Raw genomic sequence first — 55,788 nt, 5'->3', positions numbered from 1 at the left:
TCGACCACGTGATGCCGGTCGCCGAGAGGAACAGGGCCCCGACGACGACCCAGATCCCGACCGCGGAGTGCCAGCCCGACAGGCGCCGGTACCCCGTGTGCCGGCGATTCGGTCGCAGCAGATCGCGACGCCCGCGACGGCTGCGCACGAAGCGCCCGATCCACAGTCCGAGCCCCGCGAGAGCGACGATCCCGAGCCAGGATGCCGCGAGCTCGCTGTACCAGCGTCCGACATCGCCGAGATGCAGCGAGCGGTGCAGATCGCTGATCCAGTGCCGGAGCGGGAGGGCCCCGCTCGTCCCGTACGCGGGGAGGTCGCCGCGGATCGCCGTGGTGGCGGGATCGACGAAGATCGCTCGCGTCGTGCTCTCGGGCAGGGTGTCGTCGGCGAACATCACGCGCGTGGTGGCCCCCGGCTCGGGAGCCGGTCGGACGGCGACGGGGGTCGCCCCGCCCCCGACGTAGCTCTCGGCCGCTCGCACCTGATCGGCCAGCGGAACGGCGGGCGCGGTCGATTCCGCGGTGAGCTCGTGCGGGTACAGGACGTTCTCGAGCGTGGGGGTGATCGCGTACAGCGCGCCGCTCAGGGCTGCGACGAGCAGGAACGGCCCCACGAGCAGCCCCGCGAAGAAGTGCAGGCGTCGGAGGAGGGCGGTGAACCACCCCCGAGAAGCGGCCCTCGGGGAGGGCTCGGGAGGGGATGCCACGGCCGGGCCGGAACCGGCGGCGGTCATGCGGCGCTCAGCGTGGGCGTCGGGGTGGAAATCCGCGCCGACGCGGGGGCGGCGACGGGGTGGAGAGGACAGGGGAACATCGGGAGTCGCTTTCCGAGCGCGGACGCGCTCGTGGGTCGTCGCCCGGCATTGCCCCCTCGAGGCGAGGGCCGGCGTGCGGGCGGAGAAGAGGGGGGCGGGCGCGGCGGGGCGCGCCGACGATCGCGCCGCCGTCGAGGCGAGGCCCGACGCGGCGGTCGACCGCTCCGTCATCTCAGCGACGGGCGGAGCGGGACTTAGGATGCCGCGAGAGGCGGACCGCGCCGCTGCGCGGCCGAGACGACCAGAGCCGAGGTGGGCCGCACCGCGGCGACCACGACGGCCGCCGTGCGGCGCACCGACGGTGCCGTCGGCAGACCTGCCAGGATCCGGACCCGGGCGCGGAGCCAGGCGACGCTTCGCTCCGCGAGCACGCGCAGGGCCACGAGGGTCCGCTCGCCCCGGTGGAGGGCGACCGTCGTGGCGAGGGCTGCCACGGCATGGCCCAGCCACATCGCGGCATCCGGGGTCATCGCCGGCAGGGCCGACCCGCCCGTCAGAACCGGCAGGGCCGAACGGTGGACGTGCGCCGCCGCGGCGAGGTCGTAGCTGCCGAGGACGAAGAGCGAGTGGAAGAGCACCTGACTGACCGCGACGGCCACCGCGAGGCGCCACGTCGAGAGGCGGCGGCCGGCCAGCGCCGTGCACACCACGAACGACAGGGCGAGCGGGACGACGACGCCGAACACACCGGGGATCTCTCCCCCGCCGCTGACGTGCGAGAGCAGGGCGACGAACGTGGCGACGGATGCCGCAGCACCGCCGCGACGGACGCGTGTCGCCCTGGCCTGTCGTCGCATGGGATTCATCATGTCAGGCGAGCGCTCGCGCGTCGGACGGGTGCTGAGGCGTCACCGCCCGAACACGAGATACGCCCCGCCGGCCAGGACGACGAAGAGACCACCGACGACCGCGAAGTAGGTCGCCGTCGCGTGCCGAGTGGTCTGCGCCACCTGCTCCCGCATCGGGAGCGCCGCAAACGGCCCCGGCCCCGGGAGGCTCCCGGCCGCAGCGCTCAGCGAGACGTCCAGCGCATCGAGGATCCCGAACACCCGCCGCCACACCAGCGGATCGGGCACCGACAGACGCCCGGGGCGGTAAAGGAACAGCCACCCCTCGGCGATCTCGAGATCGAGCGGCAGTCCGTCCTGATCGAGGAGGTCGACGATGTGTTCGGTGACGACCGCCTGCGCCCACTCCGCGTTCTCGGGCGCGACGTGCAGGGCGGCCCGTTCGGGTTGGCCCGAGACGGACCGCGGGGCGAGACCGGGCAACGCGGGAAGGGGCCGGACCGCCCGCGCGCTGCGCGTCTCGACGACGAGACCGGGGGTCGCTCGCGGCAGACGCACGGCCGCGTAGCCCCACTCCGCGCTCATCTGGTTCATCTGCACCGAGTACGTGTACGCGCTGTTGCCGACCTCGAGCCCCGCGGAGCCGGGGAGGCGCACGACGTCTCCCGCGCGCTGGGTGAAGCGCGACCGCCCCGCGGCATCCCGGAACACCACCCCGGGGAGGGGCTGCGCGGTGACGAGGGGGTGGTGCTGCCAGCCGTTCGCGGCCGCGAACGCCGAGGTGCCGGACGCACCGGCGGTCAGGGCGTCGTACGCCACGTTCGTCGGCACGGGGATCCAGAGGGCATCGGCGGTCACGGACCCATCCTGCCCGGCGCATCGGGGCGCCGCGACGCCCCCTAGGCTGAACCCACCGTGCCCAGGAGGATGCCGTGACCCCACCCCGTGTCGTGATCGCCGGCGCGAGCGGCTTCGTCGGTCACGCTCTCACGGGCGCCTTCCGCGCCGACGGCTACGAGGTCGCCACGGTCGGACGCTCCGGGGACGCGGTCTGGGGCGATGCCCCGGGGATCGCCCGGCTGGTCGATGGCGCCGACGTGCTGATCAACCTCGCCGGAAAGATCGTGTCGTGCCGGTACACCGACGCGAACCGTGACGAGATCCTCCGCTCACGGGTCGACACCACCCGCGAGCTGCACGACGCCGTCGCCGGGGCGCAGCGCCCTCCCCGCGTCTGGATGAACGCGTCGACGGCGACGATCTACCGCCACGAGACGGCGCACGGCAACGACGAGATCGACGGCGTCGTCGGCGACGGCTTCTCGGTCGACGTAGCGACCGCGTGGGAGCGCGCGCTTTTCGCGGGAGACCTCCCCCGCACACGCCGTGTGGCTCTGCGCATGGCCATCGTGTTCGGCGACGGGCCCGCGACGCGGGTGCTGTTGGCCCTGCCGCGGCTCGGGCTCGGCGGGACGCAGATCGACAGCTGGTGGTTCCCGCACCGCCGCTACCGCGGCATCGGCGCTCACCCGACGGGCCCCGTCCTGTCGCGGTGGTACCGGACCTCGGGCCGGCAGCGCTTCAGCTGGATCCACATCGACGATGTCGTGGCATCCGTCCGCTTCATCCGCGATCGAGACGACCTCGACGGGCCCGTCAACCTCTCCGCCCCCGGCGTCACCGACAACCGCACCCTCATGCGCGAGCTTCGCCGCGTCGCCCGAGCGCCCTTCGGTCTCCCCGCCTTCCGGTGGATGCTCGATCCGGCGATGGCCGTCCTGCGGAACGAGCCCGAACTCGTCCTCAAGAGCCGGTGGGCGGTTCCCCGCAAGCTGACGGAGGCGGGATTCGCTTTCGGGTATCCCGAGATCGGCCCGGCTCTCGACGCCGTCGCCGCCGAGCGCCCCGCGCGGGCGCGCGACCTCTTCACCGCCTGACACGCGCACGCGCGATGCCCCCGCCCGATGCGATCACCGGGCGGGGGCCTCAGGCGCACGGTCGCGCGCTCGGCGGTCAGACCTTCCGTCGGACGAAGCGCAGGACGGCGGCGATGATCCCCACGATCAGGATGATGAGGCCGATCCAGAGCAGGAACTTGACGGCTTCGACGAAGAGGCCGAAGAACAAGAGCACGAGGCCCACGATGACGAGGATGATGGCGAGAGCTGGCATACCTCCACTCTCCGTGTGACAGCGCGAACGCACAGCCGCCTTGACACGGAGAGCGGATGACGGGATGCCGCGTGTCAAGACCGCGGCGGGCTCGGCATGCGAGGTCTAGCGTCGGGGTCACCAACGATCTCAGGAGGCGGCAATGACCGAGCGCGACGTCAACGGACACGACTCAGGACACGGCACCGGTCCCGGTGAGGGCGAGTACACCGACGTGCAGCTGCCGGACGGCACCGCTGATCGCGGAAGCGCCGACCTCCCCGGCGAGTACGTCGACCGTGAAAACGTCGACGGCAGCGAATCACGGCCCCGCACCGACGACGCCGGCGCCTACACCGACGTCGAGCAGCCCGGCGGGCACGAGTCGCGCGAGAACCTCGACGACCCCGGCGAGTACACCGATCGCGATCGCTGAGCCCTCAGCGGCGCAGCGTCGTCTCGGGCTCCGCGCGGTACACCGCCCGGTACGCGGCGACGAACGACGCGGCGTCGGCAAAACCCCATCGCGCGGCCGTCGCCTCGACAGTGGTCGTCGCGGGGTCGGCCTCGACGAGGTCGGCGTGCGCGGCGCTGAGGCGCGCGAGCCCGAGGTAGCCCTCGGGGGTCGCCGAGATCTGGCCGTTGGCGGCGAAGGCGCGTCGCAGTCCCGACACCGACGTCCCCGCCGCCCGCGCGGCGTCGTCGATCGTGACCGGCAGCGAGGCGTGATCGTCGATCCACGCCGCGGCACTCGAGTAGATGGACGCCTGCTCCAGGGCCGATGCGCGTCTCTCACGCGGGTCGCCCACGAGCGCGAACGCCTCCAGCGCGGCCACCGCGAGCGTTCGGCCGAGGTGGGCGCGCACGAGCGGCTCCGACATCACGGGGATCTGCGTGAGGGCCCACTGCTGCGTCGCCAGCCAGTAGTCGCGCAGTCGCCGCGACACGGGACCGGCCGCGGCGAAGCGGACGCGCAGCGACTCATCGCCGTACACGGTTCGCGCCGTCCGGGTGAGCCACTCGGCGTCGAAGGCCACCACGTCCACGCGGGTGTGGTCGGCTCGGGCGATCAGGTCGTCACCCGGCTGCAGGACGCCGGGTTCGATGCTGTACTCCCCCTGCTCCTGCCCGATCCGCCACGCGTACCCCGGCGTGGACGAGCAGATGTAGAACCGGTCGGACTCGTGGGCGATGTCGACCCGGGCGCGCCACTCGAGGCGCCGCAGGGCGAAGGACCCGTCGCCGACCGAGTGCTCGGAGTACGCCGCATCGTCGGCCTGCAGATCGACGTGACCGTACTGCGAACGCAGCCAGGCGTCGGTGGCGGCGATGTCGTCGGTGTGGACGCGCTCGTTGAAGAAGTCGTTCATGTGCGGGGCGGCCGAACGCCCGAAAGACACGGCAGCACTGCCCATGATAGTTAACTCCACCCTCTGAGAAACCCCGAAAGGATCCCGATGGCCGACTCGCCCACCATCCGCCCCATCGACACCGACGACGCCGGCGAGGTGCTGACGATCCAGCGCGCCGCCTTCGCGAGCGAAGCCCTCATCTACGGCGACCCCGACATGCCCCCGCTCACGCAGACCCTCGAGGAGCTGCGCGCCGAGCTGGTGGAGAACCTGGGGTGCGTCGCCGTCACGGACCACCGCATCGTCGGAGCGGTGCGCGCGCGCCGCGCCGGCGAGCTGTTGCTCATCGGTCGCCTGGCCATCGCCCCGGATCAGCAGGGCGAGGGCCTCGGGACCCTGCTCCTCGCCGCCGTCGAGGAGCGGGGGTGTGAGGCCGGAGCCACCGAGGCGGAGCTGTTCACCGGCGCGCTGAGCGAGGCCAACCAGCGCCTGTACGAGCGCGAGGGCTACCACCGCTCCGAAGAGACCGCGGACGGCGAGATCTTCTACCGCAAGTCGCTCACCGACTGACGATGATGCCGGATGCCGCGAAGGCCGCCGCCCCGATCGGGACGACGGCCTTCGCGCAGGTGAGGCTTACGGCGTGGGCATGCCGCCGTTGACGTTGAGCGTCTCGCCGATGACGTAGCTGGACTCCGCCGAGGCGAGGTACACGTACGCCGGGGCGAGCTCGGCGGGCTGACCCATGCGGCCGAGGGGGGTCTCTTCGCCGAACTCGTCGACCTTCTCGTCGGGCTGGCCGTCGGTGACCTGCAGCGGCGTCCAGATGGGGCCGGGTGCCACCGCGTTCACGCGGATGCCCTTCGGCGCGAGCTGCTGGCCGAGGGCCTTCGTGAAGGTGTTGATCGTCGCCTTCGTCGAGGCGTAGTCCACGAGGATCGGTGCCGGCGAGTAGGCCTGGATCGAGGTCGTGTTGATGATCGTCGAGCCGGGCTGCAGGTGCGGCACGGCCTCTTTGCAGATCCAGAACATCGCGTAGACGTTGGTCTTGAACGTGTCGTCGAACTGCTCGTCGGTCAGGGTCGTGACGTCCTCGTTGAAGATCTGCTTTCCGCCGTTGTTGACGACGATGTCGAGGCCGCCGAGGCCATCGACCGCTTCCTTCACCAGAGTGCGGGCGTACTCGCGCTCGCGCAGGTCGCCGGGGATCTGCACGACCGTGGCGCCCGCCTCGCGGAGGATCCCGGCGATGCGATCGGCATCCTCCTTCTCCTGCGGCAGGTACGACATGGCGACCGAGGCGCCCTCACGGGCGAAGGCGATCGCGGTGGCGGCGCCGATGCCCGAGTCGGCACCGGTGATGAGGGCCTTGCGCCCCTTCAGCCGCTCGGTGCCGACGTAGGTGTCCTCGCCCAGCTTCGCCTTGGGCGTCAGCTCGGCGTCGAGGCCGGGCTCTTTCTGGTCCTGCGACTGCGGGTCGATGTCGGCGTACAGCTTCGACGGATCGGTGAACGTGTACTGCGTGCTCATGGCGAGTCCTTTCGTGGGGGATGGATGCCGGGACGAGGCGCCCCGGCGGAGGTTCAGCGGTCGCCGAGTTCGGCGTCGTCGACGACCTCGCGGATGACGAGCGCGGCGTTGATGAGGGCGAGGTGGCTGAGCGCCTGAGGCAGATTGCCCCAGAAGGCCCCGTCGTCCTCGGCGATCATCTCGGAGTAGATCCCGACGTCGTTGCCCTGGGCGACGAGAGCGTCCATCGCCTCGATGGCCTCGGCGTGCCGGCCGACGCAGGCCAGGGCGGTCGCCCGCCAGAAGGCGCACGCGACGAAGGTGTGCTCCTCCTGGTCCATACCGGTGTAGCGGTAGACGAGGTGGTTCTCCGTGGTGAGACGCTCGGTGATGGCATCCACCGTCCTCGACATCCGCTCGCCGCGGTCGAACCCGGTGGGCGCGTGCAGCAGCACCGAGGCGTCGAGATCCTCGCTGCCGGGCGCGAGGGTGTACGCCTGGAGGTCTTCCGACCAGCACCGCTCGTCGACCCAGCGGTGGATGCGGTCGCGCTCGGCACGCCAGCGGTCGCCGTTGTCGGGGATGTGCCCGCCCGCTGCCAGCCACTGCGCGTCGTCGAGCGCCTTCCAGCAGCCCATCTTCGACGAGGTGTAGTGCCGCAACTCCGGGAGCTCCCACATGCCGGAGTCCTCGCGACGCCACAGATCACACGTGCGGTCGGCGACGTCGGCGAGCAGTCGCCCGGTCTGGATGTCGAGGCGGTTGCCGGCCTCGACGTAGGTGCGGCAGAGGGCGATGAGGTCGCCGTAGACGCCGAGCTGCAGCTGGCCCTGCGCGGGGTTGCCGGTGACGACCGGCTGGTTGCCGTTCCACCCCGGCACCTGATGCTTCTCGAGCCCGATCTCCGCGTCGCCGTCGAGGGTGTACATGACCTGCACCTCGGGGCCGTTCTTGCGGATCGTGCGCAGCAGCCACGAGATCGCGGCGTGCGTCTCCTCGCGCAGGCCGAAACCGACCCACGCGTGCGCGGTATAGGCGAGGTCGCGCACCCAGGCGTAGCGGTAGTCCCAATTCTTGCCGCCGCGCGGGTTCTCGGGCAGCGATGTCGTCGCCGCGGCGGCGATCGCGCCGGTGGGGCTGAAGAGCAGGAGCTTCAGGGCGAGGGCGCTGCGCTGCACGTCGTCGGCCCAGGGGCCCTCGTACGAGAACTCGTCGGACCACATCTCCCACCCGCCGATCGTGCGGTCGATGCCGCGGTCGACGTTCTTCGCGTCGGGGATGCGCAGGGGCTCCCCCTCGGTGGCCGCGATCACGAGCAGGTGCCGCGAGCCCTTCGTGGCGGTGAACCCTCCGTCGATGCTCTCGTTCCCGGCATCCGGCTCTCCGTGCACACCGTGCTCGTGGCCCGTCACCGCGAGCGAGACGTGCCCGATGCGCATGATCGAGAAGCCGTCGATGCGCTCGGTCCACGGCGCTGCCGACCGCAGCATGGTGCCCGGCTGCACGCACCAGGCGAATTCGACCTCGCCCTTCACGCCGTCGACGCGGCGCGCGAGCTCGGCCCAGGGCAGTCGGCCGGCGATGCCGGTCACCATGGCGTCCGTCAACGTCGCGACCCCGGAGGGCGTGGTGAAGGTGGTCTCGAGGACGTTCGTGCGCGGGATGTACCGGCGGGTGACCTCGTACTCCTCGACGGGAGCCAGCTGGATGCAGCCCCCCGCGGACTCATCGACGAGACGCGCGAACACGGGACGTGAGTGGATGTTCGGCAACGGAAGCCAGTCGACGCCCCCGTCGAGCCCGATGAGGGCGACAGTGCGTCCGTCGCCGATCGCGGCGTAGTCGCGCAGCGGGCGGGACGGAGCGGGCGGAGTGAGAGGCACGTCTTCACGCTAGGAACGGCCCCGAGCAGCGGGGGCGGGGTTGCCCGACTGATGCCGAGCGGCTACGGCCGCGTCATCCCTGAGTCGCATCGAGATTCTGAACATGTCGTCGAATGACGACAACCTCGACACAGCCAGGCCTGTTCACGTCGCTACGAGCTGTTCGACCTCGGGCCACGACCGTGGCGCATCTCCGACGTACCACGCCTGTTCTAGACAAGTCACGTACCCGCCAGCGATCCAGACGAGGATCTCTCCGACATGCTCCCCGGAACCATCGATCACGAAGGTGCGAATGCTCAATGGACCATCTGATCCACTCAGCCGCGGGGCGGAACGTGGTACATACAGGTCTAACATCGTCGTCGATTCGTTGAGCTCTTTCGCAGCGGCAGCTTGCGCCATGAGGGCACTCGACCGCTGAGGGTCTCCTTTCGCAATCGCCATCAGCACTTTCTGGTACTGCTTCATTTTCGACGCCCTCTGTTTTGTGGGATGACCATGAAGCTCATCGCAAGGTAAAAAACTGGATGACGGCGACCACCCACCGCCCACCCGACAGCCCGCACACTGACCTGACCCGCGTTCCGGCTTCCCCCGGCATAGGTGCCTCGACAGCCCCAGCTCATTGGCTCACAGCCCCGCACCGTGCTGAGATGCTGTGCGGAGCTTCGGACTGAATGTTTGGCTTGCTACGATCTGCGGCTGACGTCGAGCTTTTCGAACACCCTCGCGTGAATGTCAGCTCAAGCGTTCCAGGAGTTCGCGCGCACGTTCGCATACAGTTGCCGCCAGATCGAATGATCGTTGCCAGGGCCGCTCGGGCGAAGCGGGCTAAGAAAGTCCTCGAAAGTCATTGACTTGAGGACCTGAGATTCGAGGTCAAGCGGGAACCTCGACCAGATGAGCACTACGTCCCAATCGCGGTCGCCATAGAGGCACCACGACTCCGAGTCGCCGACGATAACCATGCCTTCGAACATATCTTCCGGAACGTTATACCTATTGAGAGGATTCACTCGATCGGCGCTCAGCGCCAATTCATACGATCGTTTGATGCTCTCTGCGCCAATGGCGAAAGCGGGGTAAACGCCGAAGTAGTCGAGCGCCTCGCCGCGCCCCCAACCCATTATCTCTATCCCGGCATCTCCACACTCTGACGCAATATACTGCAAAACTGACCCAAATCCGCGTGACAGAATCGTCAAGAAGTCATATGTATAAACGTACCCGCCGCCACGAAAGGGCCAAGCGGGCAGCACCGAGTTCACGTCACATAGGTCTGTCATCCGAGCGCGCATGGCGTCAAATTCATCCTGGCTGTGGGCGAAGATCACTTGATCACCCATGGTCACTCTCCCGGCAATACGATTTTCACAAGCTGTCCTGATTTCGACGTGAAGTCGACGCTCCAACCATCCCAACTGTTTGCTTCTTCTCGGTCTAAATACTTCTTAAAGTTATCCATGAATTCCTCAACACCCACATCTGTTCTAAATTTCGGATCGAACCGCACCCCAACCGGCCCACTGTCCACACCAAAGCCTCCTTGAGGGGCGCAAAGGGTCCGCTCAAGGTCACGAGCAAGGTGCCTGTGTCACAACACCAGTGGAAGACAGCCAGTTTCCGTTCGATATCTGCGCCTTGGATGACACTGAGAACTGCGGGTTCGGCCCCGTCAACTCGCTTGCGGAATCTCCGAAGTAGATAAAAATCAGACTGCCGTCGCCCATCTCGAATTCTTTGCCTTGAAAATCCAGCCCACTTGGACCCGTTCGAAGGGAAAAGGCTTCACGATTGTGCAAAGAAAAACTTCCGTAAGCGGACACGACCTCATCTTCCCCGTCCTCCGACAAACTGCTGCGATGGTGGACTGAAATATATCTGTAAGGCCCAATTTCAGGCCCGCACCACACAAACTCCAGCCCGCCTCTACCCTCTGTCGCAAAAATTGGGAAAGCATTGTTCGAGCTCCATAGACAAGAGGTTAGGGTACTTCCCAGACTGGCAATTGCAACGAGCGACGCCAACACGCGCATCCCATTACGAAGCATTTCGTTTCTTTCGACAAATTTGGTCATAGTTCCCCTCCTTCAATCCAGCTTCGAGTTCGAAATAGTTCAGACATCCGGCGTTCCCGGTGAGTGCCTGCGAAACTCCCGCGGCTCCTATGTAATAGACCCCAAACGAACCGCACCCCACCCGCCCATTATTCGAAATGATTGCAGTCGGCGTCGACGTGCCACCCGCCGCTCCGTAAGACTCTCTATGTCGAGGGGGACACAGTTGACCGCTGGCGATGTGAGCACCTCGCTGCAATCAGTCGTCCGCGGCGACGACAAGATTCAAGAGATTCCGGCCGGGGGAAATCGCAACGAACTCATGGAACCCGTCAACCCCGACCACGTCCCCCCACTCACGTCTCGCCAACGTGCCTAGCAAAGGAAGCTCCCATACATCGAAGCCAACGGGAACGACGCTCTCAACGAACGCTTCCAAGTCCGACGAGAACGACTCCGGCTGCGGCCCATGCAAATCCGCCCACATTCTTAGCCGTGTCAAAACCCGGTCCCTATCGATCGGATTGAATTTGGAGGCGCGTATCGCGTCTAGTTTGTATGGCCCATGAACTCGCCCACCAGGATCAGCGGCGTCCGATCTAGGGACGTCATATCCGTGGTCGTACCAGGGGCTTGCGATAAGGCTGGCCAACACCTCAACAGCAGCTGCCGGCTCAACCACCTCAAACCTCCGCACATCGACCCAACGATAATCTCCGCGCGGGAACAGCATTTCACTGCCGCCTAAGTAGCGCAGTCTCTCGGCCATGCTCTTTTGCTCCAATCATCGCTCAGCTCGTCTCAGTTTTAAGTTGCGCCATCTTGCGAAGTAGGGGCGTCTGGAAGAACGCGATCACCGTCCTAGACTTACCCGCCTATGTGAATCTTCAACTGCTTACCCTCTCCCGCAATTTTTATGTCGATGGTGGGGCCGACCGACTTGGAGGTAGGGCGCCAACCGATGCGCGTGCCGTCCGCGAGCAGAAAAGCGCTGCCGCCATTCCCCGGGTTCGCAACGGGTGACGCGCCAGCAGTCCAGTTTTCATAAATTCTCAACAGCTCATCCTCTGTGGAAACTTGCCGCACGTTTGGTTGCTTGCCGGCATCGAGCTTGCTCCAGGTCTCCAGCAGGGTCTCTCGCGATACCAGCGGAACCTTCGGCGGCACAACAACGTCGGGCGCTCGAGCGGCACCTCGCGCGGCGGCCGTCCCTGCTGAGATCAGTGGGACCGCTGGTCTGATGGCTCGGTCGACGCCTTGAGTCCAGTCCCAGAGATTTGGACCCACTGGTCTTGTTTGCGGATGTTCGCTTCGGCGTATGCGCGTCCGCATGCCTCGTTCATGGCGACCTGGCCCGGGCTCGTGCCCACCTTCATGTCTCTGCCGCAAGCGATGGTTGGCGGCGGCGTAGCTCTGACGGCGGGGCTGGGCTTCGTGTTGCACGTTGTGTAGGAGAAGACGCACCCGTTGCGACACGACCAGTCCGAAGCGGTGCACCCTGTCGTGGTTGCGACGTGGCGAAGTGCGGTCGTCTGTGCTGAGCGTGATGCGGGCTTTCGAACCGTCGACTTCACGGCGGGCCCGCGCGATGCCTTTTGAAGAGACGCGAGCGCTGGGATTGAGAAGCTCCCGACCGACGAGTTTCGCCGGTTCGCCAGGTTGAGGAAGCCCACGTTGTTCCTTCGCGCCTGACCGGCGGACGAGGCGGGACGGACTGACCGGGTGCCTTCGCTGGCGCGCATATGCACGAACCCGAACGCGTCTGCGTAGGTGACGGGCGAGTTCTTGACGTAGGCGTATCTGTTGAGGGATTGCGGGTCGTCTTGCTGGCCGCGCCAGGTGTCGGCTTGCAGCCAGGACCCGAGGGAGGGGTCGTAGTTTCTGGCGTAGTAGTCGCTCGTCCCGAGGGTGGCATCACTCGGTTGCCCGTCGTAGCCGACGGCACCCTTCCACCCGGTGGTGGCGTAGGACGTGTTCCCGAAGTCGCCGTAGGCGACGAGGTCGTCGAGCATTCCTCCGTTGGTGGCGGTGGCGGTGACATCACGGGCATCGCCCAGGAGCCAAGACACCCCCGCGGGACCGGACTGCACCAGCGCGTCCCCACCCGCATCTCGGAGAACGCTGGACGCCCCGTGACGGGAGCTACCACCCGCCATGGGAAGGAGCCCGTCCCACGCGCTGGTCGCGCGGTCGGTTCCGAACGCTTCGGTGTCGCTCGAGCGGACGCGCCGGTCGAGACCGTCGTAGACGTAGGACGTCTTCCGCCCCTCGCCCGCGGTGCCGGTAAGTCGTCCGGCGGGGTCGTGGGTGTAGGTGGTCCGCTCTCCACTCACGGTTGCCGAGGAGCGCGAACCGGCAGCGTCGTACTCGTAGCGTGCCCCGTCGGAGGTGGAGGTCACCCGTCCGGCGGCATCGAGGGTGGAGGTGACGGTGCGGCCCCCGCTGGTGGCGCTGGTGCGGTTGCCGGCCGCGTCGTACCCGTATCGGGTGGTCTCCCCTGAGTTCGTTTCGGATTCGATGAGGCGGGCGAGGTCGTCGTACCCGTACGACTGCGACGCCGCGTCCGCCGCCCCGTCGGGGGCGGTGATGGTGCGTGCTTTGGTGGCGACGGACCCGTCGGGGTTCCAGGTGTAGTCGTAACTCAGCGACGCACCCGCGGGCGCTGCGGGTGCCGGCGCGGGCAGGGTCCGCCGGTCCAGGTAGGCCGCGGTCTTGACGCACTCCTTCTTCGCCGCACCCGCGACCGGCAGCGTCCGAGAGCCGAGATAGTCGTCGATGTTGCGGCATCCGTCGACCTGTGTCCGCAACGCCGAGACGGTGCTCGCCACAGCCGCGGTCGTCCCCTCGGTGGGCAGGGGGGTGGTGTGGGCGACACGGGTGACGTCTCCGATCGCGTCGTACGCGACCGACGTCGACACGCCGTTCGGCCGCTCGATGCCCGTGCGCCGCCCGACCGCGTCGTAGGAGTAGTGGACCTCACCGTAAGGAGTGGTCTGCGTCGTCGCGCGCCCCGCAGCGTCGTACGCGAACCGCGTGACCGTCCCGTCCGGCAGAGTCGTAGCTGCGGTGAGACCGGTGGCGGTGTACTCGTGCGTAAGCTTCTGCCCGTTGGAGTCGAGCTGCTCGCGCATGCGGCCGACCTCGTCGTAGATCCACCCGGTCACCCCGGTGGGGTCGGTCATCGCGATGGGCCGCTGCTCAGCGTCGTATTCGAACGTGACATCCCCGTCAGTGCGGGTGAGAGTGGCGATTTCGCCGCGCGCGTCGTAGCGGTACGCGGCGACCAGCCCGACCCCGTTCGACTCCCGCTGCACCCGCCCGGCGGCGTCGTACGCCGTTTCGGTCCTCTCGCCCGCGGGCCCCCTCTCGACGACGGGACGACCGGCCGCGTCGTACTCCCACCCCGTCGTGGCGCCGGTCGGTCCCGTCATCCCGGTCAAGAGTCCGGTGGCGCTGTAGGTGTAGGTGGTCGTGACATTGGTGTCGCTGTCGGCGGGAGCTGCGGCATCCGCGGCTTCGGTCACGGTCGTCAGGTTTCCGACCGCGTCGTACGCGTATGTGGTCGTGACGCCGTTCGCGTTCGTCGCGCTCGTGCGGCGGCCGGCGCGGTCGTACCCGAACCGCTGCCCGGCACCGAGCGCATCGACGGTGCGCACCACCCGACCGACGGAGTCGTATTCGACGCGGGTCTCGGCCCCCAGCGGATCGGTCTCGACGACGACCCGACCCACCGCGTCGTAAGTGGTGCGGGTCACCGCGCCGAGCGGGTCGGTGACGCTGGTCGTGCGACCGCCCGCGTCGTACGTGAACGTCGTCCGCCCGCTGTCGGCGTCGATGACGGCGGTGATCTGTCCGGCGGCGTCGTATTCGTAGTGTTCGACGGCGCCGGTGGCATCCGTCATCGCCACCACCTGGCCCGCCGCGTCGACTTCGAACAGCGTCGGGTTGCCGAGGCGGTCGATCGTGCCGACGAGGTTGCCGTCGATGTCGTAGACGAACTCGCTGGCATATCCGGCGGGGTCGGTGACCTTCGTCACCCGATCCAGTGCGTCGTAGGCGTAGGCCGTCACCCCGCCGGCGGTGTCGGTCTCGGTCGCCACCCGTCCGACCTCGTCGTAGGTGACACTCGTCGAGACACCGGTCGGATCGGTGGTCTTCACCGTCCGTCCGAGCTCATCGAGGGCAAGAGAGGTCACCGCCCCGGCGGCATCGGTGACGGCGGTCGGGATGCCGGTGGCATCGACCTCCTGCTCCCAGCGGCCGCCGTTCGGGTCGACGACGCCGGTCTCGCGGTACGCGGCATCCAGCAGCAGTTGTGTCGTTGCGCCCTCGGGGTCGGTCGACGAGACGAGGTTGTCCTCGCGGTCGTACGCGTACCGGGTCTCGCCGCCGTCCGCCGCGATGGTTTTCACCATGCGCAGCAGGGCGTCCCACTCGTACCGGGTCACGGCACCGGTGGCATCCGTCGCCGAGGTCAGGTTGTCGTTCCGGTCGTAGGTGAACGTGGTGCGCGCGCCCGTCGGGTCGACGGTCGCGACAATCCGGTCGCCCGCATCCCACTCCCACGTGGTGACAGCGCCGAGCGGATCGGTCACGGCTGTCAGCCTGTTGCTCGCGTCGTAGGCGTACGCGGTGCGCTGCCCCAGCGGATCGATGAGCGTGGTGAGGTTGCCGCGGGCGTCGTACTCGTCCCGGGTCCTCGCCCCCGACGGTGCGATCGCCGCGGAGAGGTCGCCGCCCGGGGTGTACTCGTACCGCGTCGTCGTCCCATCGGGCCGGTCCTCGCCCGTGACGAGGCCACGCGCGTCGTAGGTGTACGCCCATGTGCGTCCGAGCGCGTCGGTTCGGGATGCCACCTGACCCGACGGGGTCGAGGTGTACCGGGTCTCGTGGCCCGCGGCATCCGTCTCGCTCGTCAGATTCCCCGCCGCGTCGTAGACGTACCGCGTGGTGCGTCCGGCCTCGTCGGTGTGCGCGGTGACGTCCCCGCGCGCGTCGAACTCCCACCGCGCGACCTGCCCGGCCGGGTTCTCGACGCTGGTGATGCGGTACCGGTCGTCGAAGCCGAAGACGCTCCGCCGGCCCTCGTTGTCGGTGTAGATCGTGCGGCCCGCCTCGTAGACGAAGCGCCGCTCGGTGCCCTCCGCGTCGCGCTGAGAGACCACCCGGCCCTGGTCGTCGTACACGTTGACGAGGTACGTCGAACCGGAAGCGTCAGTCGCGGTGAGCATGCGATGCGCCGCGTCGTACGTGAACGAGCGGGTGCCGCCGGTCGCGTCGGTGAGCGAGACGAGATCCCCCGCACCGTCGTACGCGAGGTGCCACGTGCGCCCGTCCGGAAGGCGGAACGCCGTGACGCGCCCGACGCCATCGCTCTCCAGCGTCACCGTCTGCCCCGCGGCATCGGTCACCGAAGTCAGGGGCACGAACTGGTGCACGTTCGGGTCGGCGGCGCCGTAGGTGAGAGTGGTCGTGGCGCCCGCGGGGTCGGTGTGGCTAACAAGCTCTCCGATGCCCTCGATATCGGCCGCATCGAACACCCACGACGCGCCCTCACGGTCGGCGAGGCGCAGACGCCCCGCCCCCGCCTCGACGAGGGTCAGGTCGGGATCATCGGCCGAGGTGTAACCGCCCGCCCCGTCCGGGGTGAAAACGTCCGACGCGCCGTCGCCGCGCACGGTCAGCACGGACCCGTCGGAGAAGCGCTGCGCCCGTGCGCCGAGGCTGAACGACCACCCCGCCCCCACCCGCGAAAGGCGACCGTCCTGCGCGTTGTAGACGAGGGTCGCCTCAATCGCCTGCGCGCCCGGCCCGCTGAGCGAGAACAACGGGAACGATTCCACCAGGTTGCCGGTCGAAAACGACACCGGGTCGGCGCCTTAGATCTGGTGGTTCTGGTAGCCGAGGTTCCGCCAGCGGGCGAGCTCCGCCTGCGAGGGAGGAGAGGGCCACCCCCCGGTCGCCGGGTCGGAGCAGTCGAACCCCTGTGTTTCGAGGTAACCGCCGAGAGAGCGGAACGCCCCGTCGACGATGCTGCCGAACCCGTGATCGATCACCGGCCGGTCGAAATTGTGGTCGAGGTACAGCGCCTCGACGTGCGCGTACGCGCCCGGCAGGTTCGCGTACTCCGCGAAAGGGAAGTTCCGAGTGGATGCCGCCCGCTTCGCCGGACGCCCGGTGTATGCGGGCATCTGGTCGACGAACGACTGCGCTAGAGCGTTGTCGCCGCCGCGTCCGCGCGAGAACCCCAGCGTCCCGCCCTCCCGCTCCGTCCCCCATGCGAAGCCGCGGAGCGTGTTGAAACCGAAGCCCACGGTCGCATCGGGCTTCGCCGCCTCGGCCACCCGTGCCCGGGTGTCGCGCGAGACGTAACGCACGCCCGCGGGTCGCGTCACGGTCACCCGAGCGAGGCACCGGTCCTCGAGCATCCCGCGCAGGCGGTCGACGAGATCCCCGTTGTACGGGAACTCCGACGCCGGCGCGGGCGTCTGCACCGACCCCTCGTCGTTGTCGGGGTCCAGCACGATCCGAGGTCCGGGAGCGGGGACGAACGGGATGCCGATCACCACGAACTGCGACAGGTGATCCGACTCGCCCCGCACCGTGCCCGTCTCGGCGTCGAAGTACGACGGCAACAGCGACCACGGCTCACCCGGGTCGGAACGGGTGTAGATCTGCAGCGTCGCGGGATCAACCCCGGCCTCGGCGACCCGGGCCGCATCGACCGCGAGCGTCAGCGCGATACCCGGGGTCACGTCGTACACCGGGGGTCCGTCTGCGGACTCATCGTCGGGCACCTCGCGCAACTCCGCAGGGAACGAGGTGAGCCGCTCACCGGCGGCATCCGTCGCCGTGATCTCGACCACATCCGACACGACAGTGCTGGCCGTCTCAGCCGCCGCGGTGCGCATAGCCATCGCCTCGTCGGCAGGTTGGCGGGCTTCGAGCGTGACGCGGCGGTCGACCTCGTGTCCGGAGAAGACCGCACTCACACCGAGCTGGTCGGCACGCAGGGTGGACGCGGCACCGGGGTCCAGAGTGGCCGAACCCGCGGGCACCGGCGCCTCCGAACGCGGCTCCTCCATGCCCGCCACGGATGCCCCATAGGACGCGTCGGGCGACGCCGCCTGACGCACGCGCTCCAGCACCTCAGCCCGGGCCACGGCCGCGAGCTCCGCCGCGGTGGCGGGCGGCTCCGCGACAGCGCCGCCACCGAAGACCACCGCAGCAGTGACGACGGCCGCCACAGCGCGACGGATCACGCGCTCGTTCCCGTGCCCGCCCGGCGGCGACGCGTGCGCAGCGCGACCCCCACAGCCAGAGCAAGCGCCGCGGCGACGGCGACCCACAGCGCCACGACGCCGCCGGTCACGGCGAGATCGTTCACGCTCTTCACACAGGCGGCCAGCTCTGCGGCGTCCGAGACACCGTTGGCGTCGTAATCCTCCGTCCCGTCAGCGCACGTGCGCGTGCCGCAGATGACGAACTCGACCCAGTCCCCGATCCGATCGCCGTCGGCGTCCTCCCTGGCGTTCGAGCAGGTGTCGGAGCCGCAGACGAGCCGCTCCGCATAATCGGGGATGCCGTCGTCGTCTCTGTCGGCGGTCGGCGAGGCGCACGTGGTGTCACCGCAGGCCGGAACCTCAGTGGCATCCGGGATCCCGTCACCATCGCGGTCCTCCACCCCCGTGGCGCACGTCGCCGACCCGCACACCACACGCTCGACAGCGTCGGGAATGGTGTCGCGATCAGCATCCGCCGACGCGGACGCGTAAGCCGGCGACGGCATCGCCACCGCACCCACCGGCCCCACCACCACGGCGACCAGCAGCGCCATCATCACGGACAGCGAACGGAAAGCAGTAACGGAGCGCATCGGATCCTCTCGACGGAACGCACCTGAACGTTCCCTCTCCGAACCTGATGGCCCCGCCCAACGAACACCCGCCAGAACGGCGGATTACCCACTTTCGGTGACGGTGATTCACCCGGTTACCGCGCCTCCGCAGACCTCGCAACCCCCCGACGCCCCTTTGATGCCGCGCCTAACGTCGCTATCGACCGCCAGCGAAAGGAACGCGCATGTCCACCACCACCAAGGACGCCCCCACCAAGAACCGTCGCCGCCCCGCGCGCGGAGGCAGCGGTCCCGAGACCACCGACGAGCAGAACGCCGAACAGGGCTTCCAGGCGTCGGAGAAGCTGACCGACGCGCTCCAGGCCGTGCTGGTCGACCTCATCGAGCTGTCGATCCAGGGCAAGCAGGCCCACTGGAACGTCGTCGGCAAGAACTTCCGCGACACCCACCTGCAGCTCGACGAGATCATCGACGCCGCCCGGGAATTCGGCGACGAGATCGCCGAGCGCATGCGTGCCCTGCACGCTCTGCCCGACGGCCGCAGCGACACCGTCGCCGAGACCACGACACTGCCCGAGTTCCCCCAGGGCGAGGTCGACACCGCCGAGGTCATCGACCTCATCACCGAGCGCCTCGACGTCACCGTCGGCACGGTGCGCGACGTGCACGACGACGTCGACGACGAAGACCCCACGAGCGCCGACATCCTGCACGGCGTGCTCGAGCGCCTCGAGCAGCTGTCGTGGATGGTCAGCGCGGAGAACCGCGTCGCCCGCACGTCCTGACGACGCGACGAAGACACCGGATGCCGGGGCCTCGGGGCCTCGGCATCCGTCGTTCGCGGGCCCCCGGTTCCGACAGGGGCGGCCAGGGCGTCAGAGCCGCAGCACCTCGGTGACGCGCACGATCGCCGTGCCCTCCTCCTCGGAGGCGGCGAGGTCGACCTCGGCGCGGATGCGCCAGTCGTGGTCGCCGGCGGGGTCGTCGATGATCTGCTCGACGCGCCAGACGCCGTCAGAGGCCGACGACTCGTCGATGACGACGAGAGCGGAGGATCGCGCCGCTCCCCCGGTGCCGATCTCGTCGTGCTCGTCGAAGTAGCTGTCGAGGGCGCTCGGCCAGTCGACGTCGGGGTCGAGCTCGACGAGCTCGTCGTCGCGCTGCAGGGCGGCGAGCTGCACGCGGCGGAACATCTCGTTGCGCACGAGCACGCCGAACGCGCGCCGGTTGGTGAGGATCGACGGCGGAGCGGGAGGCACCACGGGGGCCGTGGGGTCGTCCGCGGGGTTGATGAGCTGCTCCCACTCGTCGACGAGGCTCGAGTCGACCTGCCGCACGACCTCGCCGAGCCACGCGATCAGATCGAGCAGGTCGGGGGTCTGCGCGTCGACCGGCACGGTCTGGCGGATCGCGCGGAACGCGTCGCTGAGGTAGCGCAGCACGAGGCCCTCGCTGCGCGCGAGCTGGTACAGCGAGACGTACTCGCCGAACGAGCAGGCGCGCTCGTACATGTCGCGCACGACCGACTTCGGCGACAGCTCGAAGTCGCGGATCCACGGCTGGCTCGAGGCGAACACCTCGTACGCCTGCGCGAGCAGCTCGTCGAGGGGCTTCGGCCAGGTGATCTCTTCGAGCAGCTCCATGCGCTCGTCGTACTCGATGCCGTCGCGCTTCATCGCCGCGACGGCTTCGCCGCGCGCGCGGAACTGCTGCTGCGACAGGATCGGGCGCGGGTCGTCGAGGGTCGACTCGATGACGCTGACGACGTCGAGCGCGTAGTGCCCGGTGCCGACCGAGGACGCCGGGGGCACGGCATCCGGCCCCCTCCCGAGCTCGACCTCGGGGTCGAGCATCTCGATCGCGGCGAGCGCGAACGGCGACAGCGGCTGATTGAGCGCGAAGTTCGGCTGCAGGTCGACGGTGAGCCGGATGCGTGAGGGGTCACGATCTGTCGCCGGAGCCCCCTCCGAAGCGACACTTCCTGACCCCTCACGCGAGGGCGGGACGACCTCGACCACGCTGGCCTGAACCAGGGTGCGGAAGATCGCGATCGCCCGCCGCGCGAGCTCGTACTGGCGGGGGCGGGGCTCGTGATTGTCGAAGACCAGCGAGCGGACGTTGCCGAAGACGTCGCCCCCGCGGGCGATGACGTTGATGAGCATCGCGGCGCTCAGCTTCATCTGCGGCTGCAGCGGCTCGGGCTCGGCCGCGACGAGGCGGTCGTAGCTCTGCTCGGTCCAGTTGACGAAGCCCTGCGGCGCCTTCTTGCGCACGATCTTCTTCTGCTTCTTGAGGTCGTCGCCGGCCTTGAGGATCTGCGCGGCGTTCTCGATCTCGTGGTCGGGTGCCATGACGACGACCGTTCCGGCGGTGTCGTAGCCGGCCCGGCCCGCGCGCCCCGCGATCTGATGGAACTCGCGCGCCGAGAGCTGGCGCATGCGGGTGCCGTCGTACTTGGTGAGCGCCGTCATGAGCACGGTGCGGATCGGCACGTTGATACCGACGCCCAGGGTGTCGGTGCCGCAGATGACACGCAGCAGCCCCCGCTGCGCAAGGGTCTCCACGAGCCTGCGATACCTCGGCAACATGCCGGCGTGGTGCACGCCGATGCCCGCACGCACGTAGCGCGACAGCGTCTTGCCGAAGCCGGTCGTGAAGCGGAAGCCGCCGATCGCCTCGGCGATCTCGTCGCGCTGCTCGCGGCCGATGATGCGGATCGACGACAGCGCCTGCGCGCGCTCCATGGCCGCGGCCTGCGAGAAGTGCACGACGTAGATCGGCGCCTGCTTCGTGTCGAGCAACTCCTGCACCGTCTCGTGCACGGGGGTGCGCGCGTACTCGAAGTGCAGAGGCACGGGGCGCTCGACGCCGGTCACCCGCGCGGTGGGCCGACCGGTGCGACGCGAGAGGTCGTCGGCGATGTCGGTGACATCCCCCAGGGTCGCCGACATGAGGATGAACTGCGCGCGCGTGAGCAGCAGCAGCGGCACCTGCCACGCCCAGCCGCGGTCGGCCTCGCCGTAGTAGTGGAACTCGTCCATGACGACCTGGTCGACGTCGGCGTCGGCCCCCTGCCGCAGGGCGAGGTTCGCGAGGATCTCGGCGGTGCAGCAGATGATCGGGGCGTCGGAGTTTACCGACGAATCGCCCGTGACCATACCGACGTTCTCGGCGCCGAAGATGTCGACGAGGGCGAAGAACTTCTCGCTCACCAGCGCCTTGATCGGCGCGGTGTAGTAGGTGCGTCCACCCCGGGAGAGGGATGCCGCGTGCGCGGCCACCGCGACGAGCGACTTGCCCGTGCCGGTCGGGGTCGACAGGATCACGTTCGCACCCGAGACGATCTCGATGACCGCCTCGTCCTGCGCGGGGTAGAGCGTGAGGCCGCGGGAGTTCGCCCACTCGACGAAGCCCAGGTACGCGGCATCCGGATCAGCGCCGACGGGAACGTGCTCGAGGAGGGGGGTCACTCCCCCAGCCTCTCATCCGCGGGGAGCCCCCGAACCCGCGGACGGGGCCGAACCTCCCGCCGGCGAGGCGGGCGTCGTCGTCGGGGCGCGTCAGCCGGGGGCGCGTCAGCCGCGGTCGCTGAAGACGCCGACGTTCTCGCCGTCGAACACGAACTGCATGCTCGTGCCGATCGGGAACCGCTGCACGAACGCGTCGGGCATGCCGTCGGCGACGACGAACTGGACGGTCGCCGGGAAGACGCCGGCTCCGCACCCTCCGTAGACGAAGTTGCCGCGGAATCCGCGGGTGTCGTCCGCACCCACCTCGTCGGCGTCAAGCAGGTAGAGGCAGGGGTTGCGGTTGTCGGTCGCGTCGGTGGGAGCCCGGCCCGTGAAGGCGGCGACGCCGTAGTAGTTCTCGTAAGCGCGCTCCGCGCCGGTGCGCTGGCCGAAGACCGGGGGGACCGCGGCGTCGGGAGCGGGTACGAGGGTGTCGACCTGCGGAGCGCCCGCCGCGGCGGTCACGGGGACGACCGTGAGGCTCGCCGCCGTCGCAGCGCTGGCGAGGGCGGCGACCACCGCGAGAGAGGCCGCCCAGATCCAGAGCCGCCGTTTCGATCCCACGAGGGCGGGGCGGTCGCGATCGCCGTCGTCGCCGTCCTCGTCCTCATCGTCGTCGGGGGCGACGAGAGCGGCCCGTGAGCCCGCGGCGGCGGCCGCGGAGGTCGACGGCACGCGCGGCGCGGGTGGCAGGCGATCCTGCCGTTCGAGATCCTCGAGCTCGCGCAGCCGCGCGACGGCGGTCGCGTCGTCGGCGATGTCGGCGTGGGGACCGTACGCTCTCGCGCGGAGCAGTCGCAGCTCCTCGCGCACGTCATCGTCCATGTTCTGAATGGTTCCACACCTGCACGCGTCCGGGGTCGTGCGCGGTGTATGCGTGGGAATAGATCGCGCGCTGTCGCGTTGCACCCGGCATGCGCTCCTTCGGCACACTCTCCTTCGGCCACTACGGCCCCCTCGGCGGCGGCCGCCAGCTCACCGCCGGCGACTCGATGCTCCAGGCGATCGACCTCGCCCAGGGCATGGACGACCTCGGGGTCAACGGCGTCTCATTCCGCGTGCACCACTTCGCCCGCCAGCAGGCCGCCCCCATGCCCCTGCTCGCCGCCATCGCCGCCCGCACCTCGCGCATCGAGGTCGGCACCGGCGTCATCGACATGCGGTACGAGAACCCGCTCATGCTCGCCGAAGAGGCGGCATCCGTCGACCTCATCAGCGGTAAGCGACTCGCCCTCGGCGTGAGCCGTGGCTCACCCGAGACGGTTGTCCGTGGCTACGAGGCGTTCGGATACACCGGCTCCGAAGACCCGCGCGGCGGCGACATCGCCCGCGAGCACTTCGACCTGTTCCTGCGCGCGATCGACGGCGAGGGGCTCGCCGAGCGCGACCCCCTGAGCCCCTTCGGTGGAGGCAGCGGTCTTCAGCGCATCGAGCCGCACTCCCCGGGCCTGCGCACGCGCATCTGGTGGGGCGCCGGCACCACGGCGACTGCCGAATGGGCCGGACGCCTCGGCGTGAACCTCATGTCGTCGACCCTGCTCACCGAGGCCGACGGAACGCCGTTCGACCTCCTGCAGGCCCAGCAGCTCGACGCCTTCCGCGCCGCGTGGCGCGAGGCGGGTCACGAGGGCGAACCGCGCACCTCGGTGAGCCGCAGCATCTTCCCGATCGTGACGGCCGAGGACGAGATGTACTTCGGCGGCTCAGCCGGCAGCGACCAGATCGGCGTGATCGACGGCATGCGCTCGACCTTCGGCAAAACGTACGCGGCCACCCCCGACAAGCTCGTCGAGCAGCTGCAGAACGACGCCGCGGTGATGAGTGCCGACACGCTCATGCTCACGATCCCCTCGCAGATGGGTGTGGAGTTCAACCTGCGCCTGGTCGAGAACTTCGCGAAGCACGTCGCTCCCGCCCTCGGCTGGCAGTCGACGCTCGCGACGGTCTGAGCGAACCTCGAACGGACCCGGATGCCGATCACCTCGGCATCCGGGTCCGTTCGGCGTTTCGGGGCGACGCGACCGTCGTCGTCGCGCGTGGGACACCGCCGGCGGCTCGTACGGTAGGCGGGTGAGCGTCGTCATCCGCACCGCAAGCTTCCCCCACGACGCAGGATCGGTCTCCGCGCTCGTCGGCGACTATCTGCGACGGACCGAGGCCGAGAAGGCGGAGCACGGACTCGTCGATCCGCGCGCCGCGATGCCCGCCCGTTACACCCGTGAGATCGACGACCCCGCTACCGTCTTCGCCGACCGCCGCGTGCTGGTCGCCGCGGTCGACGGTGTCGACTGCGGAGTGCTGGCGGTCGGATCCTCCGGAGGCGTGACCGAGATCTCCCGGTTCTGGGTGCCCCCCGGCGCCCGCGGACACGGGGTCGGGTCGGCGCTGCTCACGGCCGCGCTACGCGGAGCGACGCGGCCGGTGCACCTCTCGGTGTGGGAGTGGCGCGAGCCCGCCCTGCGGATGTACCGCACCGCGGGCTTCGGGATCGTCCCGCCGTGGGATGAGCGACCGGGGCTCGTGTGCCTCGAGCTGCGATGAGGTGAACCGCACCGGCACTCCCAGGCCGGGCTCGTCAGCGCGCGGTGTCGGTGACCGTGACGCGCGCGACCGGGATCACCGGTAGCCCGTCAGCCCGTGCGAGCGGGCGATCGTCTGCGACACGAGGTACTCGCCCCACGCCACCGCGTACGCGCCGAGAGCAGCCCACACCCACGCGGAGGGCAGGATGCCGATGAGCCCGAGCAGCGCCGCGATCGTCAGCACGACGACGACAGCCAGCACCGGCACGATCGCGCGGGCGCCGATGACACCCGCGGAGGTACGCCAGATCACCAGCAACGCTCCCGCCGTCGCGACGAGGAGGATGACGGGGGTGAACCACGGCCCCAGGGCGCCCATGGTGATCGCGGCGCCGACACCGGCGGTCGTGAGCGAAGCGGTGCGGAGGGCGCGGATCCTCGTCGGGGAGGGCGAAGCGGCGATGGGATGCTCCTTCGAAGGGGCGGAAAGCGCGGAGGGACCCGACGCCGTCGGCGAAGGCGGACGAGATCGGCGTTTCCAGCGTACCCACGCCGCGATATGACTCCGCCGGGCGTTCGTGTCTACGGTGGGCGGGTGGGTATCTCTCTGACGCGCGCCGCCCTGTCCGAGCCGGACGACCGGGCCGCGCTGACGGCATTCCTCACCGCGAACACGTTCCCGTTCCACATGCGCACGCGTCCGACCGCGGAGCAGGTCGGTGAGGCCATCCGGGCGGGTGCATGGGAGGGCGACGACATCCAGACCTTCTGGATAGACGACGAGAAGGACGGTCGCGTCGGCGTGCTCCGTCTCGACGATCTCGACGACGCCACGGCGATGGTCGATCTGCGCCTCGCCGATGCTGCCCGGGGTCGCGGGCACGGTTCCGCCGCGCTCCGGATCGCCACCGACCTCGTCTTCTCCCGGCACCCCGCGGTCATCCGCCTCGAGGGCCAGACCCGCGAGGACAACGTCGCGATGCGGCGGGTCTTCGAACGCTGCGGATGGGTGTTCGAGGCGTACTACCGCGACGGCTGGCCCGTCGAGGGCGGTGAGCCCGTGGCATCCGTCGCCTACAGCGTCCTGCGTCGCGACTGGGCGAGCGGGATCACAACGCCGGTACCGCGCGGCCCCGAGGTGACCCTCACCGGAGAGCTGCGGTGCGCTGACGACGATCAGGCGGACCGCGTGCGCGCCCACCTGGACGAGCACCTCGCCCTCACCCGGGCCGAGCCGGGGTGCCTCTCGTTCGACGTCACCCCGACCGAGACCGACGGCGTCTGGCGGGTGTCGGAGCGCTTCCTCGACGAGGCTGCGTTCGACGCCCACCAGCGCCGTGTCGCGTCGAGCACGTGGGGACGCGAGACCGCGGGGATCCAGCGCTCCTATGTCATCCGCGGGAGGGCTCTGGATGCCGATGCCCTCATCGCCGCGGCCTGGGCCGCCGAAGAGATACTCCTTCACCCGGCCGTGCGCGTGCATGGGGGAGAGCTCGAGCGGTTTCTCGACCCCGACTTCGTGGAGATCGGTCAGTCCGGTCGCCGATGGACGCGGGACGAGATCATCGCCGCACTTCGAGAAGAACCGGGGGCCGACGCTTCGCCCGCCATCGAAGAGCGAGCCGCACGGGTGCTCGGACCCACCACCGTCCTGCTCACCTATCTGCTGAGATTCGAGGACCGTGTCAGCCGCCGGTCGTCCCTCTGGCGGTGCGACCCCGCACCGCGGTGCCTGTTCCACCAGGGGACGCCGGTCGGCTGACGCCTCACCCCATGGTCGGGTAGCCGGTGTGCTCGACGGGCGCGGTGTCGGGGTGGACGTTGCGGAACGCGGCGAGGTCGCGCACGTTCTTCTGCACCGCCACGACGGCGAACAGGCTCATGGCAAATCCAATGCCGTAGAACCCCTTTTCCGACAGGAGGAGTTCGGCGTTCCAGAGCCCGACGGACATGAGGGCGAGGGCGACGAGCAACATTCCCCACGCGACGCCGAGGTAGGCGCCGGTGACCGGGATGTCTTCGGCGCGGTCGCGCACCGCCTTCTGCACCGAGATGGCGGCGAACAGCCCGAGAAGGAACACCGAGAGGTAGAAGCCCTTCTCGGCGAGCGTCATGTGCGCGTTGTACAGGCCGATGAAGTACACCGAGGCCCCCAGCCCCAGCGCCACCCATGAGGCCCCCACGAACGCTCCGGTCGGGCGACCGAGCATCTGCTGCGTGTGGATATCCGTCATCTTTCCCACCCCTTCGTCGGGTCCCCTGACGGGGACATATGCCGTGGCCGAGAAGCTAGCGGAAGGTTCATGCCGAAAACGCCATGCAGGCGCGAGCGAGCGCGGCACGATGCTCGACGGGTGCGCCCCCGTCGACGCCGATACGGCGCGCCACCTCTTCGCCGAAGCACCGGGGTGGGAGCGCCTGCTCACCGACCCGGTCACGGGCGTGGTCCTCGGGGTCGACCGTTACCGTCCGACTCCGGCGATGCGTCGCTTCGTGCGCCTCCGCGACGTGCACTGCCGCTTTCCCGGATGCCGTCAGCCCGCCCGCCGCTGCGAGATCGACCACAACCACGATCATGCGAAGGGCGGTCGGACGAGGCTCTGCAACCTCGCGTGCCTGTGCAAGCGTCACCACGTCCTCAAGACCGAGACCCCCTGGACGGCCGCCCAGCAGCCGGACGGCAGCATCGTGTGGACGAGCCCGCTCGGGCGCCGCACCACCGACCCGCCCGAACGTCGGGTCGCCTTCGCGCCCGACCTCGATCCTCACCCCGACCCCGACCCCCCGCCGTTTTGAGCACGTTCGCGCCCTCCGCCAGCCGACGCCGCTCCCTCCGCCGAGCGCGAACACCCTCGCCCCGCGCCCACCTCGGGTGGTTGGCTGACCCGCATGCGACGCATCCTCATCCTCGGCGGAACCGCGTGGCTCGGCCGCGCCATCGCGGCGCACGCGGTCGCACAGGGTGCCGAGGTCACGTGCCTCGCCCGCGGCGAGTCCGGCGACGCCGCGCAGGGCGCCCGGCTGATCCGCGCCGACCGGGCAGCGCCCGGCGCCTACGACGAAGTCCGACACGAGTGGGACCAGGTCGTCGAGCTCTCGTGGGACCCGGGGTTCGTGGCATCCGCCCTCGATGCCCTCGCCGACCGGGCGGCGCACTGGACCCTCGTCTCGAGCGTCTCGGTGTATTCCCGCTCCGACATGCCCTTCGCCGACGAGACGGCGGAACTCGTGGAGCCGACCGATCTCGGACAGTACGCGGATGCCAAGGTGCACGCCGAACGGATCACCTCGGCCCGGCGCGGCGACCAGGCGCTCCTGGCGCGGGCCGGGCTCATCGTGGGGCCGGGCGACCCCACCGATCGCTTCGGCTACTGGCCCGCCCGCTACGCCCGCGGCGGGCGGGTCCTCGCGCCCGAGGCGACCGGTCGCCACGTCCAGGCGATCGACGTGGACGACCTCGCCGCGTGGATCGACCTCGCCGGCTGCACGGGCATCACGGGTCCGGTCAACGCGGTCGGCGAGGAGCTCCCCCTCTCCGCGGTGCTCGCGGCGGCCCGCGACGCGGCCGCTCACGACACACCCGAAACGGCGACCGAGACCGTCACCCTCGACGACGACACCCTCACCGCGCGGGGCGTCGCCTTCTGGGCCGGGCCGCGTTCGCTGCCCCTGTGGCTACCCGAGAGTGCGGGAGGCTTCGCGCGCCGCAGTGACGCCGCTTTCGTGGCATCCGGAGGGCGTCGCCGCTCTCTCGCCGAGACGATGGGCCGCACGCTGGACGACGAGCGCGCACGCGGACTGGACCGACCCCGTCAAGCCGGACTCACCCCCGCCGAAGAGGCAGAGGTCCTGGGCGCTTAGCGGCCGTTACGGTCGGCTGCGGAACGGGGAGGCGCCGACGACACCTCGAGCTTGTCGAGGCCGCGCAGCGAGGTCCAGATGAGCTCCTCACCCTTGGCGGCGTGCTGGGACGCCCGCACCGCCCGTTCGTCGGCCCACGAGTTGAGCACGTGGCCCGAGTGCCCGCGCACGTGCTCGAGCACGACGTCGGGGAGCCCGGCGGCCCGCCGAGCGTCGCGCGCCGCGATCAGCGCTTCGAGGATCCCCTGGTTGGCGACCGGCTTCTTCGCGCTCGTGACCCAGCCGCGACGGCGGTGGCCGTCCATCCACGTCGAGTACGTGTCGATAGCGTACTTCGAGTCGGCCTGCACGACGAGCTCGCGCACGTCGGCGTGATCGGTGATGGCGTACAACAGGCCGAGCAGCTCGCCGATGTTGTTGGTGCCCTCGGGGATGGACCCTGCCGCCCAGTGTCCGTCTTCGCCGACCCAGGCCCAGCCTGCGGGGCCGGGGTTGCCCTTGCACGCGCCGTCTGTGGCGACGACATAGCGGTCGGAGGACGCGGGCGACTCGGTACTGCTCATCCCCCTAGTCTCCCCCGGAGCGCCGCACACGAACGACGACGCCCCCGCCGACGGTCCGAACGACCGGCGGCGGGGGCGGGATCGACGACGTCAGTTGCGGCCGCTCTCGGCCTTCTTCTGACCGGCCTCGAGCACGTCACCCGCGGGCAGCTCCTGGTGCCCGCCGAACTGCAGGCGCATCGCCGAGAGCACCTGGTTGGCGAAGTGGTCCTCGCCGCGCGAGGCGAAGCGCTCGAACAACGACGCCGCCAGCACGGGCACGGGTACGCCCGTGTCGACGGCGGCCTTGACCGTCCAACGCCCCTCGCCCGAGTCCGATACGCGACCGGCGAGACCGTCGAGCGTCGGATTCTGCGCGAGGGCGGCGGCAGTGAGGTCGAGCAGCCACGACGAGATGACCGAGCCGCGGCGCCAGAGCTCCGTGACCCGGGCGGTGTCGATGTCGAACTGGTAGAACTCCGGCTCTTCGAGCGGCGCGACCTCGGCGGAGTGCTCGCCCTGGTGCAGCCCCGCGTCGGCGTTGTTCAGCACGTTGAGGCCCTCGGCGAGGGCGGCCATGATGCCGTACTCGATGCCGTTGTGGACCATCTTCACGAAGTGACCGCTGCCGGAGGGGCCGCAGTGCAGGTAGCCGCGCTCCTCGGTCGTGTAGTCGCCGGTGCGCCCGGGCGTGCGCTCGACCTCTCCCGGTCCGGGCGCGATCGTGCGCAGGACGGGCTCGAGGTGCGCGACGGCCTCGTCGTGGCCGCCGACCATCAGGCAGTACCCGCGCTCGAGACCGAACACGCCACCGCTGGTGCCCACGTCGACGTAGTGGATGCCGCTGTCGTCGAGCTTCTTCGCCCGGCGCACGTCGTCGCGGTAATTCGAGTTGCCGCCATCGATGATGATGTCGCCCGGCTCGAGCACCTCGGCGACCTCGTCGACGACCTTTCCGGTGAGACCGGCGGGGATCATGAGCCAGACGGCGCGGGGCTTCTGCAGCTTCGATGCGAGGTCCGCGATGCTCGTCGCCCCGGTCGCCCCCTCCGCGACCAGGGAGGCCACGGCATCCTGGTTCACGTCGAACACGACGCAGTCGTGACCGTCTCTCATGAGTCTGCGGACGATGTTGGCGCCCATTCGTCCGAGTCCGACCATGGCGAGTTGCATTGGTTCCCCGTTCGTCGTGGATCACGGACCGCGGCACGCGGCCCTTCCGCGAGTCTAGGAGCGTGCGGGGGCACCCGGGATCGGTGCTAGCCCTGGAAATCGTCGGGATCGACGTGGTCGAGGAACCTTCGGAATTCCTCCACGCGGTCCTCGTCGGCCCGGTCGCCGTCGAGCTCCACGGCGTCGTCGGGGACTCCGGCCTCGTCGAAGACGGCATCGGCCACGAGGATCGGCGCATCGGCGCGGGCGGCGAGGGCGATGGCATCCGAGGGGCGGGAGTCGAAGGTGCGGGGCCCGACCGGGGTGTTCAGCACCACCCGCGCGTGGAAGGTCCCCTCGTCGAGGTGGGTGATCTCCACCCGGTCGACCGACGCGGACAGCTCGCCGAGTATCGCGGTCATGAGATCGTGCGCGAGGGGGCGCGGAGATCCCGTGCCCTCGATCGCGACGAGGATCGACATCGCCTCTTGCGGTCCGATCCACACGGGCAGCACGCGATCGCGTCCTCGAGTCGCGTCGATCGGTTTCAGCAGGATGACGTGCTGCTGGGCGGGGTCGAGGGCGACCCCGACGACGCGCACCCTGATCATGGGGCCATCGTAAGGCCCGCGCACCCGCGTGGAGGATCAGCGCAGGATGCCGAGGGCTCGAGCCGCCGAGACGGCGGCGGTGCGAGAAGAGACGCCGAGTTTCGAGAACACGTGCGCGAGGTGCGACTTCACCGTCGCGTCGGTGATGTGCAGGCGCGCGGCCACCTCGGCGTTCGAGGCGCCTCGCGCGACGAGACGCACCACCTCGATCTCGCGCACCGACAGGGTCACCCGCGGCTCGCGCAGACGGGCGAGGAGGCGCCCCGCGATCGCCGGGGCCAGAGCGCTCTGCCCGGCCGCAGCGGCACGGACGCCGGCGAGGAGCTCGTGTGGCGGGGCGTCCTTGAGCAGGTACCCGCTGGCTCCCGCCTCGACGGCGCCGAGGATGTCGCCGTCGGTGTCGTAGTTCGTCAGCACGAGCACGTACGGTGGCGCGGCGAGCGCGCGCACCCGTCGGGTGGCCTCGGCTCCCGCCGCCCGTTCGCCGAACTGCAGGTCCATCAGCACGAGCTCCGGCGCGAGCGACGCGGCGAGGGCGACGGCCTCGTCGGGGGTGGCCGCTTCGCCCACCACCTCGATGTCGGCTTCGGCATCGAGCAGGGCGCGCACACCCGCCCGCACCACCGGGTGGTCGTCGGCGATCACGACGCGGATCATGCCGCCCCTCCCGGAAGGACGACGGTGATGGTCGATCCCGCGTCGGGCGCGCTGTCCACGTCGAGCACGCCGTCGAGCTGATCGACGCGCTCGCGCATGGCGCGCAGCCCGAAGGAGTCCGTTCCGAATGCCGCCTGCTCGGCGCCGCTCGCGTCGAACCCGATGCCGTCGTCGGTCACGGTCAACCGCGCACCCCCCGCCTGCGGGACGAGTCGGATGCGCACGCTCCGCGCCCGCGCGTGCTGGGCGACATTCGCGAGGGCCCCCTGGGCGATGCGGAGCAGAGCGGTCTGCGCGTCCATGGGCAGCGAGACCGCGGCATCCACTTCCACCTCCACGTCGACGCCCTCGCGGGCGCCCCACCCGGCGGCGAGACGCTCGAGGGCCGAGCCCAGGCCGCGATCGAGGCTCGGCGGAGCGAGCTCGCGGATGAACCGACGCGTCTCGGCGAGACCGTCGGCGGCCGTCTGGCGCGCGAGGCGCACGTGCGCGATCCCGGGGCCGTCGGCGTCGGCCCGCTCCGCCGCGTGCAACAGCATCTGGATGCTCGACAGCCCCTGGGCGACGGTGTCGTGCAGTTCGCGGGCGAGTCGCGCGCGTTCGGCGAGCGTCCCCTGCTCGCGCTCGGCGGCGGCGAGCCGACCGCGCGTGGCGATCAGTTCGGACATGAGCGCCTCGCGCTCCGCGGCCCGCCTCTCCAGAGCCCCGTAGCCCAGGCCGATCAACAGCGCCACCCCCGCCCCGACGACCGGACCGACGACCCCGCCGACGGTGAGCCCCCCGTGCACGGCGAAAGCGGCGATCGTGAGGGCCGTGGTGCCGACGACGGCGAGCGGTCCGGCCGCCCCCGGCAGGACGTGCAGGTACAGGAAGAACAGGGGGAACACGAGGTACGCCGCTTCGGGCACGAGCCACACCAGCGCCGCCCACACCACCGTGAGCGCCACCACCCACACGACGCTGCGCCGCGAGCGCCCCGAACGCGCGACCCAGAGCCCCGCGAGGTACACGACCCCCAGCACGCCGGCGAGCACGAGGGCGAGCAGCGATCCGTTCGTCAGCAGGACGCGCGCGACGACGAGGGCGAGCAGGCCCCCGAAGAGGGCGTGCAGGCCCACGCGCAGCCCCGTGAAGACGGGGGCGAGGGGTCGATGGCTCATGTCACGCTCCAGGCTACGGATGCCAGGACCCCGGCGGATCATCCGAAAGGTGGAGAGAGAGTTCGCCCACCCCGCCGATGCCCGCGAGCCTTCCCCTGGCGAGGCTGGGACGGTGCCGGCGAGAGTCGTCGGCGGAAGGAGGCGACGTGTACGTCGCATGGCGCGATCTGCGGTTCGCCCGCGGGCGATTCGCCCTCATCGGGGCGGTCGTCGCCCTCATCACCCTGCTCGTCGGCTTCCTCTCGGGGCTGACGGGCGGCCTCGCCGCTCAGAACGTCTCGGGCGTGCTCGCCCTCCCCGGGGACCGGCTGGTGCTGCACCCGGTCGACGGCGCGAGCGCGACCTTCGCGGACTCGACCATCGAGGCCGACACCGTCGCCGCCTGGCGCGCGGCGCCCGGAGTCGACACGGTCACCCCCGTCGGCATCACGCAGACGCGGGCCGAGGGTCCCGGCGCCTCGACCGCTGTCGCCCTCTTCGGGCTCGACGCGGGTACGGCCTTCGCCGCCCCGCGCCGCGACGACGAGGTCGACCTGTCGGCGGGCGCCGCGAAGGCGCTCGGGGCGGCGGTCGGCGACGACGTGTCGATCGCGGGCTCGTCGTACCGCGTGGCCGCGATCGGAGGTGACGAGTGGTACAGCCACACGCCCGTCGTCGCGCTCAGCACGGCGGCCTGGACGACCCTCGCCCAGCGTCTGGGTGGGACGGGGCAGCCGACGGTGCTCGCCGTCACCGGCTCCCCCGCGTGGGATTCCGTGGCCGCCGACACCGGCACTACGGCATCCACTCCTCTGGCGAGTCTCACGGCGCTGTCGACGTTCCGGTCCGAGATCGGTTCGCTCGCGCTGATGATCGCGATGCTCTTCGGCGTCTCGGCCCTCGTGGTCGGAGCCTTCTTCACCGTGTGGACGATGCAGCGCTCGGCCGACATCGCCGTCCTCAAGGCCCTCGGGGCGAGCACCCCCGCCCTCGTTCGCGACGCCCTCGGCCAGGCGTCGGTGGTCCTCATCCTCGGGGTCGGTGTCGGGATCGGTCTGACCGCCCTGCTCGGGGCCGTCGCCGGCGGCACCCTGCCCTTCGTCCTGAGTCCGCTGACGACCCTCGCGCCCGCGGCGGTCATGATCGCGCTCGGCCTTCTCGGCGCGGCCGTCTCTCTGCGCACCGTCACCTCGTCCGACCCTCTCACCGCCCTCGGGAGCACCCGATGATCCTTCTCGACGACGTCACCCTCACCTACCCCGACGGAGACGCCCGCGTCACCGCGGTCGACCGCGTCACGCTGGAGGGACGACCGGGGATCGTCACCGGCATCACCGGTCCCTCGGGATCGGGCAAGTCCAGCCTGTTGGCCCTCGCCGCCACCCTCATCCGTCCCGACTCCGGGCGGGTGATCGTCGCGGGAACGGATGCCACCCGGCTCAGCGCCTCGGGAGCGACGGCGCTGCGACGCGATCGCATCGGGATCGTGTTCCAGCAGCCCCAGCTGCTTCCCGCCCTCACCGCCCGTGAGCAGGTGCGGGTGATGGCGGAGCTCGGGGGCTCCGGTCGGCGCGAGCGACGCTCTCTCGTGCGCGCGCGGGTCGACGAGCTGCTGGAGGCGGTCGGGCTCGGCGCCGTGGCGGACCGTCGTCCCGCACATCTGTCAGGTGGTCAGCGCCAGCGCGTGGCGATCGCCCGCGCCCTCGCGCACGAGCCGCGGGTGCTGCTGGTGGACGAGCCGACGAGCGCCCTCGACAGCGCCCGGGGCACCGAGATTATGGCGTTGCTGTCGCGGTTGACGCGCGAGCGCGAGACGGCGACCCTTCTGGTGACGCACGATCTGGTGCACGCCGATGCCCTCGACGAGATGGTCGAGGTCGTCGACGGGCGGGCGGCCCTCGTCACCAGCCGTACGCGTTGAACCACTCGCGACGGCGATCGGCCTCGGAGCGCGATTCGTCGCCACGCCACGAATCGTGTGGCTCCAGAAGGCCCTCGCCGTCGCGGCTCACGAACGCCCAGCAGACGGGGCACAGCGCGCGCCCGCCGGGGAACCCGTCGTCGAGGACCGGGGCGGGTTCTGCGGGGGTCCCGGCCGCGGCGCACTCCGGCGGGTCCGCCTGCAGGTCGTTCCACAGCAGGCGTCCGCCGGTGCGGTGGTGAAGGCCGCGGTGGCCGTCCTCACGGGTGCAGATCTCGCCGTTTCTTCGGCTGAGGCACAGCCTCCGGGCGGCGCCCGGAAGCGCTGCCAGTGTTCGCGTCATCCTTCGATTCTCGCCGCTGCGAGCGCAGCGGGGGCAGGTGCGGGATGCGCACGGGGCGATGGGGGCCGGTGGGGAAGGGATCGGCGGTCATCGCTGACCACCACCGGTGCGACGAGAGAACATGTCGACCTCCTGATGGTTCGACCATCCGCCCGCGAGCCGAGGATTCCGAGGGGGTTGACAGGACCGGGGACGGTGCTAGGCATACCCCACGGGGGTATCATCGGGGCATGCACGGATACGAGGGCCACAAGGACGACCTCCTCAAGCGCCTGCGACGGGCCGAGGGCCAGGTGCGCGGCATCGCGCGCATGGTCGACGACGACCAGTACTGCATCGACATCCTCACCCAGGTCTCGGCGGTGACGAAGGCGCTCGAGAACGTCGCCCTCTCCCTGCTCGACGATCACCTGTCCCACTGCGTCGCCGAAGCCGCCGCGCAGGGCGGCCCCGTCGCGGAAGAGAAGCTCAAAGAAGCCAACCAGGCCATCGCCCGGCTGGTCCGCTCGTAAGGAGAACCCATGACCGAACAGCGCATCGACCTCGGCCTCACCTCACCCCGCTCCTCCGGCGGCGGCTGCGGCGACGGATGCGGGTGCGGCCACGGGGCCGCGGCATCCCCCGCCTCCCCCTCCCGCGCGGACGCGGGGGCGTCGACGGTCCTCCGCGTCGAGGGGATGACCTGCGACCACTGCGTGCGCGCGGTGACCGAAGAGCTCAACGCCCTCGACGGCGTGGAGGTCGTCGACATCGACCTGCGCGCGGACGACGCGTCGCTCGTGCGCATCACCTCGACGGGCCCGGCCGACGAGACCGCCCTGAGCGCCGCGATCGACGAAGCGGGCTACACGCTGGTCCGCTGACCGAGGACGCACCGACGACCGGCGTCACCACGCAGGCGGGCTCAGAGGACGCGACGCACCAGGGCGTCGACCGCCGCGTGGAAGGTCATGTGCTGCGACACCTCGACGGCGCGGTCGTAGCGCGGGCCGCCGAGCGCCACGAAGACGGCACCGACGACCTCGACGTACCCGACGATGCACCCCTCGCGGGCAACCTCGTACAGGTCGAGGTCGATGCGCGTCCACGGGATCTCGGTGAGAGCGGGCGGGGCCGCGAGCGGTGTCGCCCCGGCTTTCGCCGCCGCGCGGGCAGCCTTCGACGATCCCGGTCGACTGAGGGGTGCTTCCATGACCATGCGAGAACTCCTTGGGTCGTACCGGGGTGTTCTCACAGTGCGCTGTCGCCCCCTGATCCGCGCCGCCCTTGACGGAATCGCGAAACGGCGATACGCCCGGTCAGACGGCGTTGCGCGCGGGCCGCCCGCGGCGCGGACGATCCTCGGACAGGTCGAAGGACTCCGCTCCGGCGGCGAGCTGCTCGACCTCGTCGAGCCAGCGCAGGTCCGCCTCGAGCCTCTCGCGGCGCGCTGCGCGCACGATCGCTGAGGGCACGGCATCCGGCAGCTCCTCGTCGACCTCGGCGAGCGCCGCGCGGGTCGCGTCGCGTTGCACCGACAGGATGCCGGGGACGTCGGCCCCGGGGAGCGTCACCGCCAGCGCGAGCTTGAGGGCGACGTCGTCGCGCCCCTCGACCAGTGAGGCACCGGACAACCAGGCTCGCGCCTCGGCGCGGCCGTCGTCCGTGAGATCCCAGAGCACGCGCGCCTCGTCGTCGATGCCGGCGCCCTGGACGAGGCCGTCGCGCTCGAGGCGTTCGAGGGTGGTGTACACCTGCCCGACGTTGACCCGGGCCCCCGTGCGCCGTTCGTACTCCGCGCGCAGCTGCGAGCCGTAACAGGCGCCGCGATCGAGGATCGCGAGCAGGCTCAGACGAACGGACACGACGCCTCCTGGCGGGTCTGAAATGACTTGCCGAGTATATCGTTCGACGCCGAGGGATCCCCCGACGCGCCGCGGAGCCCCGGCGTAGCATGTGGTCTGACCACACAATCCGGTTCGATCGGAGGCTCCTGATGGAGTGGCTCGACCCCCTCGCCCTCGCCCGCTGGCAGTTCGGGTTGACGACGCTTTACCACTTCCTCTTCGTGCCCCTGACCCTGGGAATGTCGCTCGCCGTGGCGATCTTCCAGACGGTCTGGTACCGCACGGGGGACGTGCGGTGGCTGCACATCACGCGCTTCTTCGGGAAGATCTTCCTGATCAACTTCGCGATGGGCGTGGTCACCGGCATCGTCCAGGAGTTCCAGTTCGGCATGAACTGGTCGGCCTACTCCCGCTTCGTCGGCGACGTCTTCGGCGCCCCGCTCGCCTTCGAGGGCCTGCTCGCCTTCTTCCTCGAGGCGACCTTCATCGGCCTGTGGATCTTCGGGTGGGACAAGCTCCCCCGCCTCGCACACCTCGCGAGCATCTGGATGGCGTCGATCGGCGCGACCCTGTCGGCGTACTTCATCATCGCCGCCAACGCCTTCATGCAGAACCCCGTCGGCTATCAGATGTCGGCGGACGGTCACCGCGCCGAGCTCGTGGACTTCTGGGCCATGCTCACTAACCCCGTCGCCCTCGCGGCCTTCCCCCACACGATCTTCGCGGGCTGGATGTTCGCGGCCATGGTCATCGTCGCGGTCTCGGCCTGGCACATGGCACGCGGGCGCAACACCGACATGATGCGCAAGACGCTCCGCTTCGGACTGTGGTCGACGGTGGTGTCGTTCGTCCTCGTCGCTATCGTCGGCGACCAGCTGAGCCTCGTGATGGTCGCGACCCAGCCGATGAAGATGGCGGCGGCCGAAGCGACCTTCAACACCGTCTGCGGGCAGGATGCCTCGTTCTCGATCTTCACGCTCGGCACGCCCGACGGAACGAGCGAGCTGTTCAGCATCCGCGTGCCGTTCTTGCTCAGCATCCTGTCGACGCACTCGCTCGACGGCTGCGTCGAGGGCATCAACGACCTCAACACCCTGTACAGCCAGCAGATGTTCCCCCAGTTCGCCGACCAGGTCGACGGCAACTTCGCCCCCGTGCTGTGGGTCACCTACTGGGCGTTCCGCTGGATGATCGCCCTCGGCGGCATCGCGGCGCTCGTCAGCGTCGTCGGCCTGTGGGTCACCCGCAAGAAGGCCACGCGCCCCGTCGCCGGCTGGATGTGGCGCGTCGCGATCTGGGCCGCTCCCCTGCCGATGCTCGCGAGCCTCGTCGGGTGGGTGTTCACCGAGATGGGCCGTCAGCCCTGGATCGTGTTCGGCCTGATGCTCACGCAGGACGGCGTCTCGCCGAGCGTGCCCGGCTGGAGCGTGCTGATCTCGCTCGTCGCCTTCACCCTCGTCTACCTCACCCTCGCGATCGTCGAGTTCGGTCTCATCGTGAAGTTCGCGCAGAAGGGCCCCGAGCCGCTGCCCGACCCCGATGCCGAACACGACGACTCGGTCGAGAACACCCCGACCACGGTCTACTAGGAGCCCCTCATGGACCTCGCATACCTCTGGTTCTGGATCGTCGCCTTCCTCTTCGTGGGCTACTTCGTGCTCGACGGCTTCGACTTCGGCGTCGGCATGTCGATCCCGTTCCTCGGCAAGGACGACATCGCCCGACGGCAGATCATCAACACCATCGGCCCCGTCTGGGACCTCAACGAGACCTGGGTGATTGTCGCCGGCGCCGCCCTGTTCGCGTCGTTCCCCGAGTGGTACGCGACCCTGTTCAGCGGGTTCTACCTGCCGCTGCTCGCGATCCTCATCGCCCTGATCGCCCGCGGCGTCTCGTTCGAGTACCGCCACCAGCGCGACTCGCTGAAGTGGAAGCGCGCGTTCGACCGCATGATCTTCTTCGGCTCGGCCGCCCCGGCGTTCCTGTGGGGCGTCGCCTTCGCCAACATCGTGCAGGGGGTCCCCCTCGACGCCGGCCACGAGTACGTCGGCACCGTGCTGACGCTGCTCAACCCCTACGGCATCCTGGGCGGGCTCACGACCCTCACCCTGTTCTTCGTGCACGGGGTGTACTTCGTGGCCCTCAAGACCGACGGCCAGGTGCGCGCCGACGCCCGCTCGCTCGCGAAGAAGGCGGGAGTGCTGACCATCGCGCTGGCCGCCCTGTTCCTCGGCTGGACGATCGTGAACGCCGCGAATGCGGAGGCGCCCCTGCTCCTCGGTGTCGTCGCCCTGGCCGGTGTCGCCGCCCTGACCCTCATCGGGTCGTGGATCGCGAACCTCCGTGATCGCGAAGGCACCGCCTTCACCCTCGGCGCCGTGACGATCGTCGCCGCCGTCGCAGCCCTGTTCTTCGCCCTCTTCCCGAACGTCATGCCCTCGACGCTCGCCGCGGGCTCGAGCCTCACGATCGACAACGCCTCGAGCACCGACTACACGCTCACGATCATGAGCTGGGCGGCGCTGATCTTCCTGCCGCTGATCCTGGCGTACCAGGGCTGGACGTACTGGGTGTTCCGCAAGCGCGTCACCCGCGCCCGCATCGAGAAGGCCGCGCTCGTCGCCCACTGAGACCGTCATGAAACCCGTCGACCCCCGGCTGCTCCGTTACGCCACCGCCTCCCGCGGCTTCTTCGCGGTGACCGCGGCGATCGTCCTCGCCCAGACGGGCACGATCATCGGATTCGCCTGGGCGCTCACCAGCGCCCTGGTCGGCGTGATCACGGGCCGACCGGTCGGCGAGCTGTGGGGGTTCGTCGGGGTCGCGGCATCCCTCGTCCTGCTCCGCGGGCTCCTCGGGGCGGCCTCGGAGCGCGTGTCGGCCCGGGGGGCGGCCGCGGCGTCGCTGCAGCTGCGGGCGGCCGTGATCGGCGCGGTCGGACACCTCGGCCCCGCCTGGCTCGCTCGCCGCAATGCCGCCTCGCTCGCGGTCACGGCGGGCCACGGTCTCGAGGCGCTCGACGCCTACTTCGGCCGGTACCTGCCGCAGCTGGTCGCCACCGCCCTCACGATGCCTATCCTCATCGGGGCGATCACGCTCGCCGACCCGCTGTCGGGCCTGATCGTTGTACTCACGATCCCCCTGATCCCCCTGTTCATGGTGCTGATCGGCTGGGCGACCCGCGGCGTGCAGCAGAAGCAGTACCGCACCCTCGGCCGCCTGGCCGCGCGCTTCGCCGACACCGTCGAAGGCCTCGGCACCCTCAGGGCCTTCGGTCGGCAGCATCGCGCGGCGGACTCGATCGAGACGATCACGCGCGACTACAAGCGCGAGACGATGACGGTGCTGCGCGTGTCGTTCCTGTCGGGGTTCGCGCTGGAGTTCCTGGCATCGATCTCGGTCGCGATCGTGGCGGTCACCATCGGCTTCCGCCTGCTCTCGGGCGATCTGAGCCTGCTCGTCGGTCTGTTCGTGCTGCTGCTCACCCCCGAGGCGTACCTGCCCCTGCGCCAGGTGGGCGTGCAGTTCCACGCCGCGTCCGAGGGGGTCGCGGCGACCGACGAGATCTTCGACACGCTCGACGCCGCGCGCTCCGCCCGAGAGGAGCGGGGCCCGGATGCCATGACCTCGACGCTCGGATCGACGGTGACGCTCGAGCGGGTCCGGGTGCACCGCGAGGGACACGCGCTGCCCCGCGTATCGCTGTCGGTAGGGCCCGGAAGGGTGGTGCTCGTGACCGGCCCGAGCGGCGTCGGGAAGTCGTCGCTGATCGCCGCTCTCCTCGGGTACGCCGCGCACGACGGCCAGGTGCGCGTCGACGGCGTCGCCGTCCCGCACGCCCGCGACGCGGTCGCCTGGGCGGGCCAGCGGCCGGGGCTGGTGTCGGGCACGGTCGCCGAGAACGTGTCGCTCGGGTCCCCCCTCGACTCCGGCCGCATCTCCGCCGCCCTGGCCGACGCGGGCGCATCCGACATCGACCCCGGGATCGTGCTCGGTGCGGGAGGAGCGGGCCTCTCGGGCGGCCAGGCGCAACGCGTCGCCGTCGCGCGGGCCCTGTACCGCGCGCGAATCGGCGCGGTGCCGGTGCTCGTGCTCGACGAGCCGTCGAGCGCCCTGGATGCCGACACCGAGGCCCACCTGTGGAAGACCCTCCGCCGCGAGGCCGACGCCGGCCGCGGCGTGCTCCTCGTCTCGCACCGCCGCTCCGCCCGCGCGATCGCCGACGAGGTGGTCGAGCTCACGCCCCCGTCCCTTTTGCGTGAGGGGTCGGAATCTGTCGCTTCAACGGGGTCCCAGGCGACAGATTCTGACCCCTCGCGCGCACGCGGACGGCAGGTGCGGTCGTGAACGCGCGTGTCCGCGGCATCCTGCGCTCGGCGATGCCCTCGCGGCGACGCTTCGCGCCCGCGGTGCTGTCGGGTTTCGGCACCGCGGCGAGCTCGATCGCGCTGCTCGCGGCGAGCGCGTGGCTCATCGCGCGGGCCGCCGAACAGCCCCTCGTGATGTACCTGTCGATGGCGGTGGTCGGGGTACGCGCGTTCGCCCTGTCGCGGGGAGTGTTCCGCTACCTCGAGCGCCTCACCGGACACGACGCGGCCCTGGAACAGCTCGCGGGAGTTCGCGCCGATCTCGTGCGCGACCTCGTCCCCCACGCTCCCGACGGACTCGCGCGCTCGCGGCGCGGGGGGCTGCTCTCGAGCGTCGTCGACGACGTCGACGAACTGCAGAACCTCCCCCTGCGCGTGGTACTCCCCCTCGCGGTCGCCGTCCTCACCTCGCTCGCCGCCGTGGTGTTCACCGCGATCGTCTCGTGGCCCGCGGCCGTCGTGCTGTTCGTCTGCCTGGCGGTCGCGTTCGCCCTCGCGGTCGTCGTGGGCGGGGCCGCCGGTGCCCGCGCCGAGCGCTCCATCGCCCCCCTCCGCGCCGCCGTCGCCGACGCGGTGCACGACCTGCTCGCGAACCTCGACGTGCTGACGGCATACGGAGCGCTGGATGCCGCGACCGAGCGCGTCCGCCGTGCCGATGCCGCTCTGCGCCGAGCCGTCGTCCGACGCGGCGGGGCGCAGGGGCTCACCTCGGGAGCCGTCTCGGTGCTCGCCGGGGTCGCCTCGCTCGCCGCCCTGCTCGTCGCCGCCCCGTCGCTCGCCGGTGGATCCCTGTCGGGCCCGGAGCTCGCCGTCGTCGTGCTGGTGCCGATGGCCGTGTTCGAGGTGTTCGGGCCGGTGCCCCTCGCCCTGGCCTCCTGGCGCCAGGTGCGCTCCGCGGCGGAACGTATCGCCGACGCCGTGCCCGAAGCCGTCCCCGACGGACTCCCCCGCGACGAGCACGCCGCAACCGGTGCGGCGCCGATCCTCGGCGCGGGCCTCGAACTGACCGGCGTCCGCGCGCACTGGCCGGCACGCGACGACCTCGACGCCGACGCCGGCCGCCTCGACGACATCGCCCTGCGCCTGGGGCCGGGCGAGCGCGTCCTCGTCACGGGTCCGAGCGGAGCGGGCAAGACCACGCTGGCGCACGTGCTCACGCGCTTCCTCGACTACGAGGGCTCGTACCGGGTCGGCGGCATCGAAGCCCGCGACATCTCGGGCGACGATCTGCGCCGCACCGTCGGGATCATCGAGCAGTCGCCGTACCTGTTCGACGAGTCCGTGCGCCAGAACCTCCTCTTCGCGCGCGAGGGCGCCACCGACGACGAACTGTGGACGGTGCTTGAGCGCGTCGGCCTCGATCTCTGGGTCCGCGAGCGCGGCGGCCTCGACGCCCGAGTCGGCGACCGGGGTGGGCTGGTGTCCGGCGGGCAGGCTCAGCGTCTCGCGCTCGCGCGGGCGGTGCTGCGCGACTTCCCGGTGCTCGTGCTCGACGAGCCCACCGCGGGCGTCGATCCCGCGGCATCCGACGCTCTGCTCGTCGACCTGCTCGGTGCGATCGGACGGGACCGGGCCGTCGTGCTGGTCTCGCACGTCGAGGTGCCGGAGGGGCTGGTCGACCGCGAGGTGCGGCTCGAGAACGGGCGCGTGGCGGCGGCCTGAGTCAGCGTGACGCGACGAAGCGGACGCGCTCCGGCGGCACGCTCCACAGCACCGTGTCGCCGGGCCGGATGGATGCCGCCTCGATCGGCGCCACCTCGGCGGAACCCTCGTCGGTGACGACGCGCACGCCTGTCGGCGTGGGCTCCACGGAGACCACGCGGACCGGAGTCCCCTCTCCGAGTCGCGCGTCGGTCGCACGGTAGACCGCCGCGAGAGCGGCACCGTCGGTCGCGGCGAGCGCACGAGACGCCGGATCCGCCGACGCGAGCCGGAGCGCGCCCCGCACGAACGCCCCGCCGCGGGCCTCGCCGACGAGCCGCTCCAGACCGGCGATCCGCGCCGCGACGTCGGTGAGCGGTGCCGATAGCACCTCGCGAACGGGCCCCTCCTGCGTCACCCGCCCGCGCTCCACGATCACGAGGCGGTCGGCCAGGGCAGCCGCATCGATCGCGTCGTGGGTGACGGCGACGGTCGTCACGCCCGCGAGCCGCTCCCGCAGCATCGCGCGGATCTCCGAGGCCGTGACCGCATCGAGCGCGACGAGGGGTTCGTCGAGCAGGACGACCCGCGGCTCGGCCGCCAGAGCCCGGGCAACCGCGACGCGTTGCTGCTCCCCGCCCGACAACTGTGCGGGGCGCCGATCGCCCGTGCCCGGCAATCCGACGCGGACCAGCCACTCCTCGGCGGCGTCGCGGGCGACGGATGCCGTTACCCCGGCCGCCCGCGGACCGAAGGCGACGTTCTCGCGCACGGTGAGGTGCGGAAAGAGGCGCGCCTCCTGCCCGAGCAGCACGATCCCCCGGTGCATCGGGGCGGTCCGCGTGCGCGGCGGGCGGTCGAGGGCCCGCCCGTCGACCGAGATCTCCCCCTCGTCGAGCGGCGTGAGCCCGGCGAGCGCGCCGAGCAGCGTCGACTTCCCCGCGCCGCTCCGGCCCATCACGGCGACGGTCTCGCCCGGGGCGACGTCGAGCGTGGCGTCAACGACGAAGTCACGGCGGCGCACGCGGATGCGGGCGCGGAGCTCAGCGGCATCCGGAATCGTCATCTGCCCACCCCCGGTCGCCACCCGCGCACGAGCAGCAGCACGGCGACGGCGGTGATCAGCAGCAGCAGCGACAGAGCGACCGCGGTGCCCTGGGACACTCCCGCTCCGTTGAACGCGGTGTAGATCGCCAGCGGCATCGTCTGCGTGACACCGGGGCGGTTGCCCGCGAACAGCGCGGTCGCCCCGAACTCCCCGATCGCTCGAGCGAAGCACAGCACCACTCCGGCGACGATGCCGGGAGCGGCCAACGGCAGGGTGACGCGCCGGAGGATCGTCGCGCGCGACGCCCCGAGCGAGGCGGCGGCGCGTTCGAATTCGACCCCTGTGCTGCGCAGCGCCCCCTCGACCGCGAGGACGAGGAACGGAAGGGCGACGAACACCTGAGCCAGCACGACAGCGGTGGTGGTGAACGGCAGGGCGAGGAAGCCGAACCAGCCGTTGCGCCCGAACAGATACAGCAGGGCGACGCCGCCGACCATCGGGGGCAGCACGAGCGGCACGGTGACGACCGCGCGCAGCAGAGCCGCCGTCCGCGCGGGACTGCGGGCGATGAGAAGGGCGAGAGGGATGCCGACCACCGCGCACACCGCGGTGGCCGCGGCCCCCGTTCCCAGCGACAACGCCAGGGCCGAGAGGGCGGCCTCCGACGTCACGTCGCTCCAGAGCGTCGCCCACTCCACCCGCGCGATGAGGGCGGTGAGCGGAACCAGCAGGAACAGCAGGCCGAGCACCGCCGGCACGATCAGCCAGCGGGGGATGTATCCCGCCGCTCTCACGGCGCGCGGAAGCCCGCGTCGGCGAGCACGCGTTGCCCGTCCTGCCCGAGCACGAACGCCACGAATGCGGCCGCGGCCTCGGGGTTCGGGGCACCGGTCAGGGCGGCGATCGGGTAGCGGTTGACGACGGCGTCGGCACCGGCCGGCACGATCGTCTCGACGTCGTCGCGACCGTTGACGTCGGTGGCGTAGACGAGACCCGCGTCGGCCTCGGAGGCGGCGACCTTGGTGAGCACGGCGGTGACGTTCTGCTCGGAGCTGGCGGGCGTGACGGCGACTCCGGCGTTCGACAGGAGGGTCTGCGACGCCGCGCCGCACGGGACCTCGGGGGCGCACAGCACCGTCGTGACCCGGGCCAGGTCCGCGAGGGTGGCCACGGCGCCGGGATTACCCTTCGGCACGGCGATCACGAGGGTGTTGCCGGCAAACAGCTGGGGGTCGGGTGCCTGCTCCTTCACCTTCGCCATGTTCTTCTCATCGGCCGAGGCGAACACGTCGGCCGGCGCGCCCTCGCCGATCTGCGTCGCGAGGGTGCTCGATCCGTCGTACACCGCGCTCACCGTGACCCCGGGATGGGCGGCCTCGAACGCGGCGGCGATCTCGTCGAACGACCGCTGCAGCGAGGCGGCGGCGTACACCTCCACCGTTCCCGAGAGGGAGTCCTCGGATGCGGCGGGCGCGGGTGCGGAGCTCGCGCACCCGGCGAGCAGGGCCGCCGCGGCGGCGACGACGGCAAGACGGAGGGGGCGGCTCATGACGTTCCTTTCGGCGCGCCGGCGGCTCGCTGACCTCCCATTGTTCCGCATCTGCGGAGTTGCCGGGCGATTTCGTCCGCTCAGGCCCGCGAGACGGCATCTCGCCGACGAATCGGTTGCCGCCGGACGCAGAGTCGTCAGCGAGATACGGTCTCGACGGGCAAAGCCCCGCCCGGCGCTCGCCCGACGATCCGGGGTCTCAGCCGCGCGGGGCCTCGACGGTGACGACCGTCGCCTTCACCGAGGCCACTGCGAGCGAGCCCGGCTCGAGCGCGAGCTCTTCGGCGGCCTCGGCCGACATCAGCGACACCACCCGGTGGGGCCCGCACTGCAGGTCGACCTGGGCCATGACCCCGTCGATCTGCACGCGGGTGACGATCCCCACGAAGCGGTTGCGGGCGCTCGAGGCGATCGCGGTCGGGTCGTCGGGCTCGGCCGCGAGCGCCACCGCCCGCGCGGCCAGCGCCGCCCCGGGGATCTCCGTCGGCGACGCCCCGGTCGTCGGCAGCGCACCCTGGTCGATCCACCGGCGCACGGTGTCGTCGCTGACTCCGAGCAGACGCGCAGCCTGCGCGATCCGGAAGGTGTTCGGCATCCCCCGACCGTACCCCTCCTGTGAGACGCGGGCCCGTCGCCCTCCCCCTCCCCGCGCTGACCTAGGCTCGACCCATGGATGCCAAGCACGCGAGCCCGACGCGACGGCCGGTGGCCGTGGCCCTCGGTGCGACCGTGACGTCGTCCGGCGCGACGGCCCTCCCGGCGACCGGCGCCCCCTCGCCCTCGACGGCACCCGGCGCCACCGCCCTGGCCTCGACCGGAGCCCCGCAGTCCGGCGGACTGCTCGACCGCTTCGGCCGCGTCGCGACCGACCTACGCGTCTCGGTCATCGACAAGTGCAACCTGCGTTGCACGTACTGCATGCCGGCCGACGGGATGCCCTGGCTCCCGCAGACGCAGTTGATGTCGACCGACGAGATCCGCCGCATCGTCCGCGTCGCCGTGCAGTCCCTCGGTGCGGAGGAGCTGCGGATCACCGGCGGCGAGCCCCTCGTGCGCAAAGACCTCGAGTTCATCATCGCCGGCATCCGCGAGGACAACCCCGACCTGCCCATCTCGATGACCACGAACGCCGTGGGTCTCGATCGCCGCGCCCAGGCGCTGAAGGACGCGGGCCTCACCCGCCTCAACGTCTCGCTCGACACCCTGCACCCCGAGACTTTCGCCGAGCTCACCCGCCGCCCGCACCTCGACAAGGTGCTCGCGGGCCTCCAGGCCGCGCGCGCCGCGGGCCTCGGGCCCATCAAGATCAACGCGGTCCTGCTGCGCGGCATCAACGACACCGAGATCGTCTCGCTCGTCGATTGGGCCGTGACCAACGGGTTCGAGATGCGCTTCATCGAGGACATGCCCCTCGACGGAGACCGATCGTGGATGGCGACGAACGTCATCGCCGCGCGCGACATCCGCGCCGAGATCGAGACGGCGTTCTCTCTCACCCCCGATCCACGCGGACGCGGCGCCGCCCCCGCCGAGCGGTGGGAGGTCCGCCGCCCCGGAGAGACCGCCGTCGCCGGACACATCGGCATCATCTCCTCGGTCACCGAACCCTTCTGCGCCGCCTGCACACGTACCCGGGTGACGGCCGACGGCAAGGTGCGCTCGTGCCTGTTCTCGCACGAAGAGACCGACCTTCTCTCGACCCTGCGTGCGGGAGCCGACGACGCCGGTATCGCGCAGGTCTGGCGCGAGGCCATGTGGGCGAAGCCCCGCGCCCACGGCTCCGACCGCGTAGGGCTCGCGCGCCCCGACTTCGTGCAGCCCGAGCGCACGATGAGCGCGATCGGCGGATGAAGCCGCTCGTCGAACCGGTGGCGTCGCTCGCCCCCGAAGAACTCATCCGCACCGCTCGTCACGCCGTGCTCGCCGCGATCGGCGAGGAGGGCCAGCGCCGCCTGGCCGCAGCGCGCATCGCGCTCGTCGGAGCCGGCGGCCTCGGCTCGCCCGTGCTGCTCGCGCTGGCCGCGGCCGGGGTCGGCGAGCTCGTCGTCATCGACGACGACACCGTCGAGCGCACCAACCTGCAGCGCCAGCTCGCGCACCGCATCACCGACATCGGCACCGCCAAGACGGCATCCGCCGCTCGTGCCGTGCGCGACCTGTCGCCCCTCACCGTCGTCCATGAACGAACGGTACGACTGACCTCCGACAATGCTGCCGAGCTCTTCGCGGGCGCACACCTCGTGATCGACGGGAGCGACACCTTCGACACGCGAGAGGCCGTCGCCGCCGCGACCGAGGATCTCGGCATCCCCCTCGTCTGGGGAGCCGTGCAGGAGTGGGCCGCCCAGGTGACCGTGTTCTGGTCGACTCCGCCCGAGGGGCACGCGCCCGTCGTGCTCGGCGACCTCTTCCCCACCGGTTCCGCCGGAGAGCCGCCCACGTGCGCCCAGGTCGGCGTGCTCGGATCGCTGTGCGTGCAGGTCGGGGGGATGCTGGCTACCGAGGCGATCAAGCTCGTCACCGGCGCGGGAGAGCCTGTGCTCGGCCGGCTCGTCGTGATCGACGCCCTGCGCGCCCGTCACGACGTGATCCCACTCTCGCCCGCCGCCCGCCCCGCCGTTTCGTCCTGACCCCGGAGGCCCCGATGACCCCGCTGCTCACCGTCGAGGACCACCGCGCCCGCGTGCTCGACGCCGTCACGCTCCTGCCCGTCGAGACCGTGCGCCTCGCCGATGCGGCCGCCCGCACGCTCGCCGCCCCCGTGCGCACTGCTCACGACCTGCCCGGCTTCGACAACTCCTCGATGGACGGCTTCGCGGTTCACGTCGCCGACGTCGAGGGGGCGGATGCCGAGAACCCGGTGCCCCTGCGCGTCGTCGCCGATCTGCCGGCCGGGTCGTCCGACGACCCGTCGTTCGGTGCCGGCGAGGCGGTGCGCATCATGACGGGTGCGCCCGTGCCCACCGACGCCGACGCGATCGTGCCGTTCGAAGACACCGCAGGAGGCCTCGCCGATTCGCTGGGCACCGTCGAGGTGCGGCGCGCGCCCGCGGCATCCGGAGCCTTCATCCGCCGCCGCGGCGGCGACACCCGCGCAGGCGAGGTCGTCCTGTCGGCCGGGGAGCGCCTGGGACCGTTCGCGCTGGCCGCGGCCGCCGCGGCAGGCGTCGCCGAGCTCGAGGTACACCGCCGCCCGCGGGTCGCCGTCGTGTCGACCGGCAGCGAACTGGTCGTCCCCGGGGTCGTCCCAGGGCGCGGTCAGACCCCCGACTCCAACTCGACGCTGCTGGCGGCCCTCGTCGCGGAGACGGGCGCGGAGGTCACGGTGACGTCGAGCCTGCAGGACGACGCGAACGCCATCCACGCCCTGCTCGATCACGCGGCCGACGTCGACGTCATCGTCTTCAGCGGGGGCGTGAGCGCCGGGGCCTACGAGCCCGTGCGCCAGGCTCTCGAGGGGCGCATCGCGTTCGAGAAGGTCGCGATGCAGCCCGGCAAGCCCCAGGCCTTCGGCGCGCTCGATGACGGCCGCCTCGTCTTCGGCCTGCCCGGCAACCCCGTGAGCGTCGCGGTGTCGTTCGAGGTGTTCGTGCGCCCCGCCCTCCTCGCCCTGCAGGGCCGCACCGTGATCGACCGGCGGATCGCCCGGCTCACGGCATCCGAGACCTGGACCACCCCGCCCGGCCGTCGCCAGTACCTCCCGGCGGCGATCGACCTCGTCGCCGGCACCGTGCGCCCCGCCACGGCGGGCGGATCGGGCTCGCACCTCGCCGCCTCCCTCGCGCGCGCCGAGGCCTTCGCGATCGTCCCCGCCGAGGTGTCCACCGTGTCGGTGGGCGACCCGCTCGATGTCATGCTGATTCCATGACCTTCACCCACCTGGATGCCGCGGGCCACGCCCGCATGGTCGACGTCACCCTCAAGCAGCCCACCGTCCGCACCGCCTCGGCGCGCGGCTTCGTGCGCTGCGCCCCCGAGGTGGTCGCCGCCCTCCGCGATGGCACGGCCCCCAAGGGCGACGTGCTCGCGGTGGCCCGGATCGCCGGCATCCAGGCCGCGAAGTCCACTCCCGCCCTCCTCCCGCTCGCGCACGTGATCGGGGTGCACCGCGCCTCGGTCGACCTCGAGATCACCGACGAGGGCGTCGAGATCGAAGCCACCGTCGGCACCGCCGACCGCACGGGCGTTGAGATGGAGGCCCTCACGAGCGTCTCGGTCGCGGCGCTGGCGATCGTCGACATGGTGAAGGGCATGGACAAGGGCACGGTCATCGAGAACGTGCGCATCGTGTCGAAGACCGGCGGCAAGTCGGGCGACTGGGTGCGTCCCGGAGAAGACGCATGAGCGTGCGCGTACGCTACTTCGCCGCCGCGGCGGAGGCGGCAGGAACGGATGCCGAGGACCGGGCCGAACCGTCTCTGACGGCGCTGCGCGCAGCCGTCGTCGCCGACCACCCGGCTCTGGGCGAGATCCTGGATCGCTGCGCCGTGCTCGTCGACGGCACGCGCCACGACGACGATGCCCCACTCGCGGGGGTCACGCACGTCGACGTGCTCCCGCCCTTCGCCGGGGGCTGAGCACTGTCGGACCCCGGCTGCGTGGCCCGCGGCTCTTAGCCGCCCAGGCCCTTCCACTCCGTCGTGCCGTCGGCCTCGACCTGGCGCTTCCAGACGGGTAGGTCGGTCTTGATCGTCTCGATCACCGTGCGGCACACCTCGAACGCCTCGGCGCGGTGACCGGATGCCACGGCGATCACGACCGCCGCCTCGCCCACGCCCAGCCGGCCCACGCGGTGGCTGACCGCGACGATCGCGTCGGTGCCGGCGGCCGCACTTTCGGCGATGCGGTGCAGGGTCTGCTCGGCATCGGGGTGCGCGCTGTACTCGAGCGCCACGACGGCGCCCGAAGCGTCAGGGTCGATGTCGCGCACGCGCCCGACGAAGGTGGTGACCGCTCCCGACGACGAGTCCTCGACGGCGTCGAGGTGGGCGTCGAGGTCGAGGGGCGTCTCGGACAGGCGGGCGATGCGGACGGCGCTCATGAGTGGTCTCCTCCGGCGAGCTGGTCGAGCACGTGGGGCGCGAGCTCGGCGATGACGGCGATCCCGGATGCCACGGCACGGGTCGACCCCGGAAGGTTGACGATCAGGGTGCCCGGGTCGACGATGCCCGCGAGGCCGCGCGAGATGACGGCCATCGGCGTGTCCGCGAGCCCGCGGCGCCGCAGCTCTTCGGCGATGCCGGGGATCTCGCGGTCGAGCACGCGTGCCGTTCCCTCGGGCGTGCGGTCGGTGGGGGCGATGCCCGTGCCGCCGGTCGTGACGATGAGCCCCGTCCCCTCCGCGATCAACGCACGCAGGGCGGTCGCGACACTGTCGGCCCCGTCGGCGACCACGACCGCGTCGGCGCAGTCGAATCCCGCCTCGCGCAGCAACGACACGGCCAAGGGTCCCCCGCGGTCTTCACGGAGGCCCGCTGCCGAGCGATCGGACACGGTCAGGACGCGAGCGTGATGGGGCACGCGGCTCAGCCTACGGGCGCGATCGATGGCGTGGGCCCGGTCTCGGGACGCGATCGGCCTAGGCCGAGGGAGCCGCGGTCGTCTCGACCTCGGCGATCTCGGGGGCGATGCGTCCGGCCTTCGCCTTCGGGGCGAGGTCGTCGCGCTGCACGTGTTCGGCGGCGGCGGTGATGCGCCGGGCCATGCCGCTGAAGATCAGCCCGTGGAAGGGCAGCACCGACAACCAGTAGAGCCGCCCGGCGAGCCCGGTCGGGAAGAAGAGGGCCCGCTGGTCGAACCGCGCACCGTCGCCCTCGGGCGTGGCCCGCAGCTCGAGCCACGCGCCTCCCGGCACCTTCATCTCGGCGCGCAGGCGCAGCAGGTGCCCCGGTTCGATCGCCTCGACGCGCCAGAAGTCCAGGGCGTCGCCCACGGTGACCACCGACCGGCTGCGACGGCCACGGGCGAGGCCCACCCCGCCGACCAGACGGTCCATCCAGCCGCGGATCGCCCAGAGCAGCGGCGAGGAATACCAGCCGTTCTCTCCGCCGATCCCCTCGATCACCGACCACAGTTGGGCGGCGCTCGCTTTCGTCGTCATGGTGCGGATGTCGGTGTAGACGAGTCGACCCGCCCACTCGGGGTCGCTGGGCAGCGGATCGCTCGGGGCGCCCGACACCTCGGCGTCTTGCCAGCTGGTCTCGATCGCGTCGTCGTTCACGCGCCCCAGCGCTCGGCGCACGGCCTCGCGGTACGGCATGAGCCCGCCCTCGGGGCGGGGCACGAGGTCGTCGATGGCGCGGTCTTTGACCACGCAGTCGTTCTGCAGGGACTCCACGAGCGGCCGCGCGATGGACTTGGGGATCGGGGTGACCAGGTTGACCCAGTGCGAGGCGAGGCGGGGCGTGAGCACCGGCAGCGAGGCGATCGCGCGCTGGGGCAATCCGGCCTCCATCGCGTAGCCGTTCATCATCTGGCCGTAGCGCAGCACGTCGGGCCCGCCGATGTCGACCGCCCGGTTGACGTTGGGGGCCACGCGCGCCGCGCCGAGCAGGTAGTGCAGCACGTCGCGCACGGCGATCGGCTGGATGTGGTTGCGCACCCACTTGGGTGCGGGCATGTACGGCAGCACGTCGGTGAGGTGGCGCACCATCTCGAAGGACGCCGAGCCCGACCCGATGACGACGCCCGCCTGCAGCACGAGGGTCGGCACACCGCTGTGCAGGAGGATCTGTCCCACTTCGACGCGCGATCGCAGGTGCGCCGAGAGCGTGGCGTCATCGGGGTGCAGGCCCCCGAGGTACACGATGCGAGAGACGGATGCCGCGGACGCCGCGTCGGCGACGGTCTGGGCGGCCACGCGGTCGGTGGCCTCGAAGTCGCGGGCGCTGCCCATGGAGTGGATGAGGTAGTAGAGCACGTCGACGCCCTCGACCGCCGCACGGACGGCCTCGGCGTCAGTCGCATCCCCCGCGGCGGTCTCGACCTCGTCGCCCCAGGGGAAGGCCTCGACCCGTCGCGGATCGCGGGCGAGCACGCGCACCCGGTAGCCCGCCGACAGCAGGCGGGGAACGAGCCTGCCGCCCAGATAGCCGGTGGCGCCGAGCACCAGAGCCCTCGGAGCCGTCCCGTCGGAGCGGGGCTGGGCGACGAGCGCGGGTTCGCGGCCGGTGGGGGCGGAGAGCTCGGTCATGCCCGACACCGTACGCCGGACGTCCGACATCGCCGGGGGCTTGACGACCGCCCGAGACGCCTTGTTAGCACGACCGCCCCGCGCATGCCCCGGACTGGAAACGAAACGCGGATCGGGGTAACGCTAGAAGGATGAACGAGAAATCCCCCTCGGCATCCGAAGCCCCCCGGCTCGAAGTCGACGACGTCATCGTCGTCGACAAGAAGCGCGTGCGCACCGCCATCGGCGGCACCGTCGTCGGCAACTTCATGGAATGGTTCGACTTCGGCATCTACGGCTACCTCGCCGTCACGCTCACCGCCGTCTTCGCCTCCGACCTGCCCGACCCGTGGGGCCTGCTCGTCACGCTGCTCGGCTTCGCGATCTCCTTCCTCGTCCGCCCCTTCGGCGGTTTCGTCCTCGGCCCCCTCGGCGACCGGATCGGTCGGCAGAAGGTGCTCTTCCTCACGATGGCGATGATGGCCTCGGCCACCGCGCTCATCGGCATCCTGCCCACCTCGGCGCAGATCGGGCTCTGGGCGATCGTCCCCCTCTACCTGCTGAAGATGGTCCAGGGCTTCTCCACCGGTGGGGAGTACGCCGGAGCGACCACCTACGTGTCGGAGTTCTCCCCCGACAAGCGGCGCGGCTTCTGGTCGTCGTGGCTCGACGTGGGCTCCTACGTCGGGTTCGCCGCCGGTGCCGGAGCGGTGGCCATCACCACGGCCATCGTCACGAACGTCTCGGGCCCCGACGCGATGACCGAGTACGGATGGCGCATCCCGTTCCTGCTCGCCATCCCCCTCGGCATCGTCGCGATCTGGTTCCGCCTGAAAATCCCCGAGACCCCCTCCTTCGAGCAGACGCACGCGGCCGAGGCCGAGAACGAGATCGATAAGGACGACCCGATGTCCCGCCAGGGCCTCGCCGGGATCGTGCGCCACCACTGGAAGTCCCTGCTCATCGCGATCGCCCTCGTCGCGGCGACCAACACCGCGGGATACGCCCTCACCAGCTACATGCCGGTCTACCTCGAGAAAGAAGTCGGCATCTCGAATGTGGGCTCGGCCGTCGCGACCATCCCCGTCCTTCTGCTGATGTCGGCCATGCTGCCGATCTTCGGCCGGCTCAGCGACCGGGTGGGCCGCAAACCCATCTACGTCGCGGCCGCCGGGTCCGCTCTGGTCCTGCTGATTCCGGCCTTTCTGATCATGCAGATCGGCGAGCTGTGGGCCGTCATGATCGCCCTGGTGCTCGCGGCGGTGCCGGTGGCCTTCTACGCGAGCATCGCGGCATCCACTCTGCCCGCGCTCTTCCCCACCGCCTCGCGCTTCGGGGCGATGGCGATCGCGTACAACGTGTCGGTGTCGTTGTTCGGCGGCACGACCCCGTTGTTCAGCCAGGCGCTGATCGACTGGACGGGCAACACGCTCATGCCGGCGTTCTACATCATGTTCTTCGCCGCGATGGGGCTGGTCGCGCTCCTGGCCATGCCCGAGACGGCCAAGCGCCCCCTGCTCGGTTCCGTGCCCACGGTTGAGACCCCGGCCGAGGCGAAGGCGCTCGTCGCCCGTCAGGACGACGATCCGCTGATCGACACGTCCACCATGCCCCTCGAGCTGAACCGGCCGTAACCGCCGACGACGAGAACGGGACGGGATGCCGGGTGATCGGCATCCCGTCCCGTTTTTGTCCTCCGGGATTCAGCGGCGTCGGCCGTTGCCGAACAGTCCGCGGATGACGCCGTTCACGATGCTCTTGGTCGCCCCGCGTCCGAGCAGACCGTCGAGGCCCGCGGTGGGGGCGCTCGTCCGGCTGCGCGGGGCGGCGGTCGACCTCAGGATGCGGTCGTACTCGCGTTGCGCCTTCTTCTGCGCCTCGGCGTTCGCCTTGTCGATCGCGGCCTTCTGCTTCGCGTACTCGGCGGCGTCGGCGGCCTCTTTCTTCGCGCGTTCAGCGGCAGCCTCGGCCTCGGCCGCCGCCTGCATGCGGGCGCCGAGGATCTCGCGCGCCGACTCACGGTCGATCGGGGTGCCGTAGGTGGAGAAGAGGGGGGATGCCGACACCGCCGCCGCCATGGCCTCGGCGGGGATGGGCGACATCGAGGCGCGCGGGGCGAAGATGCGCGTCCACGCCACGGGCGTGGGGGCTCCCCGTTCGCTCATGACCGTGATGACCGACTCGCCGGTCCCGAGCTCCTGCAGCACGCGCTCGAGGTCGTATCCCGAATCCGGGTACGTGCGGACGGACGCGCGCAGCGCGGTGGCGTCGTCGGGGGTGAACGCGCGCAGGGCGTGCTGCACGCGCGAGCCGAGCTGGGCGAGCACGTCTCCGGGCACGTCCTTGGGCGTCTGCGTGACGAAGAACACGCCCACGCCCTTCGACCGGATCAACCGCACGGTCTGCGTGATCGCCTCGAGGAACGCCTTCGACGCGTCGCGGAACAGCAGGTGCGCCTCGTCGAAGAAGAACACGAGCTTGGGCTTGTCGACGTCGCCGACCTCCGGCAGCGCCTCGTAGAGCTCCGCGAGCAGGTACATGAGGAAGGTCGAGTACAGCTCGGGCCGCGCCGCCACGTTCGGCACCTCGAGCAGGCTCACGATGCCCGCCCCCGCGGCATCCGTCCGCAGGAACACCGAGACGTCGAGTTCGGGCTCACCGAAGAAGCTGTCAGCGCCCACGGCCGCGAACGCGACCAGCTCGCGCAGGATCACACCCGCGGTCGCCGCCGACAGCCCGCCGATTCCCTTGAGCTCGGCCTTGCCCTCGTCGCTCGTGAGGTAGGTGAGCACCGCGCGCAGGTCCGAGAGGTCGACGAGCGCCAGCCCCTTCTCGTCGGCGTAATGGAAGACGAGGCCCAGGCTGGACTCCTGCGTCGCGTTCAGCCCGAGCACGCGGCTGAGCAGCAGCGGACCGAACCCCGACACGGTCGCCCGCACCGGGATCCCCGAACCGACGTCGTCGCCGAGGGCGAAGAACTCGGTCGGGAACGACCGCGCCGACCAGTCCTGACCGAGCGCGGAGGTACGCGCGAGGAGCTTCTCGCTCGAGGTGCCCTCGGCCGCGAGACCCGACAGGTCGCCCTTGATGTCGGCGGCGAACACCGGGACCCCGTTCTCGGACAGCTGCTCGGCGAGCAGTTGCAGCGTGCGTGTCTTGCCGGTGCCCGTCGCCCCGGCGACGAGCCCGTGCCGATTGGTCATCGCGAGGGGGATGCGGACGGGGACGGATGCCACCGGCCCGCCGTTCACGAGCACGCCCAGGTCGAGGGCGGCTCCGGTGGCGGCGTACCCCGCGGCGATCTTGTCGACCTGGGCGGCGGAGAGCGGGCCTTCGACGGGGGCTGCGGGGGTCGGGGCTTCGGTGGGGGCCGGGGCTTCGGTCGGGGCCGGGGCCGGGGGCTCGGCGGCGCTCACGGGTGCCGATGCGGGCGCGGCCGGGGCCGGGGCTGGGGCTGGGGCTGGGGCTGGGGCTGGGGCATCGCGCTCCTCCGGCGGCACGACCGGCGCGGGGC

General features: G+C 70.7%; 57 protein-coding genes (1 of these 57 only partly in view). 23 read left to right on the top strand and 34 right to left on the bottom strand.

Going from position 1 to position 55,788, the window contains the following annotated elements:
* The 3 genes from AB6V31_RS08940 to AB6V31_RS08930 form a co-directional block, all read right to left on the bottom strand.
* Positions 1–733, bottom strand: the 5' portion of a protein-coding gene (locus AB6V31_RS08940) for a PepSY-associated TM helix domain-containing protein (protein ID WP_369365163.1). 692 nt of this gene lie to the left of the window's left edge; the window shows 733 of its 1,425 coding nt (coding positions 1–733); its start codon is at positions 731–733; its stop codon lies off the left edge, out of view.
* Positions 734–1,008: 275 nt separating this feature from the next.
* Positions 1,009–1,611 carry a hypothetical protein gene (locus tag AB6V31_RS08935; RefSeq protein WP_369365161.1) on the bottom strand — a complete coding sequence of 201 codons (603 nt, stop codon included), beginning with the start codon at positions 1,609–1,611 and terminating at the stop codon, positions 1,009–1,011.
* Between the two features lie 51 nt (positions 1,612–1,662).
* A complete protein-coding gene (locus tag AB6V31_RS08930; protein WP_369365160.1) occupies positions 1,663–2,460 on the bottom strand; it encodes a hypothetical protein in 798 nt (265 codons plus the stop codon).
* Between the two features lie 74 nt (positions 2,461–2,534).
* On the opposite strand from AB6V31_RS08930, the gene AB6V31_RS08925 reads away from it, so the two are divergent.
* On the top strand, positions 2,535–3,539 hold the full coding sequence (locus tag AB6V31_RS08925; protein ID WP_369365158.1) for an epimerase: 1,005 nt from the start codon (positions 2,535–2,537) through the stop codon (positions 3,537–3,539).
* Between the two features lie 76 nt (positions 3,540–3,615).
* Here AB6V31_RS08925 and AB6V31_RS08920 read toward each other — a convergent pair whose 3' ends face one another.
* On the bottom strand, positions 3,616–3,774 hold the full coding sequence (locus tag AB6V31_RS08920) for a hypothetical protein (protein WP_164481598.1): 159 nt from the start codon (positions 3,772–3,774) through the stop codon (positions 3,616–3,618).
* 142 nt (positions 3,775–3,916) lie between these two features.
* On the opposite strand from AB6V31_RS08920, the gene AB6V31_RS08915 reads away from it, so the two are divergent.
* Positions 3,917–4,189 carry a hypothetical protein gene (locus tag AB6V31_RS08915; protein WP_056229733.1) on the top strand — a complete coding sequence of 91 codons (273 nt, stop codon included), beginning with the start codon at positions 3,917–3,919 and terminating at the stop codon, positions 4,187–4,189.
* A 4-nt stretch (positions 4,190–4,193) separates the two neighbouring features.
* Here the strand turns inward: AB6V31_RS08915 and AB6V31_RS08910 are convergent, their stop codons facing one another.
* The gene (locus AB6V31_RS08910) at positions 4,194–5,168 is read right to left on the bottom strand and encodes a helix-turn-helix domain-containing protein (protein WP_369365157.1); all 975 of its coding nucleotides are present in this window, start codon (positions 5,166–5,168) and stop codon (positions 4,194–4,196) included.
* Between the two features lie 42 nt (positions 5,169–5,210).
* Here AB6V31_RS08910 and AB6V31_RS08905 point away from each other — a divergent pair, with 42 nt between their 5' ends.
* Positions 5,211–5,675, top strand: coding sequence for a GNAT family N-acetyltransferase (locus AB6V31_RS08905; RefSeq protein ID WP_369365155.1), 465 nt, complete (start codon positions 5,211–5,213; stop codon positions 5,673–5,675).
* A 66-nt stretch (positions 5,676–5,741) separates the two neighbouring features.
* Here AB6V31_RS08905 and AB6V31_RS08900 read toward each other — a convergent pair whose 3' ends face one another.
* The 9 genes from AB6V31_RS08900 to AB6V31_RS08860 form a co-directional block, all read right to left on the bottom strand.
* Positions 5,742–6,635: an SDR family oxidoreductase gene (locus tag AB6V31_RS08900; RefSeq protein ID WP_369365153.1), complete on the bottom strand. Its 894-nt coding sequence runs from the start codon at positions 6,633–6,635 to the stop codon at positions 5,742–5,744.
* A gap of 53 nt (positions 6,636–6,688) precedes the next feature.
* Entirely contained in the window at positions 6,689–8,497 is a 1,809-nt protein-coding gene (locus tag AB6V31_RS08895; RefSeq protein ID WP_369365151.1) for a glycoside hydrolase family 15 protein, read from the bottom strand.
* A gap of 144 nt (positions 8,498–8,641) precedes the next feature.
* Positions 8,642–8,968, bottom strand: coding sequence for a hypothetical protein (locus AB6V31_RS08890; protein ID WP_369365149.1), 327 nt, complete (start codon positions 8,966–8,968; stop codon positions 8,642–8,644).
* 275 nt (positions 8,969–9,243) lie between these two features.
* Positions 9,244–9,846: a hypothetical protein gene (locus tag AB6V31_RS08885; RefSeq protein ID WP_369365147.1), complete on the bottom strand. Its 603-nt coding sequence runs from the start codon at positions 9,844–9,846 to the stop codon at positions 9,244–9,246.
* A 228-nt stretch (positions 9,847–10,074) separates the two neighbouring features.
* Positions 10,075–10,578, bottom strand: a complete 504-nt coding sequence (locus AB6V31_RS08880) for a hypothetical protein (RefSeq protein WP_369365145.1) — start codon at positions 10,576–10,578, stop codon at positions 10,075–10,077.
* A 238-nt stretch (positions 10,579–10,816) separates the two neighbouring features.
* Entirely contained in the window at positions 10,817–11,326 is a 510-nt protein-coding gene (locus tag AB6V31_RS08875; protein ID WP_113576068.1) for a hypothetical protein, read from the bottom strand.
* 451 nt (positions 11,327–11,777) lie between these two features.
* Positions 11,778–16,424 carry an RHS repeat-associated core domain-containing protein gene (locus AB6V31_RS08870; protein ID WP_369365143.1) on the bottom strand — a complete coding sequence of 1,549 codons (4,647 nt, stop codon included), beginning with the start codon at positions 16,422–16,424 and terminating at the stop codon, positions 11,778–11,780.
* A gap of 12 nt (positions 16,425–16,436) precedes the next feature.
* Complete coding sequence (locus AB6V31_RS08865) at positions 16,437–17,819, bottom strand: hypothetical protein (RefSeq protein WP_369365141.1); 1,383 nt, start codon at positions 17,817–17,819, stop codon at positions 16,437–16,439.
* Positions 17,816–18,433: a hypothetical protein gene (locus AB6V31_RS08860; RefSeq protein WP_369365139.1), complete on the bottom strand. Its 618-nt coding sequence runs from the start codon at positions 18,431–18,433 to the stop codon at positions 17,816–17,818. Before AB6V31_RS08860 ends, AB6V31_RS08865 begins: the two co-directional genes overlap by 4 nt.
* 206 nt (positions 18,434–18,639) lie before the next feature.
* Between AB6V31_RS08860 and AB6V31_RS08855 the strand changes: the two genes are divergently transcribed.
* A complete protein-coding gene (locus AB6V31_RS08855) occupies positions 18,640–19,200 on the top strand; it encodes a Dps family protein (protein ID WP_056230174.1) in 561 nt (186 codons plus the stop codon).
* A gap of 90 nt (positions 19,201–19,290) precedes the next feature.
* Here the strand turns inward: AB6V31_RS08855 and AB6V31_RS08850 are convergent, their stop codons facing one another.
* Together AB6V31_RS08850 and AB6V31_RS08845 are read right to left on the bottom strand one after the other, a co-directional pair.
* Complete coding sequence (locus tag AB6V31_RS08850; RefSeq protein ID WP_369365138.1) at positions 19,291–21,885, bottom strand: DEAD/DEAH box helicase; 2,595 nt, start codon at positions 21,883–21,885, stop codon at positions 19,291–19,293.
* Positions 21,886–21,990: 105 nt separating this feature from the next.
* On the bottom strand, positions 21,991–22,749 hold the full coding sequence (locus AB6V31_RS08845) for a hypothetical protein (protein ID WP_056230180.1): 759 nt from the start codon (positions 22,747–22,749) through the stop codon (positions 21,991–21,993).
* Positions 22,750–22,838: 89 nt separating this feature from the next.
* Here AB6V31_RS08845 and AB6V31_RS08840 point away from each other — a divergent pair, with 89 nt between their 5' ends.
* Complete coding sequence (locus AB6V31_RS08840) at positions 22,839–23,873, top strand: LLM class flavin-dependent oxidoreductase (RefSeq protein WP_369365136.1); 1,035 nt, start codon at positions 22,839–22,841, stop codon at positions 23,871–23,873.
* Positions 23,874–23,994: 121 nt separating this feature from the next.
* Positions 23,995–24,465, top strand: coding sequence for a GNAT family N-acetyltransferase (locus tag AB6V31_RS08835; protein WP_369365135.1), 471 nt, complete (start codon positions 23,995–23,997; stop codon positions 24,463–24,465).
* Between the two features lie 75 nt (positions 24,466–24,540).
* Here AB6V31_RS08835 and AB6V31_RS08830 read toward each other — a convergent pair whose 3' ends face one another.
* A complete protein-coding gene (locus tag AB6V31_RS08830) occupies positions 24,541–24,825 on the bottom strand; it encodes a hypothetical protein (protein ID WP_268104552.1) in 285 nt (94 codons plus the stop codon).
* Positions 24,826–25,041: 216 nt separating this feature from the next.
* Here AB6V31_RS08830 and AB6V31_RS08825 point away from each other — a divergent pair, with 216 nt between their 5' ends.
* Positions 25,042–26,208, top strand: a complete 1,167-nt coding sequence (locus tag AB6V31_RS08825) for a GNAT family N-acetyltransferase (RefSeq protein WP_326493370.1) — start codon at positions 25,042–25,044, stop codon at positions 26,206–26,208.
* 4 nt (positions 26,209–26,212) lie between these two features.
* Here AB6V31_RS08825 and yiaA read toward each other — a convergent pair whose 3' ends face one another.
* Positions 26,213–26,680, bottom strand: a complete 468-nt coding sequence (gene yiaA / locus AB6V31_RS08820; protein WP_056230193.1) for an inner membrane protein YiaA — start codon at positions 26,678–26,680, stop codon at positions 26,213–26,215.
* Positions 26,681–26,789: 109 nt separating this feature from the next.
* On the opposite strand from yiaA, the gene AB6V31_RS08815 reads away from it, so the two are divergent.
* Entirely contained in the window at positions 26,790–27,242 is a 453-nt protein-coding gene (locus AB6V31_RS08815; protein ID WP_369365132.1) for an HNH endonuclease signature motif containing protein, read from the top strand.
* Positions 27,243–27,335: 93 nt separating this feature from the next.
* Positions 27,336–28,307, top strand: coding sequence for an NAD-dependent epimerase/dehydratase family protein (locus tag AB6V31_RS08810; RefSeq protein ID WP_369365130.1), 972 nt, complete (start codon positions 27,336–27,338; stop codon positions 28,305–28,307).
* Here AB6V31_RS08810 and AB6V31_RS08805 read toward each other — a convergent pair.
* From AB6V31_RS08805 to AB6V31_RS08785, 5 genes are all read right to left on the bottom strand, one after another.
* Positions 28,304–28,870, bottom strand: coding sequence for a ribonuclease H (locus AB6V31_RS08805; protein ID WP_056230202.1), 567 nt, complete (start codon positions 28,868–28,870; stop codon positions 28,304–28,306). The genes AB6V31_RS08810 and AB6V31_RS08805 overlap by 4 nt on opposite strands.
* A 90-nt stretch (positions 28,871–28,960) precedes the next feature.
* The gene (gnd, locus tag AB6V31_RS08800) at positions 28,961–30,022 is read right to left on the bottom strand and encodes a phosphogluconate dehydrogenase (NAD(+)-dependent, decarboxylating) (RefSeq protein ID WP_074695606.1); all 1,062 of its coding nucleotides are present in this window, start codon (positions 30,020–30,022) and stop codon (positions 28,961–28,963) included.
* A gap of 86 nt (positions 30,023–30,108) precedes the next feature.
* Complete coding sequence (locus AB6V31_RS08795; RefSeq protein ID WP_369365128.1) at positions 30,109–30,612, bottom strand: bifunctional nuclease family protein; 504 nt, start codon at positions 30,610–30,612, stop codon at positions 30,109–30,111.
* A 36-nt stretch (positions 30,613–30,648) separates the two neighbouring features.
* The gene (locus AB6V31_RS08790; protein WP_074695602.1) at positions 30,649–31,269 is read right to left on the bottom strand and encodes a response regulator transcription factor; all 621 of its coding nucleotides are present in this window, start codon (positions 31,267–31,269) and stop codon (positions 30,649–30,651) included.
* Complete coding sequence (locus tag AB6V31_RS08785; RefSeq protein ID WP_268104560.1) at positions 31,266–32,429, bottom strand: sensor histidine kinase; 1,164 nt, start codon at positions 32,427–32,429, stop codon at positions 31,266–31,268. The genes AB6V31_RS08790 and AB6V31_RS08785 overlap by 4 nt, the downstream gene beginning before the upstream one ends.
* Before the next feature lie 146 nt (positions 32,430–32,575).
* Between AB6V31_RS08785 and AB6V31_RS08780 the strand changes: the two genes are divergently transcribed.
* A complete protein-coding gene (locus AB6V31_RS08780) occupies positions 32,576–33,637 on the top strand; it encodes an ABC transporter permease (RefSeq protein WP_056230215.1) in 1,062 nt (353 codons plus the stop codon).
* Positions 33,634–34,329 (top strand): ABC transporter ATP-binding protein, encoded by a 696-nt coding sequence (locus tag AB6V31_RS08775; protein WP_369365125.1) that lies wholly within the window; start codon positions 33,634–33,636, stop codon positions 34,327–34,329. Before AB6V31_RS08780 ends, AB6V31_RS08775 begins: the two co-directional genes overlap by 4 nt.
* Here AB6V31_RS08775 and AB6V31_RS08770 read toward each other — a convergent pair.
* Entirely contained in the window at positions 34,310–34,672 is a 363-nt protein-coding gene (locus AB6V31_RS08770) for a hypothetical protein (RefSeq protein WP_056230221.1), read from the bottom strand. The two genes, AB6V31_RS08775 and AB6V31_RS08770, sit on opposite strands and share 20 nt — an antisense overlap.
* A 230-nt stretch (positions 34,673–34,902) precedes the next feature.
* On the opposite strand from AB6V31_RS08770, the gene AB6V31_RS08765 reads away from it, so the two are divergent.
* Positions 34,903–35,184, top strand: a complete 282-nt coding sequence (locus AB6V31_RS08765; RefSeq protein WP_056230224.1) for a metal-sensitive transcriptional regulator — start codon at positions 34,903–34,905, stop codon at positions 35,182–35,184.
* A 9-nt stretch (positions 35,185–35,193) separates the two neighbouring features.
* Positions 35,194–35,535: a heavy-metal-associated domain-containing protein gene (locus AB6V31_RS08760; RefSeq protein WP_369365123.1), complete on the top strand. Its 342-nt coding sequence runs from the start codon at positions 35,194–35,196 to the stop codon at positions 35,533–35,535.
* Positions 35,536–35,576: 41 nt separating this feature from the next.
* Here AB6V31_RS08760 and AB6V31_RS08755 read toward each other — a convergent pair whose 3' ends face one another.
* Together AB6V31_RS08755 and AB6V31_RS08750 are read right to left on the bottom strand one after the other, a co-directional pair.
* Positions 35,577–35,870 carry a hypothetical protein gene (locus AB6V31_RS08755; protein ID WP_369365122.1) on the bottom strand — a complete coding sequence of 98 codons (294 nt, stop codon included), beginning with the start codon at positions 35,868–35,870 and terminating at the stop codon, positions 35,577–35,579.
* Positions 35,871–35,970: 100 nt separating this feature from the next.
* Positions 35,971–36,516 (bottom strand): PadR family transcriptional regulator, encoded by a 546-nt coding sequence (locus AB6V31_RS08750; RefSeq protein WP_369365120.1) that lies wholly within the window; start codon positions 36,514–36,516, stop codon positions 35,971–35,973.
* 131 nt (positions 36,517–36,647) lie between these two features.
* Here AB6V31_RS08750 and AB6V31_RS08745 point away from each other — a divergent pair, with 131 nt between their 5' ends.
* From AB6V31_RS08745 to cydC, 4 genes are read left to right on the top strand one after another with little or no spacing between them, the layout of a single operon-like run.
* The gene (locus AB6V31_RS08745) at positions 36,648–38,087 is read left to right on the top strand and encodes a cytochrome ubiquinol oxidase subunit I (protein WP_369365118.1); all 1,440 of its coding nucleotides are present in this window, start codon (positions 36,648–36,650) and stop codon (positions 38,085–38,087) included.
* A gap of 9 nt (positions 38,088–38,096) precedes the next feature.
* Complete coding sequence (gene cydB, locus AB6V31_RS08740; RefSeq protein ID WP_056230237.1) at positions 38,097–39,128, top strand: cytochrome d ubiquinol oxidase subunit II; 1,032 nt, start codon at positions 38,097–38,099, stop codon at positions 39,126–39,128.
* A gap of 7 nt (positions 39,129–39,135) precedes the next feature.
* A complete protein-coding gene (gene cydD, locus AB6V31_RS08735) occupies positions 39,136–40,845 on the top strand; it encodes a thiol reductant ABC exporter subunit CydD (RefSeq protein ID WP_369365115.1) in 1,710 nt (569 codons plus the stop codon).
* On the top strand, positions 40,842–42,527 hold the full coding sequence (cydC, locus tag AB6V31_RS08730) for a thiol reductant ABC exporter subunit CydC (RefSeq protein ID WP_369365113.1): 1,686 nt from the start codon (positions 40,842–40,844) through the stop codon (positions 42,525–42,527). The genes cydD and cydC overlap by 4 nt, the downstream gene beginning before the upstream one ends.
* A gap of 1 nt (position 42,528) precedes the next feature.
* On the opposite strand, the gene AB6V31_RS08725 is transcribed toward cydC, so the two are convergent.
* The 4 genes from AB6V31_RS08725 to AB6V31_RS08710 form a co-directional block, all read right to left on the bottom strand.
* Entirely contained in the window at positions 42,529–43,572 is a 1,044-nt protein-coding gene (locus tag AB6V31_RS08725) for a sulfate/molybdate ABC transporter ATP-binding protein (protein ID WP_369365111.1), read from the bottom strand.
* Positions 43,569–44,348 carry a molybdate ABC transporter permease subunit gene (modB, locus tag AB6V31_RS08720; protein WP_056230243.1) on the bottom strand — a complete coding sequence of 260 codons (780 nt, stop codon included), beginning with the start codon at positions 44,346–44,348 and terminating at the stop codon, positions 43,569–43,571. The genes AB6V31_RS08725 and modB overlap by 4 nt, the downstream gene beginning before the upstream one ends.
* Positions 44,345–45,103: a molybdate ABC transporter substrate-binding protein gene (gene modA, locus AB6V31_RS08715; RefSeq protein ID WP_369365108.1), complete on the bottom strand. Its 759-nt coding sequence runs from the start codon at positions 45,101–45,103 to the stop codon at positions 44,345–44,347. Before modA ends, modB begins: the two co-directional genes overlap by 4 nt.
* Positions 45,104–45,302: 199 nt before the next feature.
* Positions 45,303–45,698 carry a molybdopterin-binding protein gene (locus tag AB6V31_RS08710; protein WP_074695585.1) on the bottom strand — a complete coding sequence of 132 codons (396 nt, stop codon included), beginning with the start codon at positions 45,696–45,698 and terminating at the stop codon, positions 45,303–45,305.
* A 74-nt stretch (positions 45,699–45,772) separates the two neighbouring features.
* On the opposite strand from AB6V31_RS08710, the gene moaA reads away from it, so the two are divergent.
* The 5 genes from moaA to AB6V31_RS08685 are packed head-to-tail and all read left to right on the top strand — an operon-like array spanning position 45,773 to position 49,680.
* Positions 45,773–46,954, top strand: coding sequence for a GTP 3',8-cyclase MoaA (moaA, locus tag AB6V31_RS08705; protein WP_369365106.1), 1,182 nt, complete (start codon positions 45,773–45,775; stop codon positions 46,952–46,954).
* Positions 46,951–47,733, top strand: a complete 783-nt coding sequence (locus tag AB6V31_RS08700) for a ThiF family adenylyltransferase (protein ID WP_369365104.1) — start codon at positions 46,951–46,953, stop codon at positions 47,731–47,733. Before moaA ends, AB6V31_RS08700 begins: the two co-directional genes overlap by 4 nt.
* Before the next feature lie 14 nt (positions 47,734–47,747).
* The gene (gene glp / locus AB6V31_RS08695; RefSeq protein WP_369365102.1) at positions 47,748–48,971 is read left to right on the top strand and encodes a gephyrin-like molybdotransferase Glp; all 1,224 of its coding nucleotides are present in this window, start codon (positions 47,748–47,750) and stop codon (positions 48,969–48,971) included.
* Entirely contained in the window at positions 48,968–49,447 is a 480-nt protein-coding gene (gene moaC / locus AB6V31_RS08690) for a cyclic pyranopterin monophosphate synthase MoaC (RefSeq protein ID WP_074695577.1), read from the top strand. The genes glp and moaC overlap by 4 nt, the downstream gene beginning before the upstream one ends.
* Positions 49,444–49,680 (top strand): MoaD/ThiS family protein, encoded by a 237-nt coding sequence (locus AB6V31_RS08685; RefSeq protein ID WP_056230272.1) that lies wholly within the window; start codon positions 49,444–49,446, stop codon positions 49,678–49,680. Before moaC ends, AB6V31_RS08685 begins: the two co-directional genes overlap by 4 nt.
* Positions 49,681–49,715: 35 nt before the next feature.
* Here AB6V31_RS08685 and AB6V31_RS08680 read toward each other — a convergent pair whose 3' ends face one another.
* Genes AB6V31_RS08680 through AB6V31_RS08670 form a run of 3 tightly spaced genes read right to left on the bottom strand, consistent with a single transcriptional unit; the run spans position 49,716 to position 52,295 of the window.
* Positions 49,716–50,144: a molybdenum cofactor biosynthesis protein MoaE gene (locus tag AB6V31_RS08680; RefSeq protein ID WP_268104579.1), complete on the bottom strand. Its 429-nt coding sequence runs from the start codon at positions 50,142–50,144 to the stop codon at positions 49,716–49,718.
* On the bottom strand, positions 50,141–50,623 hold the full coding sequence (locus AB6V31_RS08675) for a molybdenum cofactor biosynthesis protein B (protein WP_268104580.1): 483 nt from the start codon (positions 50,621–50,623) through the stop codon (positions 50,141–50,143). Before AB6V31_RS08675 ends, AB6V31_RS08680 begins: the two co-directional genes overlap by 4 nt.
* A gap of 58 nt (positions 50,624–50,681) precedes the next feature.
* A complete protein-coding gene (locus tag AB6V31_RS08670) occupies positions 50,682–52,295 on the bottom strand; it encodes an SDR family oxidoreductase (protein WP_056230282.1) in 1,614 nt (537 codons plus the stop codon).
* Positions 52,296–52,426: 131 nt separating this feature from the next.
* On the opposite strand from AB6V31_RS08670, the gene AB6V31_RS08665 reads away from it, so the two are divergent.
* Entirely contained in the window at positions 52,427–53,908 is a 1,482-nt protein-coding gene (locus AB6V31_RS08665; protein WP_268104581.1) for an MFS transporter, read from the top strand.
* A gap of 69 nt (positions 53,909–53,977) precedes the next feature.
* On the opposite strand, the gene AB6V31_RS08660 is transcribed toward AB6V31_RS08665, so the two are convergent.
* Entirely contained in the window at positions 53,978–55,576 is a 1,599-nt protein-coding gene (locus tag AB6V31_RS08660; protein ID WP_369365705.1) for a helicase HerA-like domain-containing protein, read from the bottom strand.
* Positions 55,577–55,788: the final 212 nt, after the last annotated feature.

The sequence above is a fragment of the Microbacterium sp. 16-032 genome (assembly GCF_041079455.1).
GTDB lineage: Bacteria > Actinomycetota > Actinomycetes > Actinomycetales > Microbacteriaceae > Microbacterium > Microbacterium testaceum_A.
This window is presented reverse-complemented; position numbering and strand designations above follow the sequence as displayed.

Coding starts and splice junctions, on each gene's coding strand:
- AB6V31_RS08935 (WP_369365161.1), bottom strand. CDS start 1,611: ATGCGACGACAGGCCAGGGCGACACGCGTCCGTCGCGGCGGTGCTGCG.
- AB6V31_RS08920 (WP_164481598.1), bottom strand. CDS start 3,774: ATGCCAGCTCTCGCCATCATCCTCGTCATCGTGGGCCTCGTGCTCTTG.
- AB6V31_RS08915 (WP_056229733.1), top strand. CDS start 3,917: ATGACCGAGCGCGACGTCAACGGACACGACTCAGGACACGGCACCGGT.
- AB6V31_RS08910 (WP_369365157.1), bottom strand. CDS start 5,168: ATGGGCAGTGCTGCCGTGTCTTTCGGGCGTTCGGCCGCCCCGCACATG.
- AB6V31_RS08905 (WP_369365155.1), top strand. CDS start 5,211: ATGGCCGACTCGCCCACCATCCGCCCCATCGACACCGACGACGCCGGC.
- AB6V31_RS08900 (WP_369365153.1), bottom strand. CDS start 6,635: ATGAGCACGCAGTACACGTTCACCGATCCGTCGAAGCTGTACGCCGAC.
- AB6V31_RS08890 (WP_369365149.1), bottom strand. CDS start 8,968: ATGAAGCAGTACCAGAAAGTGCTGATGGCGATTGCGAAAGGAGACCCT.
- AB6V31_RS08885 (WP_369365147.1), bottom strand. CDS start 9,846: ATGGGTGATCAAGTGATCTTCGCCCACAGCCAGGATGAATTTGACGCC.
- AB6V31_RS08880 (WP_369365145.1), bottom strand. CDS start 10,578: ATGACCAAATTTGTCGAAAGAAACGAAATGCTTCGTAATGGGATGCGC.
- AB6V31_RS08875 (WP_113576068.1), bottom strand. CDS start 11,326: ATGGCCGAGAGACTGCGCTACTTAGGCGGCAGTGAAATGCTGTTCCCG.
- AB6V31_RS08860 (WP_369365139.1), bottom strand. CDS start 18,433: ATGCGCTCCGTTACTGCTTTCCGTTCGCTGTCCGTGATGATGGCGCTG.
- AB6V31_RS08855 (WP_056230174.1), top strand. CDS start 18,640: ATGTCCACCACCACCAAGGACGCCCCCACCAAGAACCGTCGCCGCCCC.
- AB6V31_RS08845 (WP_056230180.1), bottom strand. CDS start 22,749: ATGGACGATGACGTGCGCGAGGAGCTGCGACTGCTCCGCGCGAGAGCG.
- AB6V31_RS08840 (WP_369365136.1), top strand. CDS start 22,839: ATGCGCTCCTTCGGCACACTCTCCTTCGGCCACTACGGCCCCCTCGGC.
- AB6V31_RS08830 (WP_268104552.1), bottom strand. CDS start 24,825: ATGGGCGCCCTGGGGCCGTGGTTCACCCCCGTCATCCTCCTCGTCGCG.
- yiaA (WP_056230193.1), bottom strand. CDS start 26,680: ATGACGGATATCCACACGCAGCAGATGCTCGGTCGCCCGACCGGAGCG.
- AB6V31_RS08815 (WP_369365132.1), top strand. CDS start 26,790: ATGCTCGACGGGTGCGCCCCCGTCGACGCCGATACGGCGCGCCACCTC.
- AB6V31_RS08810 (WP_369365130.1), top strand. CDS start 27,336: ATGCGACGCATCCTCATCCTCGGCGGAACCGCGTGGCTCGGCCGCGCC.
- AB6V31_RS08805 (WP_056230202.1), bottom strand. CDS start 28,870: ATGAGCAGTACCGAGTCGCCCGCGTCCTCCGACCGCTATGTCGTCGCC.
- gnd (WP_074695606.1), bottom strand. CDS start 30,022: ATGCAACTCGCCATGGTCGGACTCGGACGAATGGGCGCCAACATCGTC.
- AB6V31_RS08795 (WP_369365128.1), bottom strand. CDS start 30,612: ATGATCAGGGTGCGCGTCGTCGGGGTCGCCCTCGACCCCGCCCAGCAG.
- AB6V31_RS08790 (WP_074695602.1), bottom strand. CDS start 31,269: ATGATCCGCGTCGTGATCGCCGACGACCACCCGGTGGTGCGGGCGGGT.
- AB6V31_RS08785 (WP_268104560.1), bottom strand. CDS start 32,429: ATGAGCCATCGACCCCTCGCCCCCGTCTTCACGGGGCTGCGCGTGGGC.
- AB6V31_RS08775 (WP_369365125.1), top strand. CDS start 33,634: ATGATCCTTCTCGACGACGTCACCCTCACCTACCCCGACGGAGACGCC.
- AB6V31_RS08770 (WP_056230221.1), bottom strand. CDS start 34,672: ATGACGCGAACACTGGCAGCGCTTCCGGGCGCCGCCCGGAGGCTGTGC.
- AB6V31_RS08765 (WP_056230224.1), top strand. CDS start 34,903: ATGCACGGATACGAGGGCCACAAGGACGACCTCCTCAAGCGCCTGCGA.
- AB6V31_RS08760 (WP_369365123.1), top strand. CDS start 35,194: ATGACCGAACAGCGCATCGACCTCGGCCTCACCTCACCCCGCTCCTCC.
- AB6V31_RS08755 (WP_369365122.1), bottom strand. CDS start 35,870: ATGGTCATGGAAGCACCCCTCAGTCGACCGGGATCGTCGAAGGCTGCC.
- AB6V31_RS08745 (WP_369365118.1), top strand. CDS start 36,648: ATGGAGTGGCTCGACCCCCTCGCCCTCGCCCGCTGGCAGTTCGGGTTG.
- cydB (WP_056230237.1), top strand. CDS start 38,097: ATGGACCTCGCATACCTCTGGTTCTGGATCGTCGCCTTCCTCTTCGTG.
- cydD (WP_369365115.1), top strand. CDS start 39,136: ATGAAACCCGTCGACCCCCGGCTGCTCCGTTACGCCACCGCCTCCCGC.
- AB6V31_RS08725 (WP_369365111.1), bottom strand. CDS start 43,572: ATGACGATTCCGGATGCCGCTGAGCTCCGCGCCCGCATCCGCGTGCGC.
- modA (WP_369365108.1), bottom strand. CDS start 45,103: ATGAGCCGCCCCCTCCGTCTTGCCGTCGTCGCCGCCGCGGCGGCCCTG.
- AB6V31_RS08710 (WP_074695585.1), bottom strand. CDS start 45,698: ATGCCGAACACCTTCCGGATCGCGCAGGCTGCGCGTCTGCTCGGAGTC.
- moaA (WP_369365106.1), top strand. CDS start 45,773: ATGGATGCCAAGCACGCGAGCCCGACGCGACGGCCGGTGGCCGTGGCC.
- AB6V31_RS08700 (WP_369365104.1), top strand. CDS start 46,951: ATGAAGCCGCTCGTCGAACCGGTGGCGTCGCTCGCCCCCGAAGAACTC.
- glp (WP_369365102.1), top strand. CDS start 47,748: ATGACCCCGCTGCTCACCGTCGAGGACCACCGCGCCCGCGTGCTCGAC.
- moaC (WP_074695577.1), top strand. CDS start 48,968: ATGACCTTCACCCACCTGGATGCCGCGGGCCACGCCCGCATGGTCGAC.
- AB6V31_RS08685 (WP_056230272.1), top strand. CDS start 49,444: ATGAGCGTGCGCGTACGCTACTTCGCCGCCGCGGCGGAGGCGGCAGGA.
- AB6V31_RS08680 (WP_268104579.1), bottom strand. CDS start 50,144: ATGAGCGCCGTCCGCATCGCCCGCCTGTCCGAGACGCCCCTCGACCTC.
- AB6V31_RS08670 (WP_056230282.1), bottom strand. CDS start 52,295: ATGACCGAGCTCTCCGCCCCCACCGGCCGCGAACCCGCGCTCGTCGCC.
- AB6V31_RS08665 (WP_268104581.1), top strand. CDS start 52,427: ATGAACGAGAAATCCCCCTCGGCATCCGAAGCCCCCCGGCTCGAAGTC.